We start from the raw sequence: 57,671 nt of genomic DNA, 5'->3' as shown, positions 1-57,671 counted from the left end.
AAAAATAGTTTTAAAAATATCAGTAGTTTTGAAAAGTTTATCAGTGAAAAAGCCCAACTATATAATCTCAACATTGAAACCATTGGAAGAGTTGAAAAAATAAGTGAAACTGATAAACTATTTATTCCTTATATTTTAAACGGGGATATATCAGATATACTCTCTTTTATTGAAGAACTAGAAAATAATGATAAAAAGATAAGTCTTACTGATAGTAGTACCAATATCTCTTTACTCCCCCATGGCAAAATCACAACTAAACTCTCAGCTAATATTCTGAATTTAAAAGAGGAAGAGTTAAAGGAAAATAATCTTCTTCCTATCTCTAAATTAAGTAATAATAAAATAACTAAAATTAAGTATATAAAATTTAACGACAAAATCTATATTATACTTAATTACAAAAACGGCAGTAAAAAGATATTTTATAATGGAGAGGAGATAGTATTTAACAATCTAAAATATAAAATTATTTTAAATAACAACTCTCCTTTTTTAGAACTTATAAAAAATTAGGAGAGATTTTATGATAAAAAGAAATCTTATACTTTTAATAATTTTCTTTATTTGTTATAATAGTTATGGACAGTTTAATAGTCCAAAATTAAAAAATAAAATTACCTATGAATTAAATTTACAGGATATAACTTTAGGAGAAACTTTAAATATTATAAGTCAAGAGAGTGATATTGCAATCCTTCCTAGTGACGAGATTAAAGATATTCCCCTTGATATTTATTTCCCTGTAAATACAAAATTAGAGGATATACTCAATGCTTTTATAAATCTATATAACTTAAAACTTTCTAAAAGTGGAGAGATTTTTATACTGTCTAAAAGAGGAAATAATAGTAGCTACATCTTTTCTGGAAGAGTACAATCTGAAAGCTCTGGTAAGGGATTAGAAGGAGTTAAGATAACATTAGTTAATAGCTTTTCTCCTTCAGTTCTATCAGCTTATAATGGAAATTTTATACTGAATGATATAGATCCAGCTGTATATATTGTACAATTTGAAAAGGAAGGATACTCTACAGTAACTGATATTATTGACTTAACTGAAAAGAATAACTCATTAAATATCAGTATGAAAAGAAAAAATGATTTTTCAAATAAAAAAGATATTTTCTATCCAGAAAAAAACTTCCATAAAAATATAATTAATGGAGAAGAAGTCATTACAGAAAATATATATCTATATAATAATAGTTGTGAAGAGATTAAGAAACTATTAGTTGAAACCTTTGGAAACTCTCTTAAAATCTCTACTCTTCCTAAAAAAAATCTTCTTATTCTCTCTGGAAAAGAGGAAATTATAAAAAGTTCTAAATCTCTCATTCAAGATCTAGATAGAGATATAGAACAAATCAGGGTAGATGCTCAGATTTTAGATGTAACTGACAATCTATTTGAATCCCTTGGTTTTAATTGGATATATAGTAATGGTGGAAACTTAAACGGAAGCAATGAATGGACTACCTCCTTACTTGGAAATAGTAGCCTTATGGGATTAGGAAACATTTATTCATCTTCAATTGCTATTTCTAAGCAATTTAACAGTGGAAATGATATACTCAATCTTGGAATTAATCTTTTAGAGTCTACACAAGATTTAGTTGTAAGTGCTAGACCCTCTATACTTGTACTAGATGGTGTTGAAGGAAGTTTTAAGGTAACCGAAGAGGTAATTGTTGGAGAAAAAAGAGAGGAAAATGATAATAATGATAGGGTTATCTCTACTCCAATATTCAAAGAGGCTGGAATAATTCTAAAAGTAACACCAACAATTAGAAAAGATGGTTGGATAATCCTGAAAGTAGTTATAGAAGTAAGTAATTTTAAATTAAAAAATAGTAAAGATGACTCTCAAGAGAGTGGTACATATAATTCTGAAGGTGGGTCAAAGGTAGGTAGAAGCCTTGAAACTACCATCAAAATAAGAGATGGAGAAACTATATTTATCGGTGGACTAAAGAAAGCTACTGTACACAATCTTAATAGTCAAATTCCATTCTTTGGAACTTTACCTATGATCAATCTATTCTTTAAAAATCAAAACATCAGTCATGAAATTACTGATATCTATGTAAAGATGAGAGTTAATATTGTTAACAATGAAAAAGAATCCTTTGAAAAAGATGAGATACATCAGAGAGCAAAGGATATAATAAATAGAAAAATTTATTAAGAAAAGAGGATAAATATGAAAAACAGATTAGATTTACAAAAAATATTAGATAGCTTCAAAAATATAAAGATCGGTGTAGTAGGAGATCTAATGCTAGATGATTATATTATCGGTGTAGTGGATAGAATATCTCCTGAAGCTCCTGTTCCTGTTGTTAATGTAAAAGAGGAAAGATTTGTACTAGGAGGGGCAGCTAACGTAGTTAATAACCTTTCTGTATTAGGAGCTCAAACTATATGTTTTGGTGTTATTGGAGCTGATGACAATGGGGATAGACTTATAAAAACTTTTGATGAAAAAGGAATAGATCACAGTGGAATAATTAGAGCTAATAATATTCCTACTATTGTAAAGAGAAGAATATTAGCTGGAAATCAACAACTTTTAAGAATAGATTGGGAAAAAGCTGAACCTATATCTAAGGAGTTAGAAGATGCTTTATTAGAAAATTTTAACTCAAAAATAGATTCTTTAGATGCAGTTATACTATCTGATTATGATAAAGGAGTTCTTACACCAAGAGTAGCAAAAGAGATAGTAAAATTGTGTAGAGAGAAAAAGAAAATAGTTACTGTTGATCCAAAACCTAAAAATGCTATGAACTATATTGGAGCTACATCTATGACTCCAAATAGAAAAGAAGCTATGGAATGTCTAGGAAAAAGTAAAGTTACAGATTTTGAAACTTTAGGAAAAGAGTTAAAGGAAAAATTACAACTTGATAATCTTTTATTAACTAGAAGTGAAGAGGGAATGAGTTTATTCTTAGATGAAATTATAAATATACCTACTTTTGCTAAAGAGGTATATGATGTAACAGGTGCTGGAGATACAGTAATATCAGTATTTACTTTAGCTAGTGCAGCTGGAGTGGATTGGCATGAATCAGCTAAGATAGCTAATACAGCTGCTGGAGTAGTAGTGGGTAAGATGGGAACATCAACTGTTACTAAAGAGGAGATTTTAGAATTCTATAACCAAATCTATGAGAGATGGGAGTGTCATAATGCTTAGAATAGGAAATGGATATGATGTACATAAATTAGTAGAAGGTAGAAAATTAATTCTTGGTGGCATTGAAATTCCTCATGCTAAGGGAGTTTTAGGACACTCAGATGGAGATGTTCTAATCCATGCTATCATGGATGCTATGTTAGGAGCTCTAGCTTTAGGTGATATTGGACAACATTTTCCAGATACTGATATGAAGTATAAAAATATTGATAGTACTATCCTTTTAACTAGAGTTAAAGAGTTAATAGCTGAAAGAGGATATAAAATTATCAATCTTGATTCTATAATTGTTTTACAAAAACCAAAAGTAAAACCATATATTGACGCTATGAGAAAGAGAGTAGCCGAAGTATTGGAAATAGATATAGAACAAGTTAGTATCAAGGCAACTACTGAAGAGAAGTTAGGTTTTACTGGAGATGAGTCTGGTGTAAAATCTTACTGTGTTGTTTTACTAGAAAAATAACAATAAATAAAAATGACTATTGTATTTTAACTTTTACATTGGTCATTTTTTTATTTACCTAAATATTAATTAATGATATAATTATTTATTAATTTTTAGGAGGTACCTATGCAACTATTTTTCTATATCCTTTGTTATCTTAGTTTTCTTCTTCTCTTAGGAGTTATTATCAAAGCGAAGATTAAAATTTTTCAGGAACTTTTTATTCCAGCTTCAGTTATTGGAGGAGCCATTGGATTACTTTTAAGTCCAGAAGTTATGGGAAGATTTCTATCTTTCTCAATCCCTATAAGTTGGAGTAAGGATATCTCACTTCTTCCAAGTCTACTGATTGTTCCTGTTATTGCAAGTATTCCTCTTGGAATGGATTTAAAAATAAAAAATAGTCGTGGAGAAGCTAGAGATATCTTGATTACTGGATTTATTCTATTTATGGTAACTTTTTTACAGCTTGCTCTTGGATATACTATAAACTCCTTCTATACATACATTTTAGATAAACCTCTATATTCTGCCTTTGGTGCTGAATTAAATACTGGATTTGCTGGCGGACATGGAACAGCTGGTATGATAGGAAGAGTTTTACAAGAGATGAATTTAGATTATTGGTCTACTGCTCAAGGAATAGCGATAACTACTGCCACTTTTGGACTAGTTGGTGGTATTTTAATTGGAATATTTCTCATCAATAAAGCTTGTAGAAATGAAGAAACCTCTATATTAAAACAACCCAATGATATTCCACAAGAGTTGAAACGTGGATACTATACAGATATATCAAAACAAAACTCTTTAGGTAGAGAAACTATGCTTTCATCATCAATTGATACCCTAGCCTTTCATATGGCAATTATTTTTTCAGTATGTGGCTTATCATATCTAATTTTAAATATTGTAAAAAAATACCACATTCCTATTTTATCATCACTATCTATTTGGGCTTTTGCTATGATAATTATGATGCTGGTTTGGAATACTATAAAAAAATTAAAATTAGAGTGGTGTGTTGATATAAAAGTAAAGAGTAGAATATCCGCTCTTTTTACAGAATTTGCAGTAGTTAGTGCAATAGCCTCTTTACCTTTAAAAGCTATATTTACATATTTAATTCCTATTTCATTAATGATTATACTTGGATTTTTAGCTACATGGTACTGTATAAAATTTTATTGCTATAAATATTTTAAAAATAACTATCCTTTTGAAAGAGCTATCTCTATGGCAGGAACTAGTTTTGGAGTTTTTCTTACTGGAATTTTACTTTTAAAAATTTGTGATCCTGAATTTTCCTCACCGGTACTTGGAGATTATTCTCTAGGTTTTTCACTCACTGCCCTAGTTGGTCCATTGATGATAATAACTTCTATATCTTTAAGTGTGAACTATAATCCTATTTTTCCTATAATTTTTAATGGAGCATTAATTTTATTTTTCTCCTTAATAATTTGGAAACTCAATAGAACAGTTTCATAATTTTCAACTACTCTACTTTGTAAATATTCACACTTAAGCTTTTTAATTTTATCTTGCTTTTATTATGACAAATTTAGTATAATTAATTCAAGAGAAAATTTATAGGAGGAAGAGTATGTCAGTATTATTTATTAATTATCCTAAATGTAGTACTTGTGTAAATGCAAGAAAATGGTTAGAAGAAAATAAGATAGATTTTGAAAGTAGACATATTGTTGAAAATAATCCTACAAAGGAAGAGTTAAAACATTTCATATCTTTAAGTGGATTGCCAGCAAAAAAATTCTTTAATACAAGCGGAATTCTATATAGAGAGATGAATTTAAAAGAAAAACTTACAACTGCTACAGAAGATGAAATGATTGAGATTTTATCTTCGAATGGAATGTTAGTTAAAAGACCTTTAGTTATCACTGATAAAGGTGTTTTAATCGGTTTTAAAAAAGATAAATGGGAAGAGTTTTTTAAATAATAAACTTTTAAGGAGGAATGCTATGAAAAAACTTTATGAAGTTGATAGAGAGATCTTTGATGCTATTGAAGCTGAAAAGAAAAGACAAAATGAGGGTATTGAGTTAATAGCTTCTGAAAACTTTGTTTCTGAAGCTGTACTTGAAGCTGCTGGAAGTATAATGACAAATAAATATGCAGAGGGATACCCAGACAAAAGATATTATGGTGGATGTCAGATTGTAGACGTAGCTGAAAAATTAGCAATTGAAAGAGCTAAAAAACTTTTTAATGTGAACTATGTCAATGTTCAACCTCACTCTGGTTCTCAAGCTAATATGGGAGTTTATAAAGCTCTATTAAATATTGGTGATACAGTATTAGGAATGAAATTAGACCATGGTGGGCATCTTACTCATGGTAAAAATGTAAACTTCTCAGGAAAAGATTATAATATTGTTTCATACAGTGTTTCTAAAGAGGATGAAAGAATAGATTATGATGAAGTTGAAAGAATAGCACTTGAAACTCATCCTAAAATGATAATTGCTGGTGCTAGTGCCTACTCTAGAATAATTGATTTCAAAAGATTTAGAGAGATAGCTGACAAAGTTGGAGCTTACCTTATGGTTGATATAGCCCATATAGCTGGACTTGTAGCAACTGGTGTACACCCTTCTCCTGTTCCTTATGCTCATGTTGTAACAACTACTACACATAAAACTTTAAGAGGTCCTCGTGGTGGTATGATTATGACAAACGATGAAGAAATTGCAAAAAAGATTGATAAAGCTATATTCCCTGGAATTCAAGGTGGACCACTTATGCATATAATAGCGGCTAAAGCTGTAGCTTTTAAAGAAGCTCTTGCTCCAGAATTTGTAGACTATCAAAAGCAAATAGTAAAAAATGCTCAAACATTAGCTAAAGTTTTAGAAAATGGTGGACTTAGAATTGTAAGTGGTGGAACTGATAATCATATGATGCTTATTGATGTAAAATCTAAGGGATTAACTGGGGCTCAAGTTGAAAAAGCTCTAGATATTGCTCACATAACTGTCAACAAAAATGGTATCCCTTATGATACTGAAAAACCTATGGTTACAAGTGGAATAAGAATAGGTACTCCGGCTATGACAACTAGAGGTATGAAAGAAAAAGAGATGGAAGAGATTGGTAAATTTATTCTAAGAGTTATAGACAATATTAATAATGAAAGTGAACTTCTAAAAATTAAAGAAGAAGTTAAAACTCTTTGCTCTAAATTTCCATTATATCAATAAAAAACGGGTGTATAATTTTTGGTGTTGGTACCTATAGATATTTAGGTATTAACACCTTTTTACTTTTTTGGGTTTTGTAAAGAAAAAACCCCACAAACATTGAGTTTGTGAGGTATATAAATTCCATGCAATTATCTTTTTGAGAATTGAGGAGATCTTCTTGCTTTTTTCTTTCCGTATTTCTTTCTTTCAACCATTCTTGAGTCTCTAGTTAAGAATCCAGCTTCTTTTAAAGCACCTTTTAAAGTCTCGTCAGCTAATATTAAAGCTCTTGCTACTCCGTGTCTGATAGCTCCAGCTTGTCCAGAGTTTCCTCCTCCGATTACATTAACTTTAACTTCAAATTTATCTAAAGTTTCTGTTAAAGCTAAAGGTTGCTCAACTATTTTAGAAAGGATTTCTCTTCCTCCAAAGTAGTCAGCCATAGTTTTTCCGTTTATTTCAATTCCTTTTCCTCCAGGAATTAATCTTACTCTTGCTACAGAAGTTTTTCTTCTACCAGTTCCTCTATATTGAATCATTTCAGCCACTGTCATTTACCCCCTATTAAAATTCTACCTTTACTGGTTTTTGTGCAGTATGAGCGTGCTCTGCTCCAGCAAATACTCTTAATCTAGTTAATTGTTGTCTTCCTAATTTATTTTTTGGAAGCATTCTCTTAACAGCTAGCATTAATAGTTCTTCTGGCTTTTTCTCTAGGATTTCTCCTAATCTTCTTTCTCTTATTCCTCCTGGGAATCCTGAGTGGTTATAGTATTTCTTATCTGTTAATTTTTTTCCAGTTACAGCTATTTTCTCAACGTTTGTAACTACTACGAAGTCTCCTCCGTCAACGTGTGGAGTAAAAGTTATTTTCTCTTTACCCATTAATTTTTTAGCAATCTCAACTGCTAATCTTCCTAATATTTGCCCTTCAGCGTCATAGTGATGCCATTCTCTAACAACATCTTCTTTTCTTTGCATAAAAGTATACTTTTTCACTTTAAAATTTCCTCCTAATTATGTTATATCGTTCTAATATAACGCAACGGTCCTTTGTGGGAAAGGTTTAATATACCTTACTATTATATTAGTTTTCCTTTATTATGTCAAGGTTTTTTTATTGATTTTCCTCAACTTTTTCAACTGTTTTATCTGCTTGCTCTTCAGTTTTTTCTGGAGCTTTTGGTAATGGATTTCCAAATAGCCACTCTATTTGTCTTCTAATTCCAGTTAAATCAAATACTCTTTCTCCTACTGTTAATCTATCATTTTCTGGAATAGCAATATGTCCTTCATCTATAGTAGCATTCTTATCTAGGTTTACTTGAAGCTTAATAATTTCATCTCCAGCTTTAAATTCAGTTCTAACTGTTTTGATTACTCCCTCTGTTGCTAAAATTTTAGCTTTATCTTCATCTGATAATCTTCTTTGAGGTGGATAATCAGCTATGAATAGATCCTCAGTTGAGATAAATTTTACCTTATCTTGAGCTACTTTCTCAAATATATCTATTGTATATTTCCCTCTTTCTCCAACTAAGAATTTTTCTAAATCTAAAATTTTCTTTCCTACTCCAAAAGGATCTGGTAAAATTCCAAACTCTCCCTTTGTTATTAAAGTATCATCTGGAGCATTTAATCTTACTTCAAACATAGTTGGTCTCTCTAATCCTTCCATAGTTACTACAACAGAAAGATTTGCCATTGGGAATGGAAACATCGGTTGAATAAGGTTATCAAACTCTCCAAATATATCTATAACTCCATTTACTTGTGGATTCATCTGTGCTTTATAAGCTGTTATAATATGTTTTACTTTTGCCATTTTTTTACCCCTTTTCTCTGTATTTTATACACTATTTAATAATATCATATTTCTGTTAATCTAGTCTATACTTTATTTTGAAATGTAGAAAGAAAATACAGTTCCCTTTCCTTCAATAGAGTCTATACTTAAACCTCCACCACATTTCTCTACAAGGGTTTTTACTATAGATAATCCTAGCCCCGTACCTCCTAAGTTGCTTGTTCTAGCTTTATCTATTCTATAGAATCTTTCAAAAATTTTATCCTGTTCATAGATTGGTATTCCGATTCCATTATCCTCTACTTCTATATTGTATCTATCTCCTTTTTCAATTATCTTTATAGTTACCTTAGGTTGAGGATTTTTATTATAAACAATACCATTTTCAATAAGATTTTTTAATATCATTGATAATTTTTCAGAATCTACTTTTAAATAATCTCTTCTATCTGTCAACTCTATCATAAACTCTACCTGAGCTTTTTTCTCATTAATTTTTCCTGCAAGTATATCTAAAAGCTCTTTTTTTAACTTTTCAACTCCTACCTGTGAGATATTAATAAGATTTGAATTCTCTATTTTTGAGATATTTAAAAAATCTAAAACAATATTTTCTAATCTCTCTACATTAGTTTTAATAGTATTTAGAAATTTTTTCCTCATAGTTTCTGGTGCATCTTCTAAAGCTATTAGATACCCCTTTATATTAGTAAGAGGTGTTTTTAATTCATGACTTACATTATTTATAAATGTTTTCTGAACCTCTACTGCTTCTTTAGTATTAGTTATATCCTTTATTGTTATAATATATCTATTACTAAATTCAAGGTATTTCATTGTAAAAAGAAAATGTTTCTTTAAACTTTGAATATATATATCCTCTCTATAATCTTTTTTAGTTATTAAACCATTTTTTATCGGATTTATTAACTCTAAAAATTTTATAGCCTCAAGATATTGCTCCTCATATGGATCAACTATATATTTCAATGAAGTATTTTTCACTATAAACTTTCCGTTACTATCTAAAAGCCCTATAAATAAATCTACTGAGTGTAAAACCTCAGAAAGTATTCTTCTCTCATTTTCTAATCTTGAGATATTTTCTAAATTTTTTCCTTGCCAATCCTTTAATATATCCCAAAACTCAAAAAGCCAGTACTCATCTTTAGAATAGTTTATCTTCTCTAGTTCTCCACTTTCAAGAAATTTTCTCATTCTCTTTATCTTTGTATAGAAATCTCTTTTTATATAATTTTTATAGAAAAAGTGAATAGCGTAGTTTAAAATTAAGAAAAATAATATCTGCACAAATAGGAACTCTTTTATCTGTAAAAGCTCTTCACTATAATCACTAGCTGTTCTCAGTATATATTCCTCTCCCATACTATTTTTTACATAAACAGCATAATAAGCCATCTCCGTATCAAAAGTTTTACTATATCTAATCTTAAAACTCTCTTTTTTCTCTATCGCCTCTTGAATCTCCTCTCTTTGGAGGTGATTCTCCATCTTTTTCTCCTCTTCCTCTGTCTTTTTAGAGTCAAATACAACTCTTCCTGTTAAATCTACCAAAGTAAATCTTAGAGCATTATTTGAAAATAACTCTTGATACTTGGTTCTAGGGTTTCCTTCTGCTACTAATTTAACTAATATTGTATCCTCTTTTAAAATCTGTTTTGCTCTTTCTTGATACAGATTTGAAAGTATTTTTGAATTTATTCCTATAAATATCCCCTCTAATATTAATATCAATATTAATATTACTATCTCTTTTCTTCTAATTTGTATCCAACTCCTTTTATTGTCTTTATATATTCGCTTATCTCTGGAAGTTTATCTCTTAATTTTGATATATAAACATCAACTGTTCTATCCCCAGTATAATAATTACTTTTCCAAATCTTATCTAATATTTTCTCTCTAGTTATAACTAAATTTTTATTTAATACTAACATAAGTAATAGGTCATACTCTTTTTTAGAAAGCTCTATTTCCTCTTTATTATAAAGCACTCTATGCTTGTCATCCTCTATTACTAAATCAAGAAACTCATATTTTCTATTATCCTCTTCCTCTTTTTTCTCTTCTTTAAAAAACCTTTTTACTCTCAATACTAACTCTCTTGGATCGAAAGGTTTCTTCATATAGTCATCAGCCCCTATTTCTAATCCTTCTAAAACATCTTCTATCTCTGTTTTGGCAGTTAACATTATTATAGCTGGATTTCCATACTCTGAAGATATCCCTTTTACTATCTTGGTAAAATTCTTTCCATCCAAATTAGGTAACATTAAATCTAAAACTACCAAATTATGTTGTTTCTCTTTTAGAAGTCTAAGCCCATCTAGTCCATCATCTGCTTGATCAACTTCATACCCCTCTTTTGTTAAAAAATATGCTATTAATTCCTGTATCTCTTTATCATCCTCTACTACTAATACTTTCATCTTGCCTCCACATAGTCTTTTAATCTCTATATAAATTATAAAAGAGAGAGCCCAAAAAGTAAAAGGATTTTTACAACTTTTGACTATTTTTAAGGCTCTCTCTTAATAATTATTTATTTAGTTTTGAGTATCTTATTTAACAGGAACAAACCCTTCCTCTTTAACTAATTCTTGCCCTTTTGGAGAAAGTGCATAATCTACAAGATTTTTTACATTGTCTGATGCTTTATTATCTACATACCAATATACTTCTCTAGCTATTGGATATTTTTTATTTGCTACATTCTCTACACTCGCTTCTACTCCATCCACTTTTATAGCTTCTACTGAATCATCCATATATCCCATTCCAATATATCCAATTGCATATTTATTTGATTTTATCTCTTGTTTTATAGCTTCATTAGATGGCATATATAAAGTTTTTGGTCCATATTCTAAATCTTTTTTAGTATTATTTTCTCTGATTATATGCTCTTTAAAGAATTCGTGTGTTCCTGATGATGAATCTCTTGATAGTACAACGATTGGAGCATCGTCTCCTCCTAACTCTTTCCAGTTAGTAATCTCTCCTCTAAATATTTTTCCTAATGTTATATCATCAATATCTTTTACCGGATTTGAGTGGTTTGTTATTATTGTTATTCCATCAAATCCTAATACTACTTCTTTTACATCTAATCCTTTTGCTTTTGCTTGCTCTAACTCTTTAGATTTTATATTTCTTGAAGCCATAGCTATATCTGTTGTTCCATTGATAAGAGCTGAAATTCCTACTCCTGAACCTCCACCTGTAACAGCTATTCTTGCTTTTCTATTCTCTTTCATAAAGTTTTCAGCTATTGATTGAGACACATTTAATATAGTATCTGATCCTTTAACTTGGATAACCTTTGATCTAGCTTCCGCTGTATTTGCACTTAATAATAATCCTGTTACAACTAACATTCCTAATAAACCTTTTTTAAAAATATTCATTTCATTCCCTCCAATTTATTTTTCTTTTTCACATTTTACACATTAAATATAATATTTCTCTGTAAATCTAATATTAATTCAATGTAAATTTTATGTAAAAATTTTTTTACATAATTTTAACATTAAATTAATACTCTTTTTACACAAATATTTTATTATTATTTCGTTATATAAATTAATGTAATTTGATGTATTTTAGGAGGTTTTTATGCAAGGCATAAGAAGAATAAAAGATAATGCCATGAAACATGTTCTTTTCGGAGTTGGTGTTTCAAATATACTAATAATATTTCTAATTTTCTTATTTATAGTTGTTAATGGACTGAAGTTTTTCTCTTCATATCCAATTTTAGATTTCTTCTTTGGTAAAAAGTGGATATCTCTATCTGAGTTATATGGGCTTTTACCTCTTTTAGTTGGTTCTTTCTGGGTTACTATCGTAGCTTTAGTTATAGCCGTTCCAATTGGAATTTTTACAGCAATTTACATAGCTGAATATGCTTCACCTAAAATAAGAACAATTTTAAAAGTTGTTATTGAAACAATGTCAGCTATTCCATCTGTTGTTCTTGGAGTTATCGGGCTATATGTTTTATCTGGTCCTATTAAAGAGTTATTCAATCTTCCAAGTGGTCTAACAGCACTTACTGGTGGAATAATGCTTGCCTTCATGGCTCTTCCTACAATAATCAGTATAGCTGATGACTCTTTAAAGGCTCTTGATAAATCTTATAAAGAAGCTTCACTTGCCCTTGGAGCAAACAAAGTTGAAACAATATTTAATATTCTTCTTCCAGCAGCTTTCCCAGGAATATTTGCTGGTATCATGTTAGGATTTGGAAGAATTATCGGAGAAACACTTACTGTACTTATGATAACAGGTAACTCACCAATTTTAGCTACAACACCTCTTTCGGCAGTAAGAACATTAACAGCTACTATAGCTGCTGAGATGGGAGAAGTTGTACAAGGAAGTACACACTACTATGCTCTATTTGCTATTGGAATTGTTCTTTTCATAATAAGTTTCATAACTAACTGTATCGCTGATAGATTTATAAGAAAAGCAAGAGAGATGTAATTTTAGGAGGAAAAGATGCTTATTATAAAAAAATCTAAAGCCACTGTGCTTGAATTAATAATAAAATTAATGACACTACTTACTATAATTCCTGTATTTTTAATAATAGGATATATCTTCTACACTGGTATTCCATCAATATCTTGGAGTTTCCTAACTGAGATGCCTTCTAATGGAATGAGAGCTGGAGGAATCTTTCCAGCAATAGTAGGAACTCTTTGGTTAACACTTGGAACAATTATTGTATCTGTTCCATTTGGTATCTTGACAGGAGTATACTTAGTGGAGTATGCTAAAGATAATATGTTGACTAGAATTATAAATCTTACAATTATAAATCTAGCTGGTATTCCAAGTATAATCTACGGTTTATTTGGTATGGCACTATTTGTAATTTTCTTAGGTTTTGATGTTTCGATTCTTTCAGGTTCATTAACATTAGGAATAATGTGTTTACCTGTTATTATAACAGCTACTAGAGAGTCTCTACTTGCTATTCCTAAGCATCTAAGAGAAGCTTCACTTGCTCTTGGAGCTACAAAATGGGAAACTACAACTAAGGTAATTCTTCCTGCAGCTATGCCTGGAATTTTAACAGGAGTTATCTTAAGTATATCAAGAGCAGCAGGAGAAACAGCTCCAATTATGTTTACAGCTGTAGCTTTCTACCTGCCTTTCTTACCAATATCATATTGGGATCAAGTTATGGCTCTACCATATCACCTATATGTTATATCTACACAAGTACCTAATATGCCTGCTTCTTTTATAAGTGGAACACTATTTGTTCTTGTTTTAATAACACTTAGCTTTAACCTATTTGGAGCTTTTGTTAGACAAAGGTTTAATTCGAAAAATAAATAACGAAAAGATTTTATAGAGTTTTAGGAGGAAATATGAATTCTAATGATACAAGAATTTTAGTAAAAGATTTTAACTTTTACTATGGTGATTTTAAAGCATTAAAAGATATTAATATGGAAATAAAAAAGAATAAAGTTACTGCTCTAATAGGGCCTTCTGGTTGTGGAAAATCTACATTTTTAAGATCTATCAACAGAATGAACGACTTAATTCCTAATGTTAAATATGAAGGAAACATCATCTTTGATGGTAAAAATATCTTCGATAAAGACTATGATATTGTTGAACTTAGAAAAAAAATAGGAATGGTTTTCCAAAAACCAAATCCATTCCCTAAGAGTATCTATGAAAATCTTGTTTATGCTCCTAAATTACATGGGGAAAAAGATAAAGATAAATTAGATGAAATAGTTGAAACTTCTCTAAAATCAGTTGCTCTTTGGGACGAGGTTAAAGATAAACTTCATAAATCATCACTTGGACTTTCTGGAGGTCAACAACAAAGATTATGTATAGCAAGAGCTATCTCTATCAATCCAGAAATTCTTCTAATGGATGAGCCTACATCTGCTCTTGACCCTATATCTACATCAAAAATAGAGGAGCTAATAAGACAACTTGAAGAAAAATATAGTATTATCATCGTTACACATAATATGCAACAAGCTTCAAGAATTTCTGAATACACTGGATTTTTCTATCAAGGAGTATTAGAAGAGTTCGATAAGACTGAGCTTATATTTACAACACCACACAAGAAAAAAACAGAAGACTATATAACAGGAAAATTTGGATAGGAGGATATTATGAAAAACCTAGATGAAAGTATAAAAGGATTGAGAGAGCATTACTTAGAGCTTTTAAAAAATCTTAATAGAGTTCTAGATATCAATCTCGAAATGTTTGAAAAATCTTCATTTGATACAGCTCTTTATGGGGAGTGCTTACTACTTGAAGATACTATTAATAACTTTGAAGTTAAGATAAAAGAGGATTCTATCTTTACAATGGCTAGATTCCAACCAGCTGCTGGAAACTTAAGACTTCTTATAATGTTAATTAATAGTGCTAGACTTACTGAAAGAATGGGAGACCTTTTAAAAGCTAACTTAAAAATTATAAAGTCTATTGAAGAAAGTTCTACTGAAATGGCAGCTGAATTAAAAAACACTATTTATCCAATAGCTCTAAAAACAAAAAATATTTATGAAGGATATATCAATGCCTTTATAAAAAATGATGAGAAGATTCTTTTCTCACTTTTAACTATGGATGAAGAGATTGATGATTTAACTAAAACTGATATTGAAAATATTATTGAACTTATGAAGAAAAAACCTGAAAATATTCAAAGTGGAACCGAATTAATCCTACTTTGTAAAAAATTAGAGAGATTTGCTGACCACATACTTCACCTTGTATTTGATTTAATATACATCTTAAAAGGTGAAAATATGAGAAAATTAGAGTTACTTGAAGATAAAAAAATTTAAAAAAGTTTGACATTTCTTTCTGAATGTGGTATATATATTTCAAATAGAAGTTTTGAAAAGGAGGAGGAACAATATGTTACTAAGGACATTAAAGTTAAGGAAATTTAATATAAATTTGAATACCTTATCTTTGTATATACCTAGTATTAATATTGCTCTAAGCTTATAGAAATTTCTATTGGCAATTTTTAACATAGAAAAATTTTGAGTCAATACATATAAGGTGTATTGACTTTTTTTATTTATTTACATCGGGAGGGAAAAATGGAACAATTAAAAGAAAAACTTTCAAAGATCTTTGATAATTATCTTGAGGAGTTTAAAGAAGCAAATGAGTATATCTACAATAACCCTGAACTTGGACACAAGGAGTTTAAAGCTTGTAGTACACTTACTCAACTTTTAAAAAAACATGGATTTGAGACTTCTGATAATTTTGCTGATATTCCTACAGCTTTTATAGGAAGATATAAATCTGGAAATGGAGGAGTTAAAGTAGCTATCCTTGCTGAGTATGATGCTCTTCCTGGAATAGGACATGGTTGTGGACACAATATTTTTGGTGTAACTAGTGTTGCAACTGGAATACTTTTAAAAGAAGTTATAGGAGATATAGCTGGTGAAATATTGGTAATTGGTACACCTGCTGAAGAAACTTGTGGAGCTAAAGTTGATATGGCTAAAGCTGGAATCTTTAATGATATTGATATAGCTATGGCTGTTCATCCTACTGGAGAGGCTCATACTAGAAGTGGAAAATCTCAAGCTATGGAAGCTATTCAATTTACATTTAAAGGTAAAACAGCCCATGCTGCCGGTTCTCCACATGAGGGAATCAATGCTCTTGATGGAGTACTTATGTTATTTAATTCTATCAATGCACTAAGACAACAAACAGTAGAAACTGCTAGAATTCATGGAATCATTAGTAATGGTGGAAAAGCTGCTAATATTATTCCAGATTTAGCTGTTGCTAATTTCTATGTAAGAGCTGAAACTTTATCTTATTTAAAGGAATTGGTTGAAAGAGTTAAAAACTGTGCCAGAGGAGCTGCTATTGCTACTGGTACTACACTTGAGATGGAAAACTACGAGACTAGTTTTGCTAACCTTGTTACAAATAAAAAATTGTCTGAAACTTATGAGAAAAACTTAAAACTTCAAGGGGTTACAAAGATTGTAGATAAAAAGGGATTTGGTTCAACTGATATGGGTGATGTAAGCCATTGTTGTCCTACTATACATCCATCATTCCCACTTACTACAAACCATCTAACTGGTCACAGTGTAGAATTTGCTTGTGCTACTATTCAACCTGAAGCCTATAAAGGAATGAAAGAAGCTGCTATTGCTATGGCTCTTACAGCTATAGATGTATTTACTAATCCTCAACTTTTAAAAGAGATTAAAGAGGAATTTCAAAATTGTTCTAAATAAACTTATATAAAATATGGAGGGATTTTTATGAAAAAAGTTATCTTATTATTAATGTTGGTTTTATCTTCACTATCATTTTCTGCTAAAAAACTGTATGTAGGTACAAATGCTGAATTTATGCCTTACGAATATCTTGAAAATGGAAAAATGGTAGGATTTGATATCGAGCTTATGGACGCCATTGGAAAAGAATTAGGTTATGAAATCGTATGGAGCAATATGGGATTTGATGGACTACTTCCAGCTCTTCAAATGAAAAAAATTGATGCTGTTATTGCTGGTATGTCACAAACTCCAGAAAGACAAAAAGCTGTTACTTTCTCTATGCCTTATATGTTAGTCTCTTCTGATGAACATTTTGTTATTGTAAATGAAAATAGTCCTCTAGTTAAAAAAGAAGAGTTAAAGGGTAAAAAAGTAGGAGTTCAAATAGGAACTATTCAAAAAGAGTTTGCAAAAGAACTTGGAGCTACTCCTCAACTATACAACTCTTGGACTGGAGCATTAATGGATTTACAAAATAATAAGATTGATGCTGTTATCATTGCAGACGTAACTGGAGAGGAATATTTAAAATCTATGAGTGGTCTTAAAAAAGTTGATGTTGTAATCGATACTCAACCTGGAGCTTCTATTGCTCTTAGAAAAGGAGAAACTAAATTAGCTGAACAAATTAATCAAGCTATTTTAAAACTTGATAACGATGGTACTTATCTTCAAATTTTACAAAAATATTTTCCAGATAAAGTTGAAAAATATAAATCTTTAAAAGAAAATAAATAAAAATTAAAATAAAAAAAAGGAGTATTAAAAAGATTGAGTGGGGATTAATCTTAATTTATAATACTCCTTTTTTAGTTAGTAATTTTATTCTTTTACTGTTTCCACAGCTTCTTTTGGAAAATGTGAATTTAATTTACTATTTAATTGGTATTTTTCAACTAATGAATTTATATAGTTTACCTTTTCATTATTTATCTGTTGTAAATATAGCTGTTCTCTTATTTGAGGTAAAGCTACTTCTGCTTTTATCCCCTTTAATTTATCCCTATTATTATTATAGATAGCCACAACCTCTTCATCTGATATATTTACCTTCTTAGCTGCAACTGTATTCAAATAATACTCTATCTCTAAATTCTCTTCCATTAATTGTAAATTATTTTTTTCAGTTGATGTATAGTTATACTTTGACATATCATTTAAAATAGCTTTTCTTATTAGAAGCTCTGCTCCCTTATTTGTATCTCCATTTAATTGAGTAACCTCAGTTGGTGTTAATTCTACTTTTGGTGGAGTATTACTACATCCTGCCATCAACAGTATAAATCCTAATATTAAAAGTTTCTTCATTTTTAACACTCCTTTTCCCAAATTAACTTAAAGAGATTACTTAAAGTAATCCCTTTAAGTCTTTCACACTAATTCTCTATTGTTCCTCCAAAGTTGATTTCAACTCTTCTATTTTTTGCTCTTCCCTCTTTAGTAGCATTGTCTGCTATTGGTCTTTCTTCTCCATAACCTCTTGTTTCATATTTAATTTTATCTGTTGTTATATTTTGTTTAAATTCATTTTCAACAAATTGAGCTCTTCTTTCTGATAATTTTTGGTTATATTCATTTGTTCCTATTGAATCTGTATGTCCTTCTATTTTTAATGTTCCTGTAGCATTTTCTTTTGTTAATTCATTTGAAATCTCTTTTACTATTTTTTTTCCTTCAGGTTTTAATTCTGACTTATCAAAATCAAAATAGTTATCTGCTTTCATAGTAAAGTCTCTCAACATCACAACTGGATTTAAATCTTTTACATCATTAAATCTGTATCTAAATCCTAAGTTAAATTGCCAGCTTTGGTCATCTCTTGTTCTTCCTATTTGTCTTTCTACATCCATATATACGTTAAAGTCTGGTGTTACATCTTTTGATGCTCCTATTCCTATATCGTACCATGTTGCATCGTTTTCATATTTTTTATCTATTACCCCTGTTTTATCTTTTGCTTTTACTCTTTGATCCCCTAAAAATTCATGGTTTATATCTGCTTTTGCATATAATGTAGCTGTTTTATTTCCTTCTTTATTATAGAAGTCATGTCCTAATCTTGCTCCTGCACGTCCTATTACACTATGAATTTCATCTAATTCTACTTTTGTTTCTTGATTTGTTGTATAATCTGTTCCATCTATATATGTGTATTGTAGTTGTACTTGTGGTTCTAAGTATGTTTTTTCGCTTAGGTCATATCTATATCCATACTCTGCACTTGCTCCTAAGAATAGATTTTTGTATGTTCCTTCTACTTTTGCTCCTGTTTCTCTTCCTGAGATATCAAACTCACTTTCCATTCTTCCTAATCTAAATACATAGTCACTATAGAATCCATTATTATACATATTTGTATCATATAGCCATAATGCTTGACGATCTACATTTGCATCTCCATTTATATTTTTATATTCCATATCCCCTTTTGAGATTTCAAATGCTATTCCTCTGTATTCTGTTCCTTTTCCTTTTTCCATTGGATATGGTTTATCATATCCTAATTGTGTCATATAGTTGTGTAATCTATATTCTCCATCTTCTCCTACTCTATCGTTTCTTAATCTTACCCAGAATCCTTCTTTTCCTTCTGCAAATGTCATATCTCCTAAACGTTTGTTTAAATTATCTAGGTACACTGCACTTGCATAGTTTGCTTTTGACATCTCTATGATAGTTTTTCCTGCATCATTTATTCTTTCTATTCCTCTTGTTAGGTACCAGTTTTCTGTTGCATTAAATCCATCTGCACTATTTACTATACTATTTCCTGGTTTAGTTGCTGTTGTTCCATCCCCATTATATACAACATTTTCTTCATCATTTATATCATAAGCTGAGTTTTCTGTATTATAACTTACGTTATTTATACCTCTTTCTTTTACTTCATTTGCCACAAATTCAACTTTTCCTGTCGCTTGGTCTCCTAATGTTGCAAAACGTAATTTTTCTCCAGGTTGTAAATTTAATACACTGTCTGTTAAGTTGACTGTTTGAGTTATCACTTTATTTTCAGTAGCTGGCTCTTCATTTGCAAATAGAGCTACTGCTGATCTCATTTTTTGATTTTGTTGAACATCATCTATATTATCAACTACATTGTATACATATAGCATATTTCCTGATTCTTTATTTTCTGAATCTAGAGTTATATTAAATGTTCCTTCTCCTGCTAGATTTTTTATTCTCAATGCATTTCCTTCATGTGTTAAGTCTACTACTCCACTACCTTCTTTAAATTCAAGATTTGTTACATAGCTTTGTCCTATAGCATTCCATGTTGCATTTTTTCCAAGTTTTATACTTATTTCTCCACCTTCTGCTATATTTTCATCAAATTTATTATTACGGAATCCTGCTTCTTTAAATCCTTCGTTTATAGTAAAGTAGTCATCAGCTCTTCCTACAAAATATCCTCCATTAGACATATCTAGATTTACTTTTCCACCATTTGCTGCTAATACTTCTCCTATTACTACCATTGAATCTGGATTTCCATTTCCACCTTTTACTGATACCTCTGAATTTGCTTTACCTGAAAGTATATCTCCTATTAAGAATACATTATCATTTGAATCAATATTTATTTTTCCTCCAGATGTTGCCATTAGCGTTATATCTGTATTTGATATTAACTCTTTAAAATCCCCTGCTGTAAGATTTCTTAATTCTTCTAAATTTTCTATATCATATTTTTCTGTTAATACATCATTTCCTGATATTACTGTTAATTTTCCATTGACAGTAATATTTTCTACCATCGCAGTATTAGTATCTCCTTGAGCATAGATACCTACGTTATTTATTTTAGTCTCATCCTCTGAACCATCTTCCCCTGTTCTACTTATTACAGTTGTATCTCCAGATAATGTAATATTACCATCATTTATTGCTTGAAGTACTGGTCTTACTAATAAATTATTATCTTTATAATTTTCAATTAAATAACTATTTCCTACAAATTTACTAACTCCATCAAATTTTAAATTAGTATCTTTTACTGTTACTGCTATGTCACTTGAAGTTACATTTAAGTTATTGACATTCGTTAAATCAAGTGTTGCCTCATCTTGTAATCTAATTCCTTGGGTGGTATTAAATATTTTACTTACTGTTACATTTGTATCTATATCTCCTGCATTACTTCCATCTATTTCTTTACCTATAGATGTAATATTCAAAGTATCTCCCTTAATTTTAGTATCACTTTTTTCTAAGGCTTGAAGACCATATGCATTATTTCCTGTTGTTTGTGCTAAAATATTAACTTTTTCTCTAGCTTCAAGGTTTAAAATACTGCTTGGTTCTATATACATACCATATGATGACTTTCCTTCTGTTTTTTCTAAAGTTTCAAAAGAGAAGCCAGATTTACTATTTATTTCAATATTACTTCCTGATATAACTGATTCTTTATTAGTCAATCCTGTTACTATTCCATATGTATTTCCGTTTTCTGATGCTGAATTAACAATAATATTATTATCTGCTTTTAAAATAGCTTTATCTCTTAAAAAAAGACCATAATCATTACCAGTTTTATTTTTAGAATCGATATCTATATTTTTAGCTTTTATATCTACTTCACTTGAACCTCCACTTCCGTTAAAAGAAAGTACTCCATATATACTACTATTACTATTCCCAATAGTATTTATATCAACATTTTCTTTGACATTGATATCTATTTTTGAATTACCACCTGTGGCATAGTTATAAACTCCATATGCTATTCCATTATTTGATAATGAATTAGCTACTAATTCTCCTTTAGAGTTTAATGAAAGTGTTGCTTTTCCACCAGAAGAATTATTATATATTCCATATGATGCTATAGTATCTTTTGAACTTAAATTTAAATTTCCTGATGAGTTTAATGAAATTTTTGTTTCATCATCTTTTTTTCTTGCACTATTAAATAAAGAAGCTGAATATAAATTTCCTTGAGCCTTTATATTTAGATCTTCCACTGTATCTACTGTTACAAACGAATCTTTTGTTATACTATCTGCATATACCCCAATTGCTGATGAGTTATTTGAAGTACTAATTATATCAACAATTTTTCCTTTGATATTAGTATCTCTAGCATCAAATGCAAATACTCCATAACTACCTATTTTATTCGAAGTTGACTCTAAATTAACTTCTCCACCTCCTGCTATATTTACAACACCATTGGCATTGTATAGGGTAGAAGTATAATCTGCATATGTTTCATCACTAGATGTTCCCTTTAAAGTTATATTTTCTCCGTTTAAATTTATACTACTATCTTTACTATCGTTTTCAAGTACAAAAGTTTTTTCTTTAGATTTAGTTTCTATTACTATATCTTTTCCTTCTAAGCTTACATTTGAAGTTTTATCTCCTCCTGTAACAACTGATGTTTTTACTCCAACAATTAATCCAGTCTGTGATTCTCCATATAATGTTACATTTCCATTTTTAGCTATTAAATCTATATCTATTTCACAACTTCCAGCATCAGCACTTATTATAGCTGCTAAATCTCTCTCAGTATTTTTTGCATTTGTTTTTAAAAAAATATCATTATTTTCAGATTCTAAATATATTTTTTTAGGATTAGTACCACTTGAATTGGCAAAAATTGCATATGCTGTTGCTATTCCAGAATCTGCTTCTATTTTTATATTTTCTTTAGCTTTCAATTCTATTTCTGAAGAAGAATTTTTATTTTCAATTCCCATAGATATTCCATAAGCTGTATTTGTAATATTTTTATCACTATTTTCATCTGAGTTATTAATTGCTACAATAGAAATTTTTCCTTCTGCATTAACAGTAAATTTTGCATTTGTAACACCTATTCCTTTTGCTTCACCATTTAATCCTTTTTCTCCCTTAGCGGAATCAACTTTAATTTCAAAATTATTTATATTTTCTATATTGTTATCTTTTGTTATTTCTAATCCTACTATTTCTTTGGTTGACTCTTCCTTTATTTCTATATTATTATTTTCATCTGGAGTTAGATTTACTTCAGCATACCCTATATTTCCAGTTATTAAAAATGAAACTATTAACCCTAATGTTACTTTTACTTTATTTTTCAACCATCTTTTTATACTTTTTTCTACATTACCTTTCATTTTAATTCCCCCACTCAAGCCTTCAAATCTTATTTTTTGGATTTAAAAATTTCGTCTTTATTTCGTGTCTTAATCTTATCATTTTTGTCACTTATTCGCCATATATTAATTTTAATTTTTTTTATTATAATTTTATTAATGTAACATAAAAGAATTTACTTTTTATATTTTTATTAATGTAATATAAAAACATGTGTATTTTATATTTTTATTAACATATTTTTTTAAATAAAAAAAGTGGTATAAACTAACTTCTCATCAGCTTATACCACTTTTCTTAATTCTCTTTAAACTTTAGGATTTACCATTCTTTCTTTCATCATTATTGTTTGATTATTTGCTCTTTTTAAAGCTATCTCTTGATTTAATCTCTCTACTTTTTTCCAATCTGGTCTATCTTTTATCAACTCTTTTCTTAATTCTAATCTCTTCTCCATTATATCTATTCTATTTCTCTCTATCTCTTTATTTTGAATGTATCCCATTCTTCCATCATTACAATATCCTCTTGGAAAGTGGTGTCTCCCTCTTCCTTCCATATTCATTGAGTAGTTAAATTTTTCATTAATATTTTTATTTACTACAGGCTCATTCGTATTTGCTGCAAATAAAGTAGTTCCTGCTAATAATGTGATTGCTCCTACTAACATTGTTAATTTTTTCATTTTATATACCTCCTAATTTTTATCTCTATTCTTTATGGTTAAAGTATATCCTTTAATTATGACCTAAGTATGTCAAAAATTATTTTAAAATCTATTTAATAATTTAGAAAAAATTGATATAATATTAAAAAAAATTAAAGATAGAGGTTGCTTATGATACTAAATGGAAAATATAAAGTTAAGGGAAATGGTAAACAGCTAAAAGATGGAGATACTATAGAATTTGTTGAAGGATTTTCTACTTGTAGTGGACTTTGCTCAGCTTGTGAAACTCTGAAAAAAATAAAAACACAAGAGGAATTAAAAGAAAACTTCCCAAATATAGAATTAGAAAAAATAGAAGACTAATAGGAGTTGATTTTATGAAAAAACCAGTTATAGGAATAACTTCTGCATGGGAAAACGATCCTAATTTAAAAAATTATTTTAGAAATTGTGTTAGTATAGATTATTCTAAATCTGTTATAGCAGCTGGAGGAACACCAATTATTATTCCTACTCTTGATGATTTAGATACTATAAAGGAACAAGTTAAATTATTAGATGGATTAATTTTATCTGGAGGAGCTGATATTAATCCTCTACTATATGGAGAAGAATTTAAAAATGGAATAGGAGTCGTTTCTCTTGAGAGAGATAGAGGGGAGATGCTTTTCCTTGAAGAGTTTATAAAGAGTGGTAAACCAATACTTGGAATATGTCGTGGGCATCAACTTTTAAATGTATTTATGGGTGGTACTCTTTTTCAAGATTTAAAATATACTAATACCGAAGTGGTAAAACATAGACAGGATTTTTACCCTGACATGCCTGTTCATAAGGTAAAAATTATAGATAAAGATAATATACTAGCTGATTTATTTGGAGAAGAGATTTTTACTAACTCTTTTCACCATCAAGCAGTTAACAAAATAGGAAAAGATCTTACACCTATAGCTGTAGCTTCTGATGGGATTATAGAGGCTTTCCAAATGAAAAACCATAAATTTTTCTACGGTATTCAATGGCATCCAGAGATGATGACAGCTCGTGGAAATACAGATATGCTAAAAATATTTGAAAAATTTGTAGAAAAAGCTGCTGCAAAGTAATTTGCAACAGCTCTTTTTTTACTTAAAAATCTCTCCAGCTTCTAAATACCACAGTAATAAGTCTAAACTATCCATAGAGATATTTACAAATTCACAATACTCCTTCATTTTTTTCTCTATCTCTAAATAAAGTTTAGGTGTTATAGTTTTAGGTATCTCATCTATTACCTCGAGTCTTACTAGATTTCTCAATATATGTCTATCCAATATAGATATCTCTTTTCCAAAGCCTACATTTCTTAAAAAGTGACTTGCCTCTTTAAAAGCCATTCCTTTTATATTTTTTACTATCCATAATCTAGCTTCTTTTATATCTGAAAAACTTGAAAAGAAATCCTTTGTAATAAACTCTCCCTTCTCATTTTTCATCTTTTCTCTAAGCTCTACTAGATATTTAGCCTTATTATTTTTAAATCTTACTATATTGAGATATTCTACCATCTCCTCTGCTGTTCCATTAAAAAGTAATCCATTATCTCTCAATGTTGTGATAGCCTTCCAAGCATTAACAGCTTTCGATTGAGGAGTTAATATACAGAAAGATAGTTCCACATGTATATCTCTATTACTTCCTTTTTCCCATACCTTTTTAAACTCTTTTAATCTTTTTTCTATATCATCTTTTTTTTCAAGATAAACCTTCTCTATTTCATAAAAATAATCATTCTTCCTCATTTTTTTCTCCATTATATTTTTTTATTTCAAACCAGAAATTTACCATATTTCCTTCTGAAAGATAGATTCCATATTTACTTTTATGATTTTCTAATACTCCCGCTACGATAGATAGTCCTAAACCATGTCCCTCTTTTCCAATAGCACTATCTAATCTTACAAAGGGTGTCCATATAGTTTCTAAATCTTTTTCTTTTAAATTTTCACTCTCATTACTTACAGTTACCATACATCTATTTTTTTTATCTTCTACTTTTACCTTTATAGAAGACTCTCCTGTTCTATACTTTATAGCATTTGAAATAAGGTTATCTAATACTCTATCTATATACTTTTCATCACAAAGTACATTTATATCCTCTTTACCTTCATACTCAATTTTTACAGTTTTACTTGAATATTTATCTATTATCTCTTTGATAAGATGATAGATGTTTGTCTTCTCCATATTCATCTTAAAGTATCCAGACTCTATTTGTGAAATAAGTAGTAATTCTTTAACAAGACTATCCATTTTATAGCTTTCCTCTACTATGACATCACAATAGAAGTTTCTATCCTCTTCATTAGCTACATTTTCCATAAGACCTTGGGCATATCCTTGTATTATAGCTATAGGAGTTTTTAGCTCATGACTTACACAAGCAACAAACTCTTTTCTTAACTTATCTAATCTCTTCTCTCTCTCAATATCAGCTAATAGTTTTTTATTAACTCTATTTATCTCATCAATACTTTTTTCTAGAGTCTCTCCCATCTGATTTATAGCTTCTCCTAGCTCTCCTATTTCATCACTTCTATCAGCTTCAAATTTTCTACTAAAATCTAATTTAGCTATTTTTTGAGTTATCTCTTTTATCTCTAATATTGGTATAACCATTGCTTTAGAGAAGAAAAAAGCCATTGATGAACCTATAATAAAGGCTACTATAATTATTTGTAAATGGTAGTTCATAGAAACCTCTAACCCCTCTTGAATTAAACTCAATGGTGTTATTATCTCTATATATCTATCAGCTTTATATGGCATAAAAAGAATTAAAACTTTCCCTCTATAATCCTCAAAAGAGACTATTTTAAATATCGGTTGCTCATCTTTAAGACTTTTCTTTATCTCGTTTACCTCTTCCTCTGTAAGCTGTTTCTTTTGATAATACTTATCTACTTGCTCTCTTTTCTTTATCACTATTTCAGCATTATTTTGAACCTCTAGATTTCTAAAATCAACTATATAGTTCGGATCACTAATAACCCTTCCCATCTGTATTAATCTCTCTTTTTTATTTGTTATATAGAATTTTTCAAGATATACTGTATTAGTTATAGCAAAGCCCGCTATTATCAATAATACCATACTCCACATCAGCAGGAACATCTTCCATCTTATTTTCATAATCTACTCCTCAAATTTATAACCAAAACCTCTTACTGTTTGAATATACTCCTCACCTATTTTTTTTCTCAATCTTTTAATATGAGTATCTACAGTTCTCGAATCTCCAAAATAATCCCAACCCCATACAGAGTTTAAAATTTTCTCTCTTGATAGAGCAACACCCTTATTTTCTACAAAAAAGTAAAGCAAATCATACTCTTTAGGAGTTAAATCCAATACTACCCCTTTTAATCTAACCTCTCTCTTTACTCCATCTATTGTTAAATCTCCAAATACCAACGGTGCTTTATCTACAATCTTTCCATCTCTTCTTAAAAGAGCTTTTATCTTTGCTACTAAAAGTTTTGGATTGAAAGGCTTTACCATATACTCATCTGTTTCTAATTCAAATCCAAAAAGTTGATCTCCCTCATCTGCTCTTGCAGTGAGCATTATAATAGGAACCTGTGATTCCTCTCTTATCTTTCTACATACACTCCAACCATCTATTTTTGGCATCATTATATCTAAAATTACAATATCATATATATTTGTAAAAAATTTCTCTAATCCCTCTTCTCCATCTCCAGCTTCATCTACAATATACCCCTCTCTTACTAGGTAATCCTTTATCAATTTTCTTATCTTCCACTCATCATCTATTACAAGTATTCTTTTCATCATATTCCCTCCTCTACTTTATCATCTTATTTATTGTGTATAAAAAGTCATTTACGATTTTTTCCTCTAGCCCCAATTTTATATCTCTCACTAAACAATTTTTTATATGCCTTTCTAAAATCACTCTTGATACACTATCTAGTTCATTTTTTATTATAGCTATCTCTTTTAGGATACTGCTACAACATTCATCTTTTTCAATACACTCTTTTATTTTTTCTATCTGTATCTCTACTTTTTTTATTATATTATCATTACTCTCATTTATTTTTTTTATATTTTTATCTAATAAACTTTCCAAGGTTTTTATCAGATCCTCTGTTGCTTCCTCTTCCAGTCCAGATTTTATTTCACTAACTACACAACTTCTTAAATGAGCTTCTAAGATAACTTTAGCTATTCCATTTAAAGCTGATTTTACAGATGAGATTTGATTTAGTATCTCATCACACTTTACATGATTTAATATCATTCTTTCTATGCCTCGCAGTTGCCCTGCTATTCTATTTATTCTAGAGATAAGACTTTTTCTAAAATTATTCTCTGTTGATAAACAGTGTCCTTGTACCTCTTCTATATTTCTATTCTTCATTCTATCACCTTACTAACTATGAGTATATTATATTATACATTAAAAAAAGGTATTGTTGCAAATTTAAAATAAAATTTTACACAATACCTCTTCTCAATTATTTTTTAAACTTTTTTAATCTAAGAGCATTAGTAACTACAGATACAGAACTCATTGCCATAGCTGCTCCTGCTATCATAGGATTTAATAGATGACCTGTAAGTGGATATAACACCCCTGCTGCTACTGGTATCCCCACTGTATTATATATAAAAGCCCAAAATAAATTCTCTTTTATATTTTTGATAACAGCATGGCTCAACTCCATAGCTACTAGCACATCTTTTAAATCTCTTTTCATCAGAACAATATCAGCACTCTCCATAGCTATATCTGTTCCTCCACCTATAGCTATACCTATATTGGCTTGTACTAAAGCTGGTGAATCATTTATTCCATCACCTACCATAGCTACATTTTTGCCTTGCTCTTGTAACTCCTTCACTTTTAGATACTTCTCTTCTGGTGTTACCTCAGCAAATATTATATCTATTCCAGCCTCTTTTCCTATTGCTTGAGCTGTTAATTTATTATCACCAGTTATCATTCCTACATGATATCCTCTATTTTTAAGCTCTTTTGTTGTTTCTATTGCCTCTGGTTTCAAAATATCAGCCACAGCTATTACTCCAATTAAACTATCCTCAATAGCTATATACATTGGTGTCTTGCCTTGATATGCTAATTTTTCTAAAATATTCTCATTAATTATATCTCTAGAAAAATCTCTCATCAATTTTATATTTCCAATATATACTTTTTTTCCATCTATAACTCCAGTTACTCCCTTTCCAGTTATAGATTCAAACTTTTCAACCTTTGGAAATTGTAACTTTCTCTCTTTTCCAGCCTCTACAATAGCCTCTCCCAAGGGATGTTCTGAATACTCCTCCAATGCTCCAGCCACTCTCAAAATCTCATCTTCATCTATATTACTAAAGCTCATTATATCTGTTACTTTTGGTTTTCCAATAGTTAACGTTCCTGTTTTGTCAAAAACTATTGTATCTATCTTGTGAGCCTTTTCAAGAGCCTCTCCAGATTTTATAAGTATTCCTAGTTCCGCTCCTCTTCCAGTTCCTACCATTATAGCTGTAGGTGTAGCTAATCCTAAAGAGCACGGACAGGCGATAACCATAACAGCCACAAATATTGTTAAAGCAAATATTGATGGAGCTTCATGTATCTTTACTATTCCTCTACTTCCTAAATAGTACCAAGTTATCCCAGCCACTGTTGCTATCAACATTACTGTTGGTACAAAGTATCCAGATACTTTATCAGCTATCTTAGCTATTGGAGCCTTACTTCCTTGAGCATTCTCCACTAACTTGATTATCTTAGAGATAACTGTATCCTTACCTATTGCTTGAGCTTTTACCTGAATTACTCCATTTTTATTTATGCTTGCTCCAAAAACTTTATCTCCAATATTTTTCTCTACCGGAATACTCTCTCCTGTTAACATAGATTCATCTACACTACTTTGTCCCTCTACTACAACGCCATCTACTGGGATACTCTCACCAGGTTTTACAAGAACTATCTCATCTAGTTCTACCTCTTCAATATCTACCTGTACAAATTTTCCATCTCTTACAAGAGTAGCCTTCTTACTTTTTAAATTCATCAATTTTTTTATAGCTTCTGAAGTCTTCCCTTTACTCACATTTTCTAAGTATTTTCCCAACAGAATAAGAGCTAAGATAACTACTCCAGATTCATAGTATAGAGAATGTACATAATGAAAATCTCCACTATATATCTTATATGTTCCGTATAGACTATACAATATAGCTGACCCTGTACCTGTTGCTATCAATGAATCCATGCTTGGACTTCTCATTATTAACTGCTTTATTCCAACCTTATAAAATCTTCTTCCTATATAGATTACTGGAATTGCTAAGATTAATTGAATTAAGGCGAAATTAAGTGGATTTATCTCTGGTGATATGATATTAGGAACAGGAAGTCCAACCATTGTTCCCATAGAGATATAAAACACAATAGCCGAGAAAAATATAGCTAATTTAAACTCTAAAAACTCCTGTTTAAGTTTCTTTTCACTCTCTATAACTTTACTGTCCTCCTCTATATCCTCATGTTTTTTTCCCTCATATCCCAGCTTTTTTATAACTTCCAAAATCTCAGAGAGCTTTATCTTTTCAGAGTCATAGAGAATTTTTCCTCTACTATTAGCTAGATTTACTGCTATCTCCTTTACTCCCTCCAACTTTCCAACTTTTCTTTCTATCTTATTTACACAGACTTGGCAAGTTATCCCAGTAATATCTATCTCTACCTCTTTAAAATCATTTATCTCCTCTATCTCATATCCTAACTTTTTAACTACCTCTTTTATTTTTTCACTATTTAATAGATTTTCATCATACTCAATAGTTAGTTTTCCATTAGAAAGATTTACAACTGCCTCCTTTACTCCCTCTAACTTTCCAACTTTTCTCTCAATCTTATTTACACAGACTTGGCAAGTAACACCACCTAGCTGATAATTTTTTTTAATCATTAGATTACCTCATACCCAGCATCATCTAAAGCTTCAACTATAATACTCATATCAAAATCATCTGGAATATTAACAGTAGCCTCTCCTATCTTTACTTCTAATACCTCTACTCCAGATATATTCTCCAATGTATTAGCTACACTTTTTACACAGTGTTGACAACCCATTCCATCTATCTTTATAACTTTTTTCATAAATTTACCTCCATACAAATAAAAATATAGGGGTACCCCCCTATATCTATATTAATATTTTTTACTATTTTTGTCAATATTTATTTAATCTTTTTTAAATCCCCTATAAAACTTTTTACATCCTCTTCTCTTGTAGCCCAAGATGTAACAAATCTTACTACTGAATTATCTTCATCTATCTTTTCCCAAAGCTCATATCTATATTTTTTTCCAATCTCCTCTATAACTCTATTTGGAAATATAAAAAACTGTTGATTTGTATAGGAATCTGCCTTTAATTTGTAGCCAGCCTCTAAAACTCCTTTTTTTAACATATCAGCCATTCTATTTGAGTGTTTTCCTACTTGATAATATCTATCATCTTTAAATAACTCTATAAACTGTATCCCCAATAATCTTCCCTTAGCTAAAGTAGCACCTTTTTGCTTAGTACTACAGAAAAAACCTTCTGCTAAACTCTTATTTGTTATAACTAAAGCTTCTCCAAATAAAAGTCCACATTTAGTTCCGCCTAAATAAAAAGCATCACAATATTTAGGGTAATCACTTAATTCAATATCATTTTTTTCAGAAGCTATAGCTGATGCCATTCTTGCTCCATCAAGATATAGATACATTCCTACTTCCTTACAATAATTTGATATATTTATTAACTCCTCTTTAGTATAAAGAGTTCCTAATTCAGTTGGATTAGAGATATATACCATCTTAGGCTGTACCATATGTAAATCTCTCTTATGAGTCTCATATGCCTTCTTTATCATCTCTACATCTATCTTTCCATTTCCATCTGTTAAAAGCTCAATCACTTTATGTCCAGTTGCCTCTATAGCTCCAGCTTCATGGGTACTTATATGTCCAGTATCAGCTGATATCACTGCTTCATATGGACGTAATATATGTGATATTGTAAGAAGATTTGTTTGAGTCCCTCCAACTAAAAGACGTACATAACAATCATCACATTTAATACTCTTTTTTACAGCTTCTATCCCTTTGGCTGTGTACTCATCCTCTCCATACCCCACTGTTTGCTCTAAGTTTGTTTTTAGTAGTGCTTCCATTACTACTGGTAAAGCTCCCTCACTGTAATCATTTTTAAAACTTATCATCTTTACCTCCCTATTTTATCCAAAAAAAAAGAAAATAAAATTACACCCTCTATCTCTATAAAAAGATTTTAAGGTGTAATTACTTTACTACTTTTTGTTGTTTATTATCTTAGCTAATACTCCATTTACAAATTCAGAAGTTTTTTCATCTCCATATAGTTTTGCTAACTCTACTACCTCATTAACAACTATCTCATATGGAGTAGTTTCACATAAAAGCTCATATACAGAACATTTTAATAGTGCCTTTTCAACATTTCCTATTCTTTCAAAGCTCCATCCTGTGATGTTATTATTGATAGTTTCTAATATTCTATCATTATTTTCTGCCATTCCAGTCATGTATTTTTTTATAAATGCTAACTCATTTTCATTAGTTAGAACTTCATCTCTTTTAAGGTAGTTATCTAATACCTCTTTTGTACTCTCCTCTTTTAATTCACTTTCAAAAACTAATTTAAATAGTTCTTCTCTTGCTACTCTTCTACTCATTATTTTCCTTTCCTATTCTTCATTTAATTTTTCAGACAATATATTTTTAATTTTTTTTACTTTTTTAACAAAAACAGGACTTCCTAAACAGTAACCTAAAATTGTAACTAATATTATAAAAACTGTTGCAAATATTCCTACTGTTACTAATAGAAGTGCTAATATAAACCCTGTAAAAGCATAAAGATATCTTTTTCTATTTAAAATAAGATTTGCTATAATTTCATCTAACATATATCTCTCTCCTATTCATCTATATGGTTTTCAGTAGATTTTACAGCTAATTTAGAGATTTTTACCTCAATAGCCCCTACCTCTAGTCCCATTTTATCAGCTAATTTACTTTTTATCTCATTTTGAATTGAAGATGATTTTCCAGATATATTTCCATTAGATAACATATCAAGTCTCACTCTTATATTGAATTTTCTTCCTTTTTTAGAAGTTTCTACTCTTATATTTGAAATCTCTTTATCTTTAGATAAAAGCTCTCTTATAAAACTTGTTACAGAAGCAGAAGAAATATAAACTATTCCATCCTCTGTTTTTATCTCATAATCCTTCGTTCTTTCAAATAGAGATAAAAATTTTAATATAGATATAACAAAATAAATAACAGATATAATAAAAACTACTAGATCATAGCTCAATGTTCCTATATAAGTATTAAACTGCACAATATATGTTGGTATAGTCACATATACAATCCCCGTTATTGATAATAAAAATATACCTAACCATGCAAAAAAGAAAATTATTTTTTTAATCATAAAATACCACCTATAATAAAAGATTAGAGGTGCCTTTCAACACCTCTATGGAGTTACGCTTCTAAACCTTCCTCTTCCTCTTCAGAAGTCTCTTCAGCTCTAATTTTTACATCTTGAACATACACATTTACTTCTACTACTTTTAGCCCACTCAATTCAGATACAGCTTTTAAAACTGATTTTTGTACATCATGAGCAACCTCAGAGATAAGGTATCCATATTCTACAACGATAAATATTTCAATGCTACACTCTTTTTCTCCTACTTCTACCTTTACCCCATTTGTAGGTCTTTTCTTTCCTAAAATTTTGCTAACTTCATCAGCTACACCACCAGCTAATTTATAAACACCTTCTACATCTGAAGCTGCCTTAGCTGCTATTGTTTTTACTACATCATCAGATATTCTTATATTTCCTAATTCGCTCATTTGTAACACCTCCGTGTAATCTTCTACTATATATTATACCTAATTTTTTCAAAAAAAACTACTATTTATAAAATTATTTTTTTGAAAAATTTTCTTCAATAAAATTTGTTGAAGTTTTTCCAGCTAAATAAAGCTCATTATTTAAAACCTCTAAGTGGAAAGGTATAGTTGTATCTATTCCCTCAATTATATACTCACTTAAAGCTCTTTTCATCTTAGCTATAGCTTCCTCTCTATTGATTCCAAAAGTTATAAGCTTTCCTATCATAGAATCATAGTATGGACTGATTTCATACCCTTGATATGAGTGAGAGTCAACTCTAACTCCATTTCCTCCAGGAACTATATATTTTGTCAATACACCTGGTGAAGGTAAGAAGTTATTATTTGGATCCTCTGCATTTATTCTACACTCAATAGCATGTCCAAAAAGTTGAATATCATCTTGAGTTATATTTAATTTTGCTCCATAAGCTATTTGAATTTGTAGTTTTATAATGTCTAATCCTGTTACCATCTCAGTTACAGTATGTTCTACCTGAACTCTTGTATTCATTTCCATAAAATAGAATTTATTATCCTTATCCACTAAAAACTCTAAAGTCCCAGCTGAGTCATAATTTATAGCCTTAGCTAGTGTTACTGCTGCCTCTCCCATAGCTTTTCTAACTCCAAAAGGTAAAGAGAATGATGGTGCTTCCTCTATAAGTTTTTGATGTCTTCTTTGAATAGAGCAATCTCTCTCTCCTAAATAGATAACATTTCCATGTTTATCTCCTAAAACTTGAACCTCTATATGTCTAGGATTTTCTACAAATTTCTCTATATATACATCTGGGTTTCCAAAAGCTGCTCCAGCTTCAGTTTGAGCTGCTACTATGTTAAGTTCTAATTCCTCATCATTTCTAGCTATTCTCATACCCTTTCCTCCACCACCAGCAGTGGCTTTGATCATTACTGGATATGTTATTCTCTCATTTACCTCTTTTTTAGCTTCTGATATACTTCTTACTATTCCAGTTCCATTTGTTAGTGGTACATTATTAGCTATAGCTGTTGCTCTTGCTGTAGCTTTGTCTCCCATCTTTGTGATACACTCTGGTCTAGGTCCTATGAAAGTAATATTGTGCTCCTCACATATTGAAGCAAATTTAGCATTCTCTGATAAAAATCCATATCCTGGGTGAATTGCATCTGCTCCTGTTATCTCAGCTGCAGCTATTATATTAGGTACTTTTAAGTATGATTCTGTACTTGATACTCCTCCTATACATACAGCTTCATCAGCTAATCTTACATGTAAGCTCTCTTTATCTGCTTCAGAGTATACAGCAACTGTTTTTATTCCTAATTCCTTAGCTGCTCTGATTACTCTTACAGCTATCTCTCCTCTATTTGCAATAAGTATTTTTTTAAACATTTATTTTCCTCCTGATAATCCAAGAATTTGATTATGAAATCTTTACTTTTATTAATGGTCTTCCATAATCTACTGGCTTACCATTTTCTATATATATCTCTTCTATTTTTCCTGAAAACTTAGCAACTACTGGTAAAGCTACTCCTACAGCTATTACACTTCCTAGCTCTTGTCCAGCCTTTATCTCTTGTCCTACTTCTATTATTGGAGTTCCATCTTTTTTTACATAAGTATATCTTCCTATATGCTCTGAAACTACATCTTTACAATTTGCTACTTCCTTCTTTTTTTCCTCTTTTACAGCTTCAGCTTTCTTTGGAGCTACTTGTTTTTTCTCTGGTTGTAACGAACCTTTTATGTTTATTTTTATTTCAGATGTTTCATATGATATCTCAGTCAAGTTTTTTTCTTGAAGAATTTTCATTAACTCTTCAATAGTATTTATATCACCTTTCATAAATTCCTCCTTATTTTTTATATATTTTACCACTAACTAAGCTATATTTCAATAAAAATTACATACGTTATTTTATAGTTATCCTCTCTTCTCCCATCAGTTGAGTTATCTCTTCTAAGAAAAGTCTATCCGGATTCACACTATATCTACTCTTTTTAATCTCTTTATGATTGCTATCCTTTATAGCAAAGAAAACTGGTACATCTCCGACTGAATTTGCTAAAATCTCTTTTAACCTACTAAATTTCTCTCTATCCTCTTCAACCATTAATATATACAGTTTTAAGTTTCTCTCTCTCACTATATCATCTAAAAATTTTATCTTTCTAACAATTAATTTTTTATTCTCTTCTCCCTTAAAATAATCGACTTGTAAACTTCCCTCTATATATACAGGTTTTCCTTCTAAAAGCATATGAGAGCTACTTTCATAATCTCTTGGGAATAGTACACAAGATATCTTATCGAAGTAATCTTCTAATTCAAAAACTCCCATTATTTGTCCAGAATTTTTTGTTACTATTTTTTTCACATCTCTTAGTATACCATAAGTTTTAAAAATTTGTGTAGTTTTTTCCTCTTTTATCTCATTTATTGTTGAAAGTCTAAATATTTTTATCATTTTTCTGTAATTATCTAGTGGATGAGCACTAAAATAGAAACCTAAATACTCCTTCTCTTTTGCTAATAACTCATCTAAAGAGTATTCATTTACTTGAGGTAGAGTAAAAACTCCCAATGATGATTTTGCTTCTCCAAAAAGATTCATCTGTTGAATATCATCTTCTTTTATCTTTCTATTAGCATAGTCTATTATCTTATCTACAGACTCAAATTTTTGTCTTCTATTTCCAGGAAGTCCATCTAAAGCACCAGATAATATTAAAGACTCTAGAGCTTTTTTATTCAGTCCATATTTTTTAGTTCTCACTACAAAATCTTCTAGATTTTTATACTCCCCATTCTCATTATACTCTTCCAATATTTTTTCAGCTACTCCCTCTCCTACATTTTTTATAGCTGCTAGAGAAAAGATTATTCCATCCTTATCTACAATAAATTTAGATGTAGCCCTATTTACATCTGGAAGATGTAATTTTAAATTATGTATCTTTGCATCCTCTACATAGTAAGCTATATCCTCTATATGAGCCATCTCTGATGTCATAAGAGCAGCATAGTAATGTTTCATATAGTGAGCTTTAAAATATGCTGTCCAGTAAGCTATCAAAGCATAGGCAGCTGAATGAGATTTATTAAATCCATAACCAGCAAATTTATCTATTAATTCAAACATCTCAAAAGCTTTCTCTTCACTGTATCCATTAGCTATTGAACGAGTAATAAATTTTTCTCTATTCTCTTCCATTATTTGAATATTTTTCTTTCCCATAGCTCTTCTAAGCAGATCTGCTTCTCCTAATGAATATCCAGCCATTATATTAGCTATCTTCATTACTTGCTCTTGATAAAGTATTACTCCATATGTTTCCTTAAGAGTCTCCTCTAATGATGGGTGTGGATATCTTATCTCAGTAATACCATTTTTTCCATTTATAAAGTCATCTACCATTCCAGAGCCAAGAGGTCCCGGTCTATACAAAGCTAATAGGGCGATTATATCTTCAAATTTATCAGGTTTTAATTTTACTAATATTTTTCTAATTCCTATTGATTCCATTTGGAAAACACCAGAGGTATCTCCTCTTGAAAGTAATTCATAAACCTTTTTAGAATTTAGTGGAATATCTTCTAATTTTATCTCTATACCTAAATCCTCTTTTATATAATCAATTGTTCTTTGAAGGTTAGTTAAATTTCTAAGTCCTAAAAAATCCATTTTTAGAAGCCCTAACTCTTCTAGCTCTTTCATCTGATACTGTGTAGATACAACTTTATTTTTTGTATCACAATAGAGTGGTACTACATCTGTAAGAGGATCCTTTGTTATAACTATTCCTGCTGCATGGACAGAAGCGTGTCTTACCTTATTCTCTATTTTTGAGGAAATATCTATCACTCTCTGTATCTCTCTATCCTCAAGATACTGTTTCCTAAACTCATCAACACTCTCTAGAGCTTGCTTTATATTTACATTAAAAGGAATGAGCTTAGCCACTGCATCTATCTTTGAAAGTGGAGTATTTAAAACTCTACCTACATCCCGAATTGCAGCTCTTGCCTTCAATGTTCCAAAGGTAATAATCTGAGCTACCTTATCAGCTCCATACTTCTCTATAACATAGTCTATTACCTCTTGTCTTCTTTCTTGACATATATCTATATCTATATCTGGCATTGATATTCTCTCTGGATTCAAAAATCTTTCAAAGATAAGATTATATTTTAATGGATCTAACTGTGTTATCCCCAGTGCATAGGCTATCAAACTTCCTGCTGCAGATCCTCTCCCTGGTCCAATAGGAATATTCTTTCTTCTAGCAAAATCTATAAAATCCCACACTACTACGAAATAACCAGCATATCCCATTTTTTCAATTATCCCTAATTCATACTCCACTCTTTCCACTATACTTTGAGTAAGTCCATGAGGATATCTCTTAGATAAGCCAAAATATACTAACTTTCTTAAAAAAGCCTCTATAGTTTTTACACAACTTGGTATCTTATACTCTGGAAATTTGAAATGACCAAACTCTATATCCACATTACATCTTTCAGCTATAACTGTTGTATTATCTATTGCCTCTAAGTACTTTTCACCTAGTTGTTCCAATATCTGCTCTCTACTCTTTAAAAATAGCTCCTCAGTCTCTATTCTCATTCTTTTTTCATCAGAGAGCTTTGCCCCTGTTTGAACACATATTAAAATATCTTGCAGTGTGTGCTCTCCTTCATTTACATAGTGAGTATCATTAGTAGCTACTAAATTTAAATTATTTCTCTTTGCTATATCATACAATTTTTCATTTAGTTCAAATTGCTCCTTTATACCATTAGCTTGTACCTCTATATAAAAATTTTCTCTTCCAAAAATATCTATATACTCAGCTACTGCACTATCTATCTCACTTTCACTTTCCATATCCATAACTCTTCTAGAGATCTCTCCCTGCATACAAGCTGACAGAGCTATTAGCCCTTTACTATGCTCTTTTAGATAAGTTTTATCTACTCTTGGTTTATAATAAAAACCTCTTATAAAACTTTCTGAGCTTATCTTTAAAAGATTTCTATAACCTATATCATCACTAGCTAAAAGAATTAGATGAAAGTTTCTTCCCTCTCTATCTTCCATTCCCTTTTCACATACATATGCTTCCATTCCTATAATTGGCTTAATTCCTTTTTTTCTCGCCTTTTTATAAAACTCCAAAGCTCCAAAAAGATTTCCATGATCTGTTATAGCTATAGCTTGCATTCCTAGCTCTTTAGCCCTCTCTAAATAATCATCTATCTTTCCAACTCCATCAAGGAGGCTATACTCAGTATGTAAATGTAGATGTACAAAGTTTTTTTTCATATTTCCCTCCTTTTCAAACTCCTTTTTCTCTTAACTTTTCATACTTTATCCTATTAATTATCACTACTATTTAACAATTTCTTTATTGTAAAAAGCATAACTATATAGCATGCAGCTCCACCTATAAAGTTTGAAATTGGCTCTGCTAAAAATACTCCCTTTATTCCTAAATCTGCTACATATGGCAAAAATAGAGTTAATGGAACAACAACTATTATCTTTCTAAACAGCGAGAAAAATACAGCTTGTTTTGATTGCCCCAAAGCTACAAAAATTGATTGACCTGCAACTTGGAATGCCATCATAAAAAATCCAAAATAATATATATTCATAGCTGGAATACCTTTTACAATAAGCTCCATATCTGAACTAAAAACCTTTATAAAGCTTCCTGGATATAGGAAAACTATAATCCAAGCTAATAACATATAAATTACTGTTACCACTGTAACAAATATTATCCCTTTTTTTATTCTATCATATTTTTTAGCTCCATAATTATAACCTAAAACTGGTTGAGCTCCTGTTGTTACACCATGTATAGGTAGTATTATCACATCTCTTATTGAACTCAACACAGTCATTATCCCTACATAGATATCTCCACCATGCCCTTTTAATGTTGCATTGCATACGATCTGTACAGCTCCATTTGTAGCTGACATTACAAAACCTGCAAGTCCTAATCCTGTTATACTCTTTATAAGCTCTCCTTCTAATCTCATATTTTTTTTAGTTAATTTTAAAATGGTCTTTTCTCCTAGTAAAAATTTCATTACCCATATTGCTGATAACAGTTGAGAAAGAATTGTAGCTATTGCAGCCCCTGATATTCCTAGTTTCAAATAAAAGATAAAAATTGGATCAAGAATAATATTTACTATTGCTCCTAATAATATTGTCATCATTCCTATTTTTCCAAACCCTTGAGAATTAATAAATCCATTCATTCCTGTTCCTAACATTACAAAAGGAGTCCCCAATAAATATATTTTTAGATACTCCTTAGCATAAGGATAAGTAGTATCACTAGCTCCAAACATATATAGAAGTGGCTTCATAAATACATATGAAGCTAACATCAATACAAAGCTACTTACCAATAATAGAAAAAAAGTATTCCCCATTATTGTCTCTGCTCTCTCCATATCATTTTTTCCTCTAGCTATTGAACATAGAGGTGCCCCTCCCATTCCAAACAAATTGGTAAAAGCTGAAATAATTGTTATAATTGGAAATGTTAATCCCAATCCTGTTAAAGCTAATGATGACCCAGCTTCTAAGTGTCCAATATATATTCTATCAACTATATTATATAAAACTTGTACCATTTGAGCTATTGTCATAGGTATAGCAAGTGACATTATATGTCTGTAAATACTTCCTTGTGAAAAATCATTCCTATTTTCCAATTTATATCTCCCCCCTATATTCCTAATTCAATCTTTATTATACTCTATTTTTAGTAGAAAATAAATAAAAAAAGCAGCCCTATAGGCTGCTCTAGTAACTATAATAATTTTTCTGCAACTTGTACTTTCATCAATGCTTTGTGTAGATTTTGTTGAGTTAGCATGATATCTTTATCCTCTTGCATCTTAGCAAGTTTTGCTTTTAACTCTTCTACTTCTTTTCTAGCTCTTTCAACATCTAGTTGATCAGCAGGTATAGCTTCAGAAGCTATAATAGTTACTACATTGTTAGAGATTTCTAATAATCCTTCTGAAACAAAGTATTTATCCTCTTTTCCATTAAATCTTATTTTCATCTCTCCTGTACTAAGTCCAGCTATAAATGGAGAGTGGTTTGGTAGTATTCCCATATCTCCCTCTGTTGTTCTTACAAGTACAAATTCAGCTTCTTGCTCAAGAACTTTTTCCTCATAAGTTACAACTTTTATTTTAAATGTAGCCATAACTATTCATCCCCTTTCATAAGGTCTCTCGCCTTTGCTACTGCCTCCTCTATTGTTCCTACATATAGGAAAGCTTGTTCAGGGATATTGTCATGTTTACCTTCTAATATCTCTTTAAATCCTCTGATTGTCTCTTTTACTGGAACATATTTTCCTTCCATTCCTGTAAATTGCTCAGCAACTGAGAATGGTTGAGAGAAGAATCTTTGAATTTTTCTTGCTCTTGATACAGTTAATTTATCTTCGTCAGATAACTCGTCCATACCTAGGATAGCAATGATATCTTGAAGTTCTTTATATCTTTGTAATACTTCTTGTACTTCTCTGGCAACATTATAGTGCTCATTTCCAACTATATCAGCAGATAAAGCTTTAGATGTTGAATCTAATGGGTCAACTGCTGGATAGATTCCTAGAGATGCTATTTGTCTAGATAAAACTGTTGTAGCATCTAAGTGTGAGAATGTTGTTGCTGGTGCTGGGTCAGTTAAGTCATCCGCTGGTACGTATACAGCTTGAACTGATGTAATTGATCCAGATTTTGTAGATGTGATTCTTTCTTGTAAAGCTCCCATCTCTGTAGCAAGGTTTGGTTGATATCCAACCGCAGAAGGCATTCTTCCTAATAGAGCTGATACCTCAGATCCAGCTTGTGTAAATCTGAATATGTTATCTATGAATAGTAGAACGTCTTGTCCCTCTTTATCTCTGAAGTTCTCTGCTACAGTTAATCCTGTTAGAGCAACTCTAAGTCTTGCTCCAGGTGGCTCGTTCATTTGTCCATAAACTAGAGATGTTTTAGATAAAACTCCTGATTCAGTCATTTCATCATAAAGGTCTCTTCCTTCTCTTGTTCTTTCTCCTACTCCAGCAAATACTGAAAGTCCTCCATGTCCCTTAGCAATGTTATTGATAAGCTCCATGATTAAAACTGTTTTTCCTACTCCAGCTCCTCCGAATAGACCGATTTTTCCCCCTTTAATATATGGTGCTAAAAGGTCAATTACTTTGATTCCTGTTTCGAATATTTCAGTTTCTGTTTCTTGCTCCTCAAAACTTGGAGCATCTCTATGTATTGGTAAGTACTCATCTGTTTCAACTGGTCCGTTGTCATCAACTGGTTGTCCTAAAACGTTTAAGATTCTTCCTAATACTGCTTTTCCTACTGGAACTTTTATAGGTGCTCCAGTATCTATTACTTCCATACCTCTTTGTAGTCCGTCAGTAGAATCCATTGCTACCGCTCTTATTACATTATTACCTAAATGTTGTTGTACTTCTAGTACAAGCTCTTTATCATCAACCTTTACTTTTAAGGCATTGTATATATTAGGCAATTTATCTTTAAAAGCAACGTCTACAACGGCACTAATAATCTGAGTTATAGTTCCTTTGTTTTCCACCCTATTGCCTCCTAATCATTAATTTAAAGCTGCAGCTCCACCAACGATCTCTGTGATCTCTTGTGTGATTGCTGCTTGTCTTTCTCTATTATACTTCAAGTTAAGCATTGTTATCATCTCTTCTGCGTTTTCAGTAGCACTCTTCATTGAGTTCTTTCTAGCTGAATGTTCACTTGCAGCATTATTTAATAATGCTTGATAAAGCTCAACATTTAAATATTTAGGAAGAAGTGCAGATAATATTGATTCTGCATCTGGTTCAAAAATATATGAAGTATTTTCTTTAGCCTCTACTCTTTCTATTGGAATAAGTTTTTTAACTGTTAAGTCACTTCTAAGAGCTGACACAAATTTATTGTATATTACATATACCTCATCAAAGATGTGTTCATAGTAATACTCTACAATATTTTCACTGATCTCTTGAGCTTTTTTACCCATAGTTTCAGGAACAAGCTGTACATAGCTTGCTTTTAGGTCATAATTTCTCTTAGTACAGTAATCTCTTGCTTTCTTTCCGATAGCAATTACTGAAACCTCTTTTCCACTATTCTCTTTTCTAATTTTTTCTAACTCTTTTAGTGTTGCATGGTTAAAACTTCCACAAAGTCCTGTATCAGAAGTCATAACTATTACACCTATCTTCTTAACTTTATCTCTTCCATCAAAAAGAGGGTGCTTTTCACTTTTTACACCAGATGCTATATTTGAAAGTATAGTTTGAATACTCTCTGCAAATGGTCTTGATTTTACAACTAGAGCTGAAAATCTTTTAAATTTTGTAGTGGAAACAATTTCCATGGCTTTAGTAATTTGGTGAGTAGACTGAACACTTTTTATTCTATTTTTTATCTCTTTAGCTCCAGCCATGTTCTCACCTCTTTCTAGTTAAAATTCTTTTTAAATGCGTTTATAGCATCTCCTAATTTTGCTTCAAGCTCTTTATCTAAAGCCTTCTTAGTTTTTATTTCATCAAGAATTGTAGTTGTATTTCTTAATTCTACCATTAATTCTGATTCAAATCTTCTTACTTTTTCTAATTCAACAGAATCTAAGTATCCATTGATTAAAGCAAAGAAAGAAACAACTTGCTCTTCTACTGAATAAGGTTTGTATTGTGCTTGCTTTAATACTTCCATTATTCTGTGTCCTCTTTCTAGTTGAGCTTTTGTAGCTTTATCTAGATCAGAACCGAATTGAGCAAATGTTAATAACTCGTTGTATTGTGCTAATTCAAGTTTTACTTTAGCAGCAACTTGTTTCATAGCTTTTATTTGAGCAGATCCCCCAACCCTTGAAACTGATATTCCGGCATTGATAGCTGGTCTGAATCCTGAGTTGAATAATTGTGAATCTAGGAATATTTGTCCATCTGTAATTGAAATTACGTTTGTAGGGATATATGCTGATACGTCCCCTGCTTGTGTTTCAATTATAGGAAGAGCTGTTATTGATCCTCCACCTAATTTATCAGATAGTTTCGCTGCTCTTTCAAGTAATCTTGAGTGTAGATAGAATACGTCTCCTGGGTAAGCTTCTCTTCCAGGTGGTCTCTTAAGTAATAGAGACATCTCTCTATAAGCTACCGCATGTTTAGAAAGATCATCATATATTATTAATACATGCTCTCCCTTATCCATGAAGTACTCTCCCATAGCTACTCCTGAGTATGGTGCCATATATTGTAATGGTGCAGCTTCAGACGCTGTAGCAGCAACGATAGTAGTGTACTCCATAGCTCCTGCATCTTCTAGCTTTTTATATATTTGTGCTACAGTTGATCTTTTTTGTCCAATAGCAACATAGATACATTTTACCCCTGTTCCTTTTTGGTTGATAATAGCATCAATAGCTATAGCTGTTTTTCCTGTTTGTCTGTCTCCGATGATTAATTCCCTTTGTCCTCTTCCAATAGGTACCATTCCATCTATTGATTTAATACCTGTTTGTAGTGGTTCAGATACAGGTTTTCTAGAGATAATTCCTGACGCTTTTCTCTCTATCTCCATGTATTTTTCAGGTTTTATTTCACCTTTTCCATCAATTGGTTCTCCAAGGGCATTAACTACTCTTCCTAACATAGCTTCCCCTGCAGGAACTGAAACAACTCTTCCAGTAGCTTTAACTTCATCTCCTTCTTTAATTAGAGAGAAGTCTCCTAGAATAACGGCTCCAACGTTATCCTCTTCTAGGTTTAGTGCCATTCCCATTACTCCGTGTGGGAACTCAAGAAGCTCTCCTGACATTGCACTGCTAAGTCCATATATTCTAGCAATACCGTCTCCAACTTCTAATACTGAACCTGAAGTTTTTATATCTAGACTTTTTTTGTAGTTTTCTATCTCATTTTTGATTATGCTGCTAATCTCTTCTGGTCTAATGTTCAACTGATTTACACCTCCTGTTTACAAGTCGTAATTACTTTTTCTTTATATTTTCTAGCTCTTTACGTATAGAACCATCTATAACAGTATCACCTATTCTAATGATACCTCCTCCTAATATAGCTCTATCAATATTTATAGCCAGTTTAACTTTTTTACCAGTTTTCTTTTCTAAGTTTGCTATTAACTTAGATTTTTGAGCCTCAGATGGCTCTACAGCAAAAGTAGCTTCAACATCTAATATTTGATTTCTCTCATAATAGATTTTTAAATACTCAGCTGTTATATTTCTGATATTTTCAATTCTTTTTTTATCAAGGATATAGTATATAATATTAACAATATCCTCTCCAGAATTTTTAAATATCTCATTTAAAACCTTTTTTTTCTCATCTAACTCAATAAGTGGATGAGTTATAAAAGTTTTAAATTCATTATTATTTTCATAAAGCTCCATTAATTGATTTAAAGCTCCATATATCTCTTTTATTTTGTTAGTAGAAACTGCGATTTCATAGATAGCTTCAGCATATCTTTTTCCTACTTGGTTAGCTATCATCTTTCTTCCCCTACCTCTTCTATAAACTCATCTATTAAGGTAGACTCGATTTTTGAATTTATCTTTTCATTGATTAACTTCTCAGCTAATTGAACAGCAAGAACTTTAACTTCCTCTTGTACCATAGCTTTAGCATCTGATTTTATTTTAAGAGCTTCCATTTCTGCAGTTTTTATTATTTTATCTCTTTGGCTTTTAGCCTCAGTGATAATACTTTCTTTTCTTTCATCTGCTTTTTTCTCAGCATTTTTTAAGATTTCATTTGCTTCAATTTTAGCTTTTCTTACTATATCTTCAGATTCCTTTTGAAGTTTCATAGCTGCTTTTTTATTCTCTTCAGCTTCTCTTAAATCGCTAGTTATTTTCTCTTTTCTACTTTCTAACATTTTACCTATAGGTTTTTTGAAATACTTGTTAAATATAAATACAAGTATAAAAAAGTTTATTATCTGCCAGAACATATTAATATCTACTGATACTACTGGCATTACTGTTGTCGCCAAATTTTCTACCTCCTTTCCAGATAATAATCAGTTAATTTTTTTACTGATTAAAGGATTATCCTAATATTCCGATGAAAGGATTTGCATACATTAATATTAATGCCACAACTAGTGCATAGATACCTGTTGATTCTGCTACTGCTTGTCCTAAGATCATTGTAGAGATGATGTTTCCTTTTGCTTCTGGTTGTCTAGCTACTGCCTCAACTGCTTTACCAGCTGCATATCCTTCTCCTATTCCTGGTCCTAATCCAGCTATCATTGCTAATCCTACTGCTAGTGCTGATGCTGCTAATACTATTGTTTTTGCTAATAACATTTGTTCCATTTTTTACCTCCTAAATTTTTAAAAAACTTTATTCTTCGACATATTCACGGTCTCCTAATCCACCTTGAATATATACCATACTTAACATTACGAAAACGAAACTTTGTACCAATCCTGCAAATAGATCAAAATATAGATGTAATGGTGCAGGTATTGCTGCTGGAGCTCCCATATATAGAAGTCCCATTATTACTCCTCCAGCAAATCCATTTCCGAAAAGTCTGACAGAAATGTTTACTGGTTTTGCAAATTCTCCAACTATGTTTAATGGTAACATTATTGGAGTTGGTGATAACCACTCTTTAAAATATCCAATTACTCCATGTGTTCTCATTCCTGCACTAACAAAAGCTATTGTTGTTAATAGTGCTAATCCAACAGTTGTATTTAAATCTGCTGTTGGAGTTTTAAATGCTGGGGCAAATGTAATATGTCCTTCATTTATTGAATACCAAGGTATTGGGAAAAATCCTATGATATTTGCTGTAAAAATGAATAAAAATAATGGTCCTATATATGAAAAATATTTCTTTTTCCAAGAACCTAACATTTGCTCTATTATTCCATCTAAAAATCCATATATACACTCTAGTATTAACTGTAGCTTCCCAGGAATTAACTCCATTTTTCTTGTACCTAGTTTAAATAGTATAAACATAAATAGGATTAAAAACCATGTAGTTACTACTGTAATTGTAATGGGTAATCCATATGTTTCATGACCAGGTAACTTATGAAGAAATTGTGGTATTGGTAAAAGAAAAACTACTCTTGGCCCTTCTACCAAAGGGGGTGTTTCAAAATTTATAAAGCTCAGCCTTCTTATCAATACTCCAATTGCTACTATAATGGCTATAGGAATAATTGTTTTCAACTTTTTCATTGCCTTTACCCTCCTTTCCTTTTTTATCTTAGGTGTTTATCCCTAATTTTCAAAATTTTATCAGAAAGAGCTATTAATAAAATATTTCCCTTTACATTTAATAGCCCTAATCCCGAACTTATAATCATTGATAGCCCAAAAAATTTCGCTATCACTCCTAAGTATATAATATATATTGCATATCTTTGTAAGTAACCTATAATGCCTCTTTTATACGATCCATCTCCGCTAGCAACTATTTTTTTTACATCCATACAAATTAAGTAGAAAGCCAATAATGAAACAATAGCTCCGCTAAACATTCCTATATATATCTCTTTAACTTGAAATACTAATCCATATGTTAATATTGCTATCGCTGTTATTATAGAATGTTTAAAAACCTTTTTTATCTCTTCCACTAAATCACCTTATTTTTTCATTATTGCTCTATAAGAATTATAAAAACCACTAATAACTCCTATTATAATCAAAACTATAAACAAGAGAGTGCTCTTAAATAAGTATTTCTCTATTAACTTATAAATTCCTACATATAAGAGTATATTTCCTACCATTAAGAAACCTAAATATCCTAATAAAGATATTGCATGTAGAACATCTTTCGTGATCCAAGCGATATATTTCATATACTCTCCTCTCTACTGTATAATTTTATAATATAAAACAGAAATAGTCAAACTTATTATAATTTTTTTACTATAATTATTTATTATAATCCTATAGCTTTTATTTTTTCTTCAATAAATACACAGTTCTTCTTCCAGCAATTTTGTCATTTATCACTTTTTTAGTTATTTTTAATCCAGAAATTTCACTACATTTTTCTATCTCAGCATCTGTAAAAATCTTTTTAGAATATGATTCTGTAAGCTTATCCCAACTTCCACGAGAGTTTTTTAGGAAATATGTAGCATCTATATAATCAATTCCATCTTCTATCTCATGCTCCCATATACAAGTAATATCTTTTCTATTATCCACAAAAAGACCTCCTGGAAACATTGTATCCATGAACTCTCTATCTACAATATCAAATATATATACTCCCTCATCGTTCAAAGAGTTTGCTACACTTCGTAAGTGACTCTCTAGCTCCTCTACTGAAACCATATGATTTACAGTATCAAATAGTGACACCATAATATCATATTTATAACCAGTATTAAATTCAACCATATCCCCTAAAAATAACTTAACCTCTCTATGCTTTAACTTTCTTTGAGCTATTTTTAACATCTCTTCAGATAGATCCATTCCATCACACTGATAGTTTTTAGTCATTCTTAGAAGTAACTCTCCAGTTCCACACCCAATATCTAAAAGAGTTTTTCCTTTAGGTTGCCCCTCTTTAATCAATTCCTCTACCTGCTTCTCCCAAGCTCCATAGTCTGAAAACTCCATAAATTTATCATATAATTTTGAGAAAACTTTATACATCTATCTCTCCTTAAATTAAGCTAATTCTCTTTTTACAACTTCAGCTATCTCATTTACAACTCTCTCTACCATCTCCATCTCTTTCCCCTCTACCATTACTCTTACTAATGGTTCAGTTCCAGATGTTCTTACAAGTACTCTTCCAAGCCCTTCCATCTCTTGCTCTTTTTGAGCTATAAAATCAGTTATATTCTTATTTTGATTCCAGATATTTTTTTTACTATTGTCTACAACTACATTCACTAATTTTTGTGGCCAATCTTTTATATCTCCAACCATCTCATCTAAATATTTTTTCTCATCTCTTAAGGCTTCAACTAGCTTTAATGATGTTAGAACTCCATCCCCAGTTGTTGCATATTGTAGTAATATAATGTGCCCAGATTGTTCTCCACCAATAGCAACATCATGTTCAATCATTTTTTCAAGTACATATCTGTCACCTACATTAGCTCTCAATAGCTCTATTCCATTCTCCTTTAAATAGTTTTCAAATCCCATATTACTCATTACAGTTGTAACAACTTTATTTCCTTTTAGCTCCCCTCTTCTTTTCATTCCCATAGCAAGAGTAGCTATTATTTTATCTCCATCTATTATATTTCCAAATCTATCTACTGCAATAAGTCTATCTGCATCTCCATCATAAGCAAGTCCTAAATCTGCTTCATATCCTATAACTACTTTTGTAAGTATCTCTGGGTGAGTAGATCCACATTTTACATTTATATTTGTTCCATTTGGAGCATCATTTATAAGAACTACCTCTGCTCCTAGTGCTAAAAATACATCTTTAGCTATTCTATAAGCTGAACCATTAGCTGTATCAACAACTATTTTCATTCCTGAAAAATCTCCATTTACAGCTGATAACAAATGATCTCTGTATGAATAATATTCATCTTCTGCATACTTAAATTTTCCAACTTTATCTCCAGCCACTGGATTTATAAGTATAGTTGGATCATCCATAAGTCTTTCAATCTCTAATTCCACTTCATCTGGTAATTTATACCCATTTCCTGCAAAAACCTTTAATCCATTATCTTTTGCAGGATTGTGTGAAGCTGATATCATTATCCCAGCTGCTGCCTTCTTTTCCTTTGTTAAATATGCTACTGCTGGAGTTGATATTACTCCTACAAAATCCACATGTACTCCCATAGAAGTTAAGCCTGCAAGTAGTGCTGATCTTAACATATATCCAGATATTCTTGTATCACACCCCATAATAACCTTTATCTTTTTCTTGTTAGGATTCTCTCTTCTCAAATAATATCCAAGTGCATACCCTAATCTAAGTGCTATATCCACAGTTAACTCTCTATTTGCTTCTCCTCTTATTCCATCCGTTCCAAAGTATTTTCTCATTCTATTCTGCTCCTTCTTAAATTTAACTTTTCTCCTATAAATCCAGTAATAATACCTGCCCCTACTCCAATAATTAAAAAAATCCACACAAACCCCATAATAGATTTTGAATATAAAGAAACATTTCTAAACATAAGAAAATATACTACTATGAGTTGAAATAGATTGTGTAGAAAAGCTGATAATGAACTAATTGCTATCAACGAAAGATATTTTCTAAATCTGTATAGCCCAATCATAAATATAGTTGTTAAAACTCCTGCAGTAAAACTTATTATAAATCCCGGAGTAAATAGTGTTCCTAACATAAGTCCTTGAATAAAAATTCTAAGTATTACCAATTCAAGGGTAAATTTAGAATCAAATTTTTCAAGGGCTATCAAAACTGCTATATTTGATAGCCCTATCTTCATCCAAGGAAATGGCTTTGGAATAAAGTTTTCTGCAAGAGAAAGATATAATGCTACTAATACAAAGGCTGTTAAATATACTTCTCTTTGCTTACTCTTCATTAAACCTTTAAAGTTGCTTTCATTCCTAATCTATTACTATATTTTTCTAATATTGGTTTAACCTCTATATTTATAAACTCCTCTGTTTGCTCTGGAGCAAATCCGATAAAGTTTTTAGGATCTAATATCTCTAATAATCTTTCTTTATCTAAATTAAAATACTTATCATTTATTATTCTTTCAATTAAATCATTATCTTTTCCTTCAACTTTTACATTTCTTCCAGCTTCCATAGAGTGAACTCTTATTCTTTCATGTAGTTCCTGTCTATCTCCACCATTTTTTACACACTCCATTATGATATACTCAGTTGACATAAATGGTAGTTCTGCCATAATTCTTTTTTCTATCATCTTAGGATAAACTACTAATCCATCTAATACATTTTTCCAAATTATTAATATAGCATCTACTGCTAAGAAAGCTTGAGGTAAAGATAATCTCTTATTAGCAGAATCATCTAATGTTCTTTCAAACCATTGAGTTGATGCAGTCATAGCTGTACTTTGTTGTAAAGCTATTACAAATTTTGCTAATGATGATATTCTTTCACTTCTCATTGGATTTCTTTTGTATGCCATAGCTGATGACCCTATTTGACTTTTTTCAAATGGTTCCTCTATCTCTTTTAAATGTTGAAGAAGTCTTAAATCATTTGTAAACTTATGAGCTGATTGAGCTATATTAGCAAGTAAATTCATAACTTCAGAGTCAACCTTTCTATCATAAGTTTGACCTGTTACTAAGAATCTCTTATCAAATCCCATTTTCTCAGTTATTCTTCTATCTAACTCTTTTACTTTTTCAAAATCTCCATTAAATAACTCTTGGAAACTTGCTTGTGTTCCTGTTGTTCCCTTAACTCCTCTAAATCTTAAAGTTTTTTCTCTAAACTCTAACTCCTCTAAATCTAATAATAAGCTTTGTAACCATAAAGTAGCTCTCTTTCCAACAGTTGTAAGCTGAGCTGCTTGGAAGTGTGTAAATCCTAAAGTTGGTAAATCTTTATTTTCCATTGCAAACTTTGACATCTCTGCAATTACATTAACTAATTTAGTCTTTATAATATCTAGACCATCTTTTATTTGAATAAGATCAGTATTATCTCCTACATAAGCACTTGTTGCCCCTAAGTGGATAATTGGCATAGCTTTTGGTGCTTGTGTTCCAAATGTATGTACATGTGCCATTACATCATGTCTAAACTCTGCTTCTTTTTTTGCTGCTAATTCATAATCAATGTTATAAATATTAGCTTTCATTTCCTCTATCTGCTCATCAGTAATATTCAATCCAAGTTCCTTTTCTGCTTCAGCTAAAGCTACCCAAAGCTTTCTCCATGTAGAAAACTTTTTATCTGGAGAAAAATTTTCCAACATCTCCTTTGAACTATATCTTTCTGCTAGAGGGTTTGAATAAATATTTGTTTCCATCTTTTACCATCCTTTTTATTATGTTAGTTATTTTATAGTCTTTTTGTGATTTAAATATGTATATTTCTAAATATTTCTCATCATTATAATAGCTGCTTCACCAGTATCTGGATAATAGTTTTTTCTCTTTCCTATCTCCTGAAAACCACAATTTTTATAGAACTCTCTGGCACTATTGCTCTCTCTTACTTCTAAAAATATATCTTTTTTTAATTTTAGTAACTCTTCAATAAGAAGTTTTGCTACTCCTTGTTTTCTATATTCAGGTAGTGTACCTATCTTCATAATCTCTAATGATTCACTATTATCAAATATTATCAAGTATCCTATTAATATCTCATTATCAACCACTCCCAATACTTGATATTTCTCTTTATCTGCTACCATATCTTCTATTTGTTTAAATGTATAGGCACTATTTGGGAAGCATCTTTTTTCCAATTCTTCTAAAATTTTTGCTTCTATATTATTAACTATTTTCATATCTACTCCAATTATTTTAAAAGTGATATTCTATTTAAAGGCCAAAATCTTACAAAAGCTTTTCCCTTTATTCTACTCTCTTTTACAAATCCCCACATTCTTGAGTCATAACTACCATTAGTATTATCTCCTAATGCTAAGTAATAATCTTCATCTGCTACTACTGTAACTTTTTCACCAGCAAATATTTTTTTCACAGCATTAGAATCATGTATTATATCTAAAACCATTCCAGTTTTTACTCCATTTACTCTAAACTCTAAATCTGGCAGTATTTGAGCCACTGCTCCTGGATTAGCTACCAATTGTTTTTGAACCTCAGCCACATCTATTGGTTGCCCAGCTTTACTCCACACATATTCACCATAGTTAGCCCCTGGGATAACTTCGATAACATCACCTTTTTTAGGTACTATCCAGTAACCATCTTCTCCTAGTTGTCCTAAACTTGAGTACTCTCTTATATCTAATTTTTGATCATTAATATACAGATGATTATCCTTTAGAGCAACCTTTTCTCCAGGTAATCCCATTACCCTCTTAGTATATAATACCTTATTTTGAATTGGTTCCTTAAATACTATTATCTCATTTCTTTCTGGTTTTCTAAATTTATAGACAACCATATTCCCAAAAAGTCTATCCTTTGGCATTATTGTAGGTTCCATTGAACCAGTTGGAACTAAAAAGTTTCCTAAATATATTTTTTGTATAATTAAAACTAAAATTAAAGCTGTTCCTATACTCTCTACAAAAGCTATTGTCTTCTTTAAAGCTACCCCTGAACTTTTTCCTTCCCATCCTAACTTTGAAACCAGTCTATCTGAAAATTTATCTCTATGTTCTTTTATCCATGCCCCTATTTTTTTCTCTTTAATAAATAAAATTATAAATATAATTGTAACAATAGTATAAAAAATTCCATTTAATATCAATTTACTTTTTTCCATATTTCACTCCATAATTCCTTAAATAATATATATTCTATCACACTTTTGAAAATTTTTACATTAAAATTTCCTCCTTTCATAGAAAACTTATTTTTTAGACTTAATTTCACTACAAAATGTTTTAAAATTTATTTAGTTGACATTTCTTTATTATAGAATTAAAATTTATCATATTAAATAAAGAGGTTAAAGAGGTAATGATTATGATAAAAAAATATAAAGATGAACTTGAGAAAATTTTAAACGGTTGTAGTATTTGTAAAGCTAAATTATGTAAAAGCTGTCCAAATGGGAGAAGAAAAAGATATTTAAAAAATGAAATAGAAAAAGTATATCCTAAACAAAAAAATTTTTTTGATAAAATAAAGGAGAAATTTTTCAATAAAAAATAGTAACTATCCAGTCACCGCAAAGATTCTAAATAGTTACTATTAAATACTTTTATTAGTTTATTAAATTAACCCTACAAATTGTGAGGCTGATATTATTAAACATCCTATTACTAACATTGGTAGAAAAACCTTTAATGTGAACTTTAAATATCTATCATATGGTACATGGAATAACTCTAAAGTTCCCATTGTACTAGCTCCCGGATATATTCCACACATAAAGTTTATTCCTACTGTAAAAGCTGAAATTAACATTACTTGTCCACCAGTAGCTCCTATATCACTACCTTGGAATAGTGCCATAGTTACAGCACCAAGTATTGGCATTGTAATCCCTGCAACTCCACTTGTTGATTGTAAGAAGAAACCTATACCTACATAAGCTGCTACTGTTGCTATAGAGAAAGCCCATGCTGGTATTCCTTGAAGTGCTGTCTGAATCCAATAAACAAATGTTACAGACATTCCAGAAGTCTTACTTCCCATAAGTACAGATATTCCATTTGCTACTGAAAGAACTAAAATTACACCTAATAAATCTTTAGCACCATTTGCAAACTCCTTTACAAATTCCTCCTCTGGCATTTTATTAATAACTCCTATTAAAATAGACCCTAGTAAGAAAACAAAAGCAAATTCTCCAAAATACCAATCTCCAAATGGAGTAAAATGTTTAAGTCCACTTAAATTTCCTAATACAGGTATTGAAGCAATAAAGTTTATTGGAGCATTTATAACATCTTGAAGTGTTTTTCCTCCATCTAACTCTACTACATACCAAGGCATATATCCTAAAATTAATAGAACAATTATTCCTACCAATACCATAATTGACCAAAATCTTTTCTTTGTAAGTTCTGGTAATTCATGTCCCTCTTCATTAACTCTTGTATTTACTTCTATATCTGCCACTACTGATTTTGCCTTATCATTTTTTACACTATTAGCATACTTTATAACATAAATCACTCCAACTAGATACATAGCTATAAAGATTACCATTCTTAAAATCATTCCACTTCCTAATGAAAGCTCTGGATTACCAATAGCTCCAATAGCTGCTCCTACTGAGAATGGATTTACTACACTGGCCATATTTCCAACAGTAGCTCCTATAAATAGAACAGCTAATCCTGTCATAACATCATACCCAGCTAGTACAAATAATGGAACAATAACTATTGAGAAAGCTGGTATCTCCTCCCAAAATCCAAAAACACTTCCAAATACAGCAAATACAAACATTAAAATTACAATAAGAGAAGTTCCAGTATATCTTTTTAATAATCCTCCTATTCCTGCATCTAATGCTCCTACCGAATTTATTAATCCTAAAAACGCTCCTGCCATCAATATTGCAATACTTACTGGTCCAGCATTTTGAAATCCTGTTATTGGAGCCATTATAACATCCCAAAGTCCTGCTGGCTGTGCTCCAGCACCTCTGATAACTTCTCCATTAGCTCCAAAAACTGCATTATATATTACTTCTTGTGTACCACTATCATTTGTTATAACTACAGATTGAGGTACTATCCACGTCAACGCAGCAGTAACTAATAGAAATATAAAAACTATAGTGTATGCACTTAACATTTTCTTTTTATTCATAATTATTTCTCCATTTATATATTATTTATTAAATTTTTCAAAAGCTTTCATATATATTTTCATAGCTTTTTTCATATCATCTAGTATAATATACTCATTTGGTTGATGCTCAGTCTTAGGACTTCCTGGTAATACACAACCAAAAGCTACACAGTTATTCATGGCTCTAGCATAAGTAGCTCCTCCACTTGCAACAGGTTGAGATTCCATATCCCCTGTTATCTCTTGATAAGCACTCATAAGAGTAGTAATTAATTCTGAATCTAATGGTACATATATTGATTTTAAATAATCGTGTTGAGCATATTCAAATCCATACTCTTTTGCTTTTTTAGTAAGTACTTCTACTATTTTCTCTTTATCATATGTCACTGGAATTCTCATATCAATTCCTAATATCTCATTTTCCTCTGTAAACTCAATCTTTCCTACATTAAACTTTAATTCTCCTGAGTGCTCATCCTTTACTACTCCAAAAATAGGTTCAGCAAAGTCATAACCTATTAAATTCTCAGTTATAAATCTTCCTGATTTACTCTCTTTTCCTAGTTTTGTTAAAGCATACATATATCTATTTATAGCGTTTATTCCAGTTTCAGCAACTTGTGCATGAACACTTTTTCCAACTATTTCAATCTTTCCATCTTTTTCCTTAAATTCATAGTTTAGTTCTTTTAACATCTCTACTAACTCATCACTCTTTGGAACTATCATATTTGATGGAACAGAATTCATTGCATCTCCGCCTTTAAATACTAATCCACTCTCATTTTTAGCTATAAGTTTACATTGTAATAGTCCCTTTTCCGAATAAATAAGTGGAAATTTAGAATCAGGAGTAAATCCTATTGTCGGCATCTCCTCTTTTTCAACATATTTTGGCATATCTCTCCATAAATTTTCCTCATCTGTACCAAATATAAATCTCACTCTATATTTTAGTTCAAACCCACAATCTAATAGCGTTTTTAATGCATATATAGCTGCTAAAGTAGGTCCTTTATCATCTTGTGCCCCTCTTCCATAGTATTTTCCATCTTTAACTACTGGTTTAAATGGATCATTCTCCCATTTACTCAGATCTCCTGGAGGAACTACATCAAGATGTCCCAATACTCCAACTAATTTATCTCCATTTCCTATCTCAGCATATCCATAATATCCTTGTGGATCAATATAAGTTCTAAATCCTAACTCTTTACAGATAGTTATCATTTCTTCTAATGCTTTTTGAATATTTTCACCAAATGGATATTTGCTATTATCCTCTTGTAAATAGCTAGGTATCGATATAACTCTATCCAAATCTTTTAAAAATTTAGGAAAGTTTCCTTCTAGTTTGTCATAATAAATTTTGTCGTTCATTTTATCCTCCCTTTAATCTTATTTATAGCTTTATTTTATAATACTCCATTTTTTTAGCAAGTAAAAAGAAAAAGAGATGGTTAAAAATCCCATCTCCCAATAAATTATTTTCTGATTTCTTTGATTCTAGCTTTTTTACCAGAAAGTCCTCTTAAGTAGTAAAGCTTAGATCTTCTTACTCTTCCAACTTTTAATACTTCGATTTTGTCGATCATTGGAGAGTTTACAGGAATAATTCTTTCTACTCCTACACCAGCAGTTACTTTTCTAATTGTGAAAGTTTTTGCAATTCCTCCACCATTTACTCTGATAACTACTCCTTCGAATAATTGAACTCTTTCTTTGTTTCCTTCTACAACTTTGTAGTATACTGCGATAGTATCTCCAGCTTTGAATTCAGGAATGTCGTTTCTTAAGTAGCTTTGCTCTACTAATTGAATTAATTTTTCTTTCATTTATTCTCCTCCTATAGATATTCATTTAATTTTTATTGCTATTAAAGCGGAATATCAAATTAACTGAGATATTATATCATAATTTGATATTTATGTCAACTTAAATAACTTCCAAAAAATAAAAAATGGCGCTTCCTAATGGACTCGAACCATTGACACTGCGGTTAACAGCCGCATGCTCTACCGACTGAGCTAAGGAAGCACTCTTATTGAGAGCTTGGCAAGTTCCTATCCTCCCAGGAGGCTTCCCTCCAAGTACTTTCAGCGTTTACGGGCTTAACTTCCAGGTTCGGAATGTATCTGGGTGTACCCCCATAGCTATTCTCACCAAGCTATATCTATTTGCATAGACATTCAAAACTATATAGTAAATTCAAGGTTAAAACTTCGACTTATTAGTATTGGTCAGCTAAAGGCCTCGCAGCCCTTACACCCCCAACCTATCAACCTCCTAGGCTCGAAGGAGTCTTAAAGAATACTTATCTTGAAGTCAGTTTCCCGCTTAGATGCTTTCAGCGGTTATCTGTTCCAAACGTGACTACCCAGCTGTGC

59 protein-coding genes, 1 tRNA gene and 2 rRNA genes (1 of these 62 running past the window's edge) are annotated in these 57,671 nt (G+C 30.6%); 16 read left to right on the top strand and 46 right to left on the bottom strand.

Annotated features, from left to right (window positions below):
* From IAA47_01795 to IAA47_01765, 7 genes are all read left to right on the top strand, one after another.
* Positions 1 to 516, top strand: partial view of a hypothetical protein gene (locus IAA47_01795; protein ID MBU3841727.1) — the 3' portion only. 270 nt of this gene lie to the left of the window's left edge; 516 of the gene's 786 nt are visible here — the last part of the coding sequence; its start codon lies off the left edge, out of view; the stop codon is at positions 514 to 516.
* Between the two features lie 10 nt (positions 517 to 526).
* Positions 527 to 2,188, top strand: coding sequence for a carboxypeptidase regulatory-like domain-containing protein (locus tag IAA47_01790; protein MBU3841726.1), 1,662 nt, complete (start codon positions 527 to 529; stop codon positions 2,186 to 2,188).
* 15 nt (positions 2,189 to 2,203) lie between these two features.
* Entirely contained in the window at positions 2,204 to 3,202 is a 999-nt protein-coding gene (gene rfaE1 / locus IAA47_01785) for a D-glycero-beta-D-manno-heptose-7-phosphate kinase (protein ID MBU3841725.1), read from the top strand.
* The gene (gene ispF, locus IAA47_01780) at positions 3,195 to 3,668 is read left to right on the top strand and encodes a 2-C-methyl-D-erythritol 2,4-cyclodiphosphate synthase (protein ID MBU3841724.1); all 474 of its coding nucleotides are present in this window, start codon (positions 3,195 to 3,197) and stop codon (positions 3,666 to 3,668) included. Before rfaE1 ends, ispF begins: the two co-directional genes overlap by 8 nt.
* 108 nt (positions 3,669 to 3,776) lie before the next feature.
* Positions 3,777 to 5,141: a sodium:glutamate symporter gene (locus IAA47_01775; protein ID MBU3841723.1), complete on the top strand. Its 1,365-nt coding sequence runs from the start codon at positions 3,777 to 3,779 to the stop codon at positions 5,139 to 5,141.
* Positions 5,142 to 5,256: 115 nt separating this feature from the next.
* A complete protein-coding gene (locus tag IAA47_01770; GenBank protein MBU3841722.1) occupies positions 5,257 to 5,613 on the top strand; it encodes an arsenate reductase family protein in 357 nt (118 codons plus the stop codon).
* Positions 5,614 to 5,635: 22 nt separating this feature from the next.
* Positions 5,636 to 6,874 carry a serine hydroxymethyltransferase gene (locus IAA47_01765; protein MBU3841721.1) on the top strand — a complete coding sequence of 413 codons (1,239 nt, stop codon included), beginning with the start codon at positions 5,636 to 5,638 and terminating at the stop codon, positions 6,872 to 6,874.
* Between the two features lie 131 nt (positions 6,875 to 7,005).
* On the opposite strand, the gene rpsI is transcribed toward IAA47_01765, so the two are convergent.
* From rpsI to IAA47_01735, 6 genes are all read right to left on the bottom strand, one after another.
* The gene (gene rpsI, locus IAA47_01760; GenBank protein MBU3841720.1) at positions 7,006 to 7,395 is read right to left on the bottom strand and encodes a 30S ribosomal protein S9; all 390 of its coding nucleotides are present in this window, start codon (positions 7,393 to 7,395) and stop codon (positions 7,006 to 7,008) included.
* Positions 7,396 to 7,420: 25 nt separating this feature from the next.
* Entirely contained in the window at positions 7,421 to 7,855 is a 435-nt protein-coding gene (rplM, locus tag IAA47_01755; GenBank protein ID MBU3841719.1) for a 50S ribosomal protein L13, read from the bottom strand.
* Positions 7,856 to 7,973: 118 nt separating this feature from the next.
* Complete coding sequence (locus IAA47_01750; protein MBU3841718.1) at positions 7,974 to 8,681, bottom strand: hypothetical protein; 708 nt, start codon at positions 8,679 to 8,681, stop codon at positions 7,974 to 7,976.
* Positions 8,682 to 8,753: 72 nt separating this feature from the next.
* Positions 8,754 to 10,481, bottom strand: a complete 1,728-nt coding sequence (locus IAA47_01745; protein ID MBU3841717.1) for a HAMP domain-containing histidine kinase — start codon at positions 10,479 to 10,481, stop codon at positions 8,754 to 8,756.
* The gene (locus tag IAA47_01740) at positions 10,430 to 11,113 is read right to left on the bottom strand and encodes a response regulator transcription factor (protein ID MBU3841716.1); all 684 of its coding nucleotides are present in this window, start codon (positions 11,111 to 11,113) and stop codon (positions 10,430 to 10,432) included. The genes IAA47_01745 and IAA47_01740 overlap by 52 nt, the downstream gene beginning before the upstream one ends.
* A 132-nt stretch (positions 11,114 to 11,245) precedes the next feature.
* Entirely contained in the window at positions 11,246 to 12,091 is an 846-nt protein-coding gene (locus IAA47_01735) for a phosphate ABC transporter substrate-binding protein (GenBank protein MBU3841715.1), read from the bottom strand.
* Positions 12,092 to 12,299: 208 nt separating this feature from the next.
* On the opposite strand from IAA47_01735, the gene pstC reads away from it, so the two are divergent.
* The 6 genes from pstC to IAA47_01705 all read left to right on the top strand — a co-directional run bounded on the left by pstC (position 12,300) and on the right by IAA47_01705 (position 17,749).
* Positions 12,300 to 13,172: a phosphate ABC transporter permease subunit PstC gene (pstC, locus tag IAA47_01730; protein ID MBU3841714.1), complete on the top strand. Its 873-nt coding sequence runs from the start codon at positions 12,300 to 12,302 to the stop codon at positions 13,170 to 13,172.
* 15 nt (positions 13,173 to 13,187) lie between these two features.
* Positions 13,188 to 14,036 carry a phosphate ABC transporter permease PstA gene (pstA, locus tag IAA47_01725; GenBank protein MBU3841713.1) on the top strand — a complete coding sequence of 283 codons (849 nt, stop codon included), beginning with the start codon at positions 13,188 to 13,190 and terminating at the stop codon, positions 14,034 to 14,036.
* 32 nt (positions 14,037 to 14,068) lie between these two features.
* A complete protein-coding gene (gene pstB, locus IAA47_01720; GenBank protein MBU3841712.1) occupies positions 14,069 to 14,833 on the top strand; it encodes a phosphate ABC transporter ATP-binding protein in 765 nt (254 codons plus the stop codon).
* 9 nt (positions 14,834 to 14,842) lie between these two features.
* A complete protein-coding gene (locus IAA47_01715) occupies positions 14,843 to 15,529 on the top strand; it encodes a hypothetical protein (GenBank protein MBU3841711.1) in 687 nt (228 codons plus the stop codon).
* 264 nt (positions 15,530 to 15,793) lie between these two features.
* On the top strand, positions 15,794 to 16,966 hold the full coding sequence (locus IAA47_01710; GenBank protein MBU3841710.1) for a M20 family metallopeptidase: 1,173 nt from the start codon (positions 15,794 to 15,796) through the stop codon (positions 16,964 to 16,966).
* 27 nt (positions 16,967 to 16,993) lie between these two features.
* Positions 16,994 to 17,749 (top strand): basic amino acid ABC transporter substrate-binding protein, encoded by a 756-nt coding sequence (locus IAA47_01705; protein MBU3841709.1) that lies wholly within the window; start codon positions 16,994 to 16,996, stop codon positions 17,747 to 17,749.
* A gap of 84 nt (positions 17,750 to 17,833) precedes the next feature.
* Here IAA47_01705 and IAA47_01700 read toward each other — a convergent pair whose 3' ends face one another.
* The 3 genes from IAA47_01700 to IAA47_01690 all read right to left on the bottom strand — a co-directional run bounded on the left by IAA47_01700 (position 17,834) and on the right by IAA47_01690 (position 23,789).
* Positions 17,834 to 18,319, bottom strand: coding sequence for a hypothetical protein (locus IAA47_01700; GenBank protein ID MBU3841708.1), 486 nt, complete (start codon positions 18,317 to 18,319; stop codon positions 17,834 to 17,836).
* A gap of 68 nt (positions 18,320 to 18,387) precedes the next feature.
* Positions 18,388 to 23,124: an autotransporter outer membrane beta-barrel domain-containing protein gene (locus IAA47_01695; GenBank protein MBU3841707.1), complete on the bottom strand. Its 4,737-nt coding sequence runs from the start codon at positions 23,122 to 23,124 to the stop codon at positions 18,388 to 18,390.
* Between the two features lie 287 nt (positions 23,125 to 23,411).
* Complete coding sequence (locus IAA47_01690) at positions 23,412 to 23,789, bottom strand: hypothetical protein (GenBank protein ID MBU3841706.1); 378 nt, start codon at positions 23,787 to 23,789, stop codon at positions 23,412 to 23,414.
* A gap of 153 nt (positions 23,790 to 23,942) precedes the next feature.
* Between IAA47_01690 and IAA47_01685 the strand changes: the two genes are divergently transcribed.
* Both IAA47_01685 and IAA47_01680 read left to right on the top strand, forming a co-directional pair.
* Positions 23,943 to 24,137, top strand: coding sequence for a hypothetical protein (locus IAA47_01685; protein MBU3841705.1), 195 nt, complete (start codon positions 23,943 to 23,945; stop codon positions 24,135 to 24,137).
* A 14-nt stretch (positions 24,138 to 24,151) separates the two neighbouring features.
* Complete coding sequence (locus IAA47_01680) at positions 24,152 to 24,880, top strand: gamma-glutamyl-gamma-aminobutyrate hydrolase family protein (GenBank protein MBU3841704.1); 729 nt, start codon at positions 24,152 to 24,154, stop codon at positions 24,878 to 24,880.
* Between the two features lie 18 nt (positions 24,881 to 24,898).
* Here the strand turns inward: IAA47_01680 and IAA47_01675 are convergent, their stop codons facing one another.
* The 31 genes from IAA47_01675 to lepB form a co-directional block, all read right to left on the bottom strand.
* Entirely contained in the window at positions 24,899 to 25,555 is a 657-nt protein-coding gene (locus IAA47_01675) for an N-glycosylase/DNA lyase (protein MBU3841703.1), read from the bottom strand.
* Entirely contained in the window at positions 25,542 to 26,948 is a 1,407-nt protein-coding gene (locus tag IAA47_01670; protein ID MBU3841702.1) for a HAMP domain-containing histidine kinase, read from the bottom strand. Before IAA47_01670 ends, IAA47_01675 begins: the two co-directional genes overlap by 14 nt.
* Before the next feature lie 3 nt (positions 26,949 to 26,951).
* A complete protein-coding gene (locus tag IAA47_01665) occupies positions 26,952 to 27,611 on the bottom strand; it encodes a response regulator transcription factor (protein MBU3841701.1) in 660 nt (219 codons plus the stop codon).
* A 13-nt stretch (positions 27,612 to 27,624) separates the two neighbouring features.
* Entirely contained in the window at positions 27,625 to 28,203 is a 579-nt protein-coding gene (locus tag IAA47_01660; GenBank protein MBU3841700.1) for a metal-sensing transcriptional repressor, read from the bottom strand.
* A gap of 97 nt (positions 28,204 to 28,300) precedes the next feature.
* Positions 28,301 to 30,772, bottom strand: coding sequence for a heavy metal translocating P-type ATPase (locus tag IAA47_01655; protein MBU3841699.1), 2,472 nt, complete (start codon positions 30,770 to 30,772; stop codon positions 28,301 to 28,303).
* Entirely contained in the window at positions 30,772 to 30,966 is a 195-nt protein-coding gene (locus IAA47_01650; GenBank protein MBU3841698.1) for a cation transporter, read from the bottom strand. Before IAA47_01650 ends, IAA47_01655 begins: the two co-directional genes overlap by 1 nt.
* Positions 30,967 to 31,046: 80 nt before the next feature.
* Positions 31,047 to 32,078, bottom strand: coding sequence for an aminotransferase class I/II-fold pyridoxal phosphate-dependent enzyme (locus tag IAA47_01645; protein MBU3841697.1), 1,032 nt, complete (start codon positions 32,076 to 32,078; stop codon positions 31,047 to 31,049).
* A gap of 87 nt (positions 32,079 to 32,165) precedes the next feature.
* The gene (nusB, locus tag IAA47_01640) at positions 32,166 to 32,570 is read right to left on the bottom strand and encodes a transcription antitermination factor NusB (protein ID MBU3841696.1); all 405 of its coding nucleotides are present in this window, start codon (positions 32,568 to 32,570) and stop codon (positions 32,166 to 32,168) included.
* Positions 32,571 to 32,582: 12 nt separating this feature from the next.
* Positions 32,583 to 32,804: a DUF2273 domain-containing protein gene (locus IAA47_01635; GenBank protein MBU3841695.1), complete on the bottom strand. Its 222-nt coding sequence runs from the start codon at positions 32,802 to 32,804 to the stop codon at positions 32,583 to 32,585.
* A gap of 11 nt (positions 32,805 to 32,815) precedes the next feature.
* A complete protein-coding gene (gene amaP / locus IAA47_01630; GenBank protein MBU3841694.1) occupies positions 32,816 to 33,340 on the bottom strand; it encodes an alkaline shock response membrane anchor protein AmaP in 525 nt (174 codons plus the stop codon).
* A gap of 53 nt (positions 33,341 to 33,393) precedes the next feature.
* Positions 33,394 to 33,771 carry an Asp23/Gls24 family envelope stress response protein gene (locus IAA47_01625; GenBank protein ID MBU3841693.1) on the bottom strand — a complete coding sequence of 126 codons (378 nt, stop codon included), beginning with the start codon at positions 33,769 to 33,771 and terminating at the stop codon, positions 33,394 to 33,396.
* 73 nt (positions 33,772 to 33,844) lie between these two features.
* Positions 33,845 to 35,191, bottom strand: a complete 1,347-nt coding sequence (gene accC, locus IAA47_01620) for an acetyl-CoA carboxylase biotin carboxylase subunit (GenBank protein MBU3841692.1) — start codon at positions 35,189 to 35,191, stop codon at positions 33,845 to 33,847.
* 31 nt (positions 35,192 to 35,222) lie between these two features.
* Positions 35,223 to 35,648: a hypothetical protein gene (locus IAA47_01615; protein ID MBU3841691.1), complete on the bottom strand. Its 426-nt coding sequence runs from the start codon at positions 35,646 to 35,648 to the stop codon at positions 35,223 to 35,225.
* A 67-nt stretch (positions 35,649 to 35,715) separates the two neighbouring features.
* Positions 35,716 to 39,132: a DNA polymerase III subunit alpha gene (locus IAA47_01610; protein MBU3841690.1), complete on the bottom strand. Its 3,417-nt coding sequence runs from the start codon at positions 39,130 to 39,132 to the stop codon at positions 35,716 to 35,718.
* Between the two features lie 53 nt (positions 39,133 to 39,185).
* The gene (locus tag IAA47_01605; GenBank protein MBU3841689.1) at positions 39,186 to 40,544 is read right to left on the bottom strand and encodes an MATE family efflux transporter; all 1,359 of its coding nucleotides are present in this window, start codon (positions 40,542 to 40,544) and stop codon (positions 39,186 to 39,188) included.
* Positions 40,545 to 40,642: 98 nt separating this feature from the next.
* Entirely contained in the window at positions 40,643 to 41,047 is a 405-nt protein-coding gene (gene atpC, locus IAA47_01600) for an ATP synthase F1 subunit epsilon (GenBank protein ID MBU3841688.1), read from the bottom strand.
* Positions 41,048 to 41,049: 2 nt separating this feature from the next.
* Complete coding sequence (gene atpD, locus IAA47_01595; GenBank protein MBU3841687.1) at positions 41,050 to 42,450, bottom strand: F0F1 ATP synthase subunit beta; 1,401 nt, start codon at positions 42,448 to 42,450, stop codon at positions 41,050 to 41,052.
* Positions 42,451 to 42,468: 18 nt separating this feature from the next.
* Entirely contained in the window at positions 42,469 to 43,320 is an 852-nt protein-coding gene (atpG, locus tag IAA47_01590; GenBank protein MBU3841686.1) for an ATP synthase F1 subunit gamma, read from the bottom strand.
* Between the two features lie 14 nt (positions 43,321 to 43,334).
* Complete coding sequence (gene atpA, locus IAA47_01585; protein ID MBU3841685.1) at positions 43,335 to 44,837, bottom strand: F0F1 ATP synthase subunit alpha; 1,503 nt, start codon at positions 44,835 to 44,837, stop codon at positions 43,335 to 43,337.
* Between the two features lie 31 nt (positions 44,838 to 44,868).
* Complete coding sequence (gene atpH, locus IAA47_01580) at positions 44,869 to 45,393, bottom strand: ATP synthase F1 subunit delta (protein MBU3841684.1); 525 nt, start codon at positions 45,391 to 45,393, stop codon at positions 44,869 to 44,871.
* Positions 45,390 to 45,896, bottom strand: coding sequence for a F0F1 ATP synthase subunit B (gene atpF / locus IAA47_01575; GenBank protein ID MBU3841683.1), 507 nt, complete (start codon positions 45,894 to 45,896; stop codon positions 45,390 to 45,392). The genes atpH and atpF overlap by 4 nt, the downstream gene beginning before the upstream one ends.
* A gap of 55 nt (positions 45,897 to 45,951) precedes the next feature.
* A complete protein-coding gene (atpE, locus tag IAA47_01570; GenBank protein MBU3841682.1) occupies positions 45,952 to 46,224 on the bottom strand; it encodes an ATP synthase F0 subunit C in 273 nt (90 codons plus the stop codon).
* A gap of 28 nt (positions 46,225 to 46,252) precedes the next feature.
* Positions 46,253 to 47,107 carry a F0F1 ATP synthase subunit A gene (gene atpB, locus IAA47_01565; GenBank protein MBU3841681.1) on the bottom strand — a complete coding sequence of 285 codons (855 nt, stop codon included), beginning with the start codon at positions 47,105 to 47,107 and terminating at the stop codon, positions 46,253 to 46,255.
* A 23-nt stretch (positions 47,108 to 47,130) separates the two neighbouring features.
* Entirely contained in the window at positions 47,131 to 47,508 is a 378-nt protein-coding gene (locus IAA47_01560; GenBank protein ID MBU3841680.1) for an ATP synthase subunit I, read from the bottom strand.
* 9 nt (positions 47,509 to 47,517) lie between these two features.
* Complete coding sequence (locus IAA47_01555) at positions 47,518 to 47,736, bottom strand: AtpZ/AtpI family protein (protein MBU3841679.1); 219 nt, start codon at positions 47,734 to 47,736, stop codon at positions 47,518 to 47,520.
* A gap of 100 nt (positions 47,737 to 47,836) precedes the next feature.
* The gene (locus IAA47_01550) at positions 47,837 to 48,547 is read right to left on the bottom strand and encodes a class I SAM-dependent methyltransferase (GenBank protein ID MBU3841678.1); all 711 of its coding nucleotides are present in this window, start codon (positions 48,545 to 48,547) and stop codon (positions 47,837 to 47,839) included.
* 15 nt (positions 48,548 to 48,562) lie between these two features.
* Positions 48,563 to 49,918, bottom strand: a complete 1,356-nt coding sequence (locus tag IAA47_01545; protein MBU3841677.1) for a phosphoglucosamine mutase — start codon at positions 49,916 to 49,918, stop codon at positions 48,563 to 48,565.
* Positions 49,915 to 50,430, bottom strand: coding sequence for a Gx transporter family protein (locus IAA47_01540; protein ID MBU3841676.1), 516 nt, complete (start codon positions 50,428 to 50,430; stop codon positions 49,915 to 49,917). Before IAA47_01540 ends, IAA47_01545 begins: the two co-directional genes overlap by 4 nt.
* Entirely contained in the window at positions 50,430 to 51,863 is a 1,434-nt protein-coding gene (locus tag IAA47_01535; GenBank protein ID MBU3841675.1) for an adenylosuccinate lyase, read from the bottom strand. The genes IAA47_01540 and IAA47_01535 overlap by 1 nt, the downstream gene beginning before the upstream one ends.
* Before the next feature lie 66 nt (positions 51,864 to 51,929).
* Positions 51,930 to 52,346, bottom strand: coding sequence for a ribosomal protein S18-alanine N-acetyltransferase (rimI, locus tag IAA47_01530; protein ID MBU3841674.1), 417 nt, complete (start codon positions 52,344 to 52,346; stop codon positions 51,930 to 51,932).
* 11 nt (positions 52,347 to 52,357) lie between these two features.
* Positions 52,358 to 53,296: a signal peptidase I gene (gene lepB, locus IAA47_01525; protein MBU3841673.1), complete on the bottom strand. Its 939-nt coding sequence runs from the start codon at positions 53,294 to 53,296 to the stop codon at positions 52,358 to 52,360.
* A 197-nt stretch (positions 53,297 to 53,493) separates the two neighbouring features.
* Between lepB and IAA47_01520 the strand changes: the two genes are divergently transcribed.
* Positions 53,494 to 53,688, top strand: coding sequence for a hypothetical protein (locus IAA47_01520; protein MBU3841672.1), 195 nt, complete (start codon positions 53,494 to 53,496; stop codon positions 53,686 to 53,688).
* Positions 53,689 to 53,748: 60 nt separating this feature from the next.
* Here IAA47_01520 and IAA47_01515 read toward each other — a convergent pair whose 3' ends face one another.
* From IAA47_01515 to IAA47_01490, 6 genes are all read right to left on the bottom strand, one after another.
* Complete coding sequence (locus IAA47_01515) at positions 53,749 to 55,299, bottom strand: YfcC family protein (GenBank protein ID MBU3841671.1); 1,551 nt, start codon at positions 55,297 to 55,299, stop codon at positions 53,749 to 53,751.
* A 21-nt stretch (positions 55,300 to 55,320) separates the two neighbouring features.
* Positions 55,321 to 56,664 (bottom strand): Sapep family Mn(2+)-dependent dipeptidase, encoded by a 1,344-nt coding sequence (locus IAA47_01510; protein ID MBU3841670.1) that lies wholly within the window; start codon positions 56,662 to 56,664, stop codon positions 55,321 to 55,323.
* Between the two features lie 104 nt (positions 56,665 to 56,768).
* Positions 56,769 to 57,119, bottom strand: a complete 351-nt coding sequence (gene rplS / locus IAA47_01505; GenBank protein ID MBU3841669.1) for a 50S ribosomal protein L19 — start codon at positions 57,117 to 57,119, stop codon at positions 56,769 to 56,771.
* Between the two features lie 126 nt (positions 57,120 to 57,245).
* Positions 57,246 to 57,321 (bottom strand) — tRNA-Asn (locus IAA47_01500).
* 13 nt (positions 57,322 to 57,334) lie between these two features.
* Positions 57,335 to 57,451: ribosomal RNA gene (gene rrf / locus IAA47_01495) — 5S ribosomal RNA — on the bottom strand.
* 43 nt (positions 57,452 to 57,494) lie between these two features.
* A 23S ribosomal RNA gene (locus IAA47_01490) occupies positions 57,495 to 57,671 on the bottom strand; the annotation flags it as partial.

This window comes from Candidatus Fusobacterium pullicola (genome assembly GCA_018883725.1).
In the GTDB taxonomy this organism is placed as follows: domain Bacteria; phylum Fusobacteriota; class Fusobacteriia; order Fusobacteriales; family Fusobacteriaceae; genus Fusobacterium_A; species Fusobacterium_A pullicola.
This window is presented reverse-complemented; position numbering and strand designations above follow the sequence as displayed.

Excerpts from the sequence above, each read along its gene's own strand:
- IAA47_01750 (MBU3841718.1), bottom strand. The coding sequence starts at position 8,681 with ATGGCAAAAGTAAAACATATTATAACAGCTTATAAAGCACAGATGAAT.
- pstC (MBU3841714.1), top strand. The coding sequence starts at position 12,300 with ATGCAAGGCATAAGAAGAATAAAAGATAATGCCATGAAACATGTTCTT.
- IAA47_01695 (MBU3841707.1), bottom strand. The coding sequence starts at position 23,124 with ATGAAAGGTAATGTAGAAAAAAGTATAAAAAGATGGTTGAAAAATAAA.
- IAA47_01665 (MBU3841701.1), bottom strand. The coding sequence starts at position 27,611 with ATGAAAAGAATACTTGTAATAGATGATGAGTGGAAGATAAGAAAATTG.
- IAA47_01700 (MBU3841708.1), bottom strand. The coding sequence starts at position 18,319 with ATGAAGAAACTTTTAATATTAGGATTTATACTGTTGATGGCAGGATGT.
- IAA47_01765 (MBU3841721.1), top strand. The coding sequence starts at position 5,636 with ATGAAAAAACTTTATGAAGTTGATAGAGAGATCTTTGATGCTATTGAA.
- atpH (MBU3841684.1), bottom strand. The coding sequence starts at position 45,393 with ATGATAGCTAACCAAGTAGGAAAAAGATATGCTGAAGCTATCTATGAA.
- nusB (MBU3841696.1), bottom strand. The coding sequence starts at position 32,570 with ATGAGTAGAAGAGTAGCAAGAGAAGAACTATTTAAATTAGTTTTTGAA.
- pstB (MBU3841712.1), top strand. The coding sequence starts at position 14,069 with ATGAATTCTAATGATACAAGAATTTTAGTAAAAGATTTTAACTTTTAC.
- IAA47_01670 (MBU3841702.1), bottom strand. The coding sequence starts at position 26,948 with ATGAAAATAAGATGGAAGATGTTCCTGCTGATGTGGAGTATGGTATTA.
- IAA47_01540 (MBU3841676.1), bottom strand. The coding sequence starts at position 50,430 with ATGAAGAGTAAGCAAAGAGAAGTATATTTAACAGCCTTTGTATTAGTA.
- IAA47_01650 (MBU3841698.1), bottom strand. The coding sequence starts at position 30,966 with ATGAAAAAAGTTATAAAGATAGATGGAATGGGTTGTCAACACTGTGTA.
- IAA47_01735 (MBU3841715.1), bottom strand. The coding sequence starts at position 12,091 with ATGAATATTTTTAAAAAAGGTTTATTAGGAATGTTAGTTGTAACAGGA.
- atpC (MBU3841688.1), bottom strand. The coding sequence starts at position 41,047 with ATGGCTACATTTAAAATAAAAGTTGTAACTTATGAGGAAAAAGTTCTT.
- IAA47_01545 (MBU3841677.1), bottom strand. The coding sequence starts at position 49,918 with ATGAGAAAATACTTTGGAACGGATGGAATAAGAGGAGAAGCAAATAGA.
- lepB (MBU3841673.1), bottom strand. The coding sequence starts at position 53,296 with ATGGAAAAAAGTAAATTGATATTAAATGGAATTTTTTATACTATTGTT.
- atpB (MBU3841681.1), bottom strand. The coding sequence starts at position 47,107 with ATGAAAAAGTTGAAAACAATTATTCCTATAGCCATTATAGTAGCAATT.
- IAA47_01625 (MBU3841693.1), bottom strand. The coding sequence starts at position 33,771 with ATGAGCGAATTAGGAAATATAAGAATATCTGATGATGTAGTAAAAACA.
- accC (MBU3841692.1), bottom strand. The coding sequence starts at position 35,191 with ATGTTTAAAAAAATACTTATTGCAAATAGAGGAGAGATAGCTGTAAGA.
- IAA47_01550 (MBU3841678.1), bottom strand. The coding sequence starts at position 48,547 with ATGTATAAAGTTTTCTCAAAATTATATGATAAATTTATGGAGTTTTCA.
- IAA47_01610 (MBU3841690.1), bottom strand. The coding sequence starts at position 39,132 with ATGAAAAAAAACTTTGTACATCTACATTTACATACTGAGTATAGCCTC.
- atpE (MBU3841682.1), bottom strand. The coding sequence starts at position 46,224 with ATGGAACAAATGTTATTAGCAAAAACAATAGTATTAGCAGCATCAGCA.
- IAA47_01655 (MBU3841699.1), bottom strand. The coding sequence starts at position 30,772 with ATGATTAAAAAAAATTATCAGCTAGGTGGTGTTACTTGCCAAGTCTGT.
- IAA47_01775 (MBU3841723.1), top strand. The coding sequence starts at position 3,777 with ATGCAACTATTTTTCTATATCCTTTGTTATCTTAGTTTTCTTCTTCTC.
- pstA (MBU3841713.1), top strand. The coding sequence starts at position 13,188 with ATGCTTATTATAAAAAAATCTAAAGCCACTGTGCTTGAATTAATAATA.
- rfaE1 (MBU3841725.1), top strand. The coding sequence starts at position 2,204 with ATGAAAAACAGATTAGATTTACAAAAAATATTAGATAGCTTCAAAAAT.
- IAA47_01710 (MBU3841710.1), top strand. The coding sequence starts at position 15,794 with ATGGAACAATTAAAAGAAAAACTTTCAAAGATCTTTGATAATTATCTT.
- amaP (MBU3841694.1), bottom strand. The coding sequence starts at position 33,340 with ATGATTAAAAAAATAATTTTCTTTTTTGCATGGTTAGGTATATTTTTA.
- IAA47_01770 (MBU3841722.1), top strand. The coding sequence starts at position 5,257 with ATGTCAGTATTATTTATTAATTATCCTAAATGTAGTACTTGTGTAAAT.
- IAA47_01520 (MBU3841672.1), top strand. The coding sequence starts at position 53,494 with ATGATTATGATAAAAAAATATAAAGATGAACTTGAGAAAATTTTAAAC.
- IAA47_01790 (MBU3841726.1), top strand. The coding sequence starts at position 527 with ATGATAAAAAGAAATCTTATACTTTTAATAATTTTCTTTATTTGTTAT.
- IAA47_01685 (MBU3841705.1), top strand. The coding sequence starts at position 23,943 with ATGATACTAAATGGAAAATATAAAGTTAAGGGAAATGGTAAACAGCTA.
- IAA47_01615 (MBU3841691.1), bottom strand. The coding sequence starts at position 35,648 with ATGAAAGGTGATATAAATACTATTGAAGAGTTAATGAAAATTCTTCAA.
- IAA47_01705 (MBU3841709.1), top strand. The coding sequence starts at position 16,994 with ATGAAAAAAGTTATCTTATTATTAATGTTGGTTTTATCTTCACTATCA.
- IAA47_01515 (MBU3841671.1), bottom strand. The coding sequence starts at position 55,299 with ATGAATAAAAAGAAAATGTTAAGTGCATACACTATAGTTTTTATATTT.
- IAA47_01645 (MBU3841697.1), bottom strand. The coding sequence starts at position 32,078 with ATGATAAGTTTTAAAAATGATTACAGTGAGGGAGCTTTACCAGTAGTA.
- IAA47_01740 (MBU3841716.1), bottom strand. The coding sequence starts at position 11,113 with ATGAAAGTATTAGTAGTAGAGGATGATAAAGAGATACAGGAATTAATA.
- IAA47_01715 (MBU3841711.1), top strand. The coding sequence starts at position 14,843 with ATGAAAAACCTAGATGAAAGTATAAAAGGATTGAGAGAGCATTACTTA.
- IAA47_01680 (MBU3841704.1), top strand. The coding sequence starts at position 24,152 with ATGAAAAAACCAGTTATAGGAATAACTTCTGCATGGGAAAACGATCCT.
- IAA47_01535 (MBU3841675.1), bottom strand. The coding sequence starts at position 51,863 with ATGGAAACAAATATTTATTCAAACCCTCTAGCAGAAAGATATAGTTCA.
- IAA47_01675 (MBU3841703.1), bottom strand. The coding sequence starts at position 25,555 with ATGAGGAAGAATGATTATTTTTATGAAATAGAGAAGGTTTATCTTGAA.
- IAA47_01555 (MBU3841679.1), bottom strand. The coding sequence starts at position 47,736 with ATGAAATATATCGCTTGGATCACGAAAGATGTTCTACATGCAATATCT.
- rimI (MBU3841674.1), bottom strand. The coding sequence starts at position 52,346 with ATGAAAATAGTTAATAATATAGAAGCAAAAATTTTAGAAGAATTGGAA.
- IAA47_01510 (MBU3841670.1), bottom strand. The coding sequence starts at position 56,664 with ATGAACGACAAAATTTATTATGACAAACTAGAAGGAAACTTTCCTAAA.
- IAA47_01660 (MBU3841700.1), bottom strand. The coding sequence starts at position 28,203 with ATGAAGAATAGAAATATAGAAGAGGTACAAGGACACTGTTTATCAACA.
- rpsI (MBU3841720.1), bottom strand. The coding sequence starts at position 7,395 with ATGATTCAATATAGAGGAACTGGTAGAAGAAAAACTTCTGTAGCAAGA.
- atpG (MBU3841686.1), bottom strand. The coding sequence starts at position 43,320 with ATGGCTGGAGCTAAAGAGATAAAAAATAGAATAAAAAGTGTTCAGTCT.
- rplS (MBU3841669.1), bottom strand. The coding sequence starts at position 57,119 with ATGAAAGAAAAATTAATTCAATTAGTAGAGCAAAGCTACTTAAGAAAC.
- IAA47_01635 (MBU3841695.1), bottom strand. The coding sequence starts at position 32,804 with ATGTTAGATGAAATTATAGCAAATCTTATTTTAAATAGAAAAAGATAT.
- ispF (MBU3841724.1), top strand. The coding sequence starts at position 3,195 with ATGCTTAGAATAGGAAATGGATATGATGTACATAAATTAGTAGAAGGT.
- IAA47_01690 (MBU3841706.1), bottom strand. The coding sequence starts at position 23,789 with ATGAAAAAATTAACAATGTTAGTAGGAGCAATCACATTATTAGCAGGA.